Source organism: Streptomyces sp. NPDC057743 (assembly GCF_042798755.1).
GTDB lineage: Bacteria > Actinomycetota > Actinomycetes > Streptomycetales > Streptomycetaceae > Streptomyces.
The window spans coordinates 1-57,671 of sequence record NZ_JBHVJX010000024.1; the positions used below are offsets into that span (position 1 = coordinate 1).

General features: G+C 71.0%; 47 protein-coding genes and 2 tRNA genes (1 of these 49 running past the window's edge). 33 read left to right on the top strand and 16 right to left on the bottom strand.

The window, feature by feature from the left end:
- The first annotated feature begins 195 nt into the window (after positions 1-195).
- From ACFVFQ_RS25755 to alc, 5 genes are all read left to right on the top strand, one after another.
- On the top strand, positions 196-432 hold the full coding sequence (locus tag ACFVFQ_RS25755; RefSeq protein ID WP_383420087.1) for a hypothetical protein: 237 nt from the start codon (positions 196-198) through the stop codon (positions 430-432).
- A gap of 269 nt (positions 433-701) precedes the next feature.
- Positions 702-1,679, top strand: coding sequence for an acyl-ACP desaturase (locus ACFVFQ_RS25760; RefSeq protein WP_383420089.1), 978 nt, complete (start codon positions 702-704; stop codon positions 1,677-1,679).
- A gap of 117 nt (positions 1,680-1,796) precedes the next feature.
- A complete protein-coding gene (locus ACFVFQ_RS25765; RefSeq protein WP_383420091.1) occupies positions 1,797-2,726 on the top strand; it encodes a DMT family transporter in 930 nt (309 codons plus the stop codon).
- A 35-nt stretch (positions 2,727-2,761) separates the two neighbouring features.
- Positions 2,762-3,736 carry a LysR family transcriptional regulator gene (locus ACFVFQ_RS25770; protein WP_383420093.1) on the top strand — a complete coding sequence of 325 codons (975 nt, stop codon included), beginning with the start codon at positions 2,762-2,764 and terminating at the stop codon, positions 3,734-3,736.
- A 97-nt stretch (positions 3,737-3,833) separates the two neighbouring features.
- Positions 3,834-4,976: an allantoicase gene (gene alc, locus ACFVFQ_RS25775; RefSeq protein ID WP_383420095.1), complete on the top strand. Its 1,143-nt coding sequence runs from the start codon at positions 3,834-3,836 to the stop codon at positions 4,974-4,976.
- Between the two features lie 182 nt (positions 4,977-5,158).
- Here the strand turns inward: alc and pepN (ACFVFQ_RS25780) are convergent, their stop codons facing one another.
- Positions 5,159-7,735 carry an aminopeptidase N gene (gene pepN, locus ACFVFQ_RS25780; protein ID WP_383420098.1) on the bottom strand — a complete coding sequence of 859 codons (2,577 nt, stop codon included), beginning with the start codon at positions 7,733-7,735 and terminating at the stop codon, positions 5,159-5,161.
- A 186-nt stretch (positions 7,736-7,921) separates the two neighbouring features.
- Here pepN (ACFVFQ_RS25780) and ACFVFQ_RS25785 point away from each other — a divergent pair, with 186 nt between their 5' ends.
- Both ACFVFQ_RS25785 and ACFVFQ_RS25790 read left to right on the top strand, forming a co-directional pair.
- The gene (locus tag ACFVFQ_RS25785; protein ID WP_383420100.1) at positions 7,922-8,293 is read left to right on the top strand and encodes a type II toxin-antitoxin system RelE/ParE family toxin; all 372 of its coding nucleotides are present in this window, start codon (positions 7,922-7,924) and stop codon (positions 8,291-8,293) included.
- Complete coding sequence (locus tag ACFVFQ_RS25790) at positions 8,290-8,619, top strand: helix-turn-helix domain-containing protein (RefSeq protein ID WP_383420102.1); 330 nt, start codon at positions 8,290-8,292, stop codon at positions 8,617-8,619. Before ACFVFQ_RS25785 ends, ACFVFQ_RS25790 begins: the two co-directional genes overlap by 4 nt.
- Before the next feature lie 91 nt (positions 8,620-8,710).
- Here ACFVFQ_RS25790 and ACFVFQ_RS25795 read toward each other — a convergent pair whose 3' ends face one another.
- The 3 genes from ACFVFQ_RS25795 to pepN (ACFVFQ_RS25805) all read right to left on the bottom strand — a co-directional run bounded on the left by ACFVFQ_RS25795 (position 8,711) and on the right by pepN (ACFVFQ_RS25805) (position 13,676).
- Positions 8,711-9,742, bottom strand: coding sequence for an aspartate-semialdehyde dehydrogenase (locus ACFVFQ_RS25795; RefSeq protein WP_383420104.1), 1,032 nt, complete (start codon positions 9,740-9,742; stop codon positions 8,711-8,713).
- 207 nt (positions 9,743-9,949) lie between these two features.
- Positions 9,950-10,963, bottom strand: coding sequence for a hypothetical protein (locus ACFVFQ_RS25800; RefSeq protein ID WP_383420106.1), 1,014 nt, complete (start codon positions 10,961-10,963; stop codon positions 9,950-9,952).
- A gap of 124 nt (positions 10,964-11,087) precedes the next feature.
- Complete coding sequence (gene pepN / locus ACFVFQ_RS25805) at positions 11,088-13,676, bottom strand: aminopeptidase N (RefSeq protein ID WP_383420108.1); 2,589 nt, start codon at positions 13,674-13,676, stop codon at positions 11,088-11,090.
- A 115-nt stretch (positions 13,677-13,791) separates the two neighbouring features.
- On the opposite strand from pepN (ACFVFQ_RS25805), the gene ACFVFQ_RS25810 reads away from it, so the two are divergent.
- Complete coding sequence (locus ACFVFQ_RS25810) at positions 13,792-14,436, top strand: DsbA family protein (RefSeq protein WP_383420110.1); 645 nt, start codon at positions 13,792-13,794, stop codon at positions 14,434-14,436.
- A gap of 226 nt (positions 14,437-14,662) precedes the next feature.
- Here the strand turns inward: ACFVFQ_RS25810 and ACFVFQ_RS25815 are convergent, their stop codons facing one another.
- The 3 genes from ACFVFQ_RS25815 to ACFVFQ_RS25825 all read right to left on the bottom strand — a co-directional run bounded on the left by ACFVFQ_RS25815 (position 14,663) and on the right by ACFVFQ_RS25825 (position 18,561).
- Positions 14,663-15,304, bottom strand: coding sequence for a superoxide dismutase (locus tag ACFVFQ_RS25815; protein WP_383420112.1), 642 nt, complete (start codon positions 15,302-15,304; stop codon positions 14,663-14,665).
- Between the two features lie 187 nt (positions 15,305-15,491).
- Positions 15,492-16,916, bottom strand: coding sequence for an amino acid permease (locus ACFVFQ_RS25820; RefSeq protein ID WP_383420114.1), 1,425 nt, complete (start codon positions 16,914-16,916; stop codon positions 15,492-15,494).
- A 262-nt stretch (positions 16,917-17,178) separates the two neighbouring features.
- On the bottom strand, positions 17,179-18,561 hold the full coding sequence (locus tag ACFVFQ_RS25825; protein WP_383420116.1) for an amino acid permease: 1,383 nt from the start codon (positions 18,559-18,561) through the stop codon (positions 17,179-17,181).
- 338 nt (positions 18,562-18,899) lie between these two features.
- Here ACFVFQ_RS25825 and ACFVFQ_RS25830 point away from each other — a divergent pair, with 338 nt between their 5' ends.
- Positions 18,900-19,499, top strand: a complete 600-nt coding sequence (locus ACFVFQ_RS25830; protein ID WP_383420118.1) for a biotin transporter BioY — start codon at positions 18,900-18,902, stop codon at positions 19,497-19,499.
- 75 nt (positions 19,500-19,574) lie between these two features.
- Here the strand turns inward: ACFVFQ_RS25830 and ACFVFQ_RS25835 are convergent, their stop codons facing one another.
- Complete coding sequence (locus ACFVFQ_RS25835; protein WP_383420120.1) at positions 19,575-21,035, bottom strand: amino acid permease; 1,461 nt, start codon at positions 21,033-21,035, stop codon at positions 19,575-19,577.
- 186 nt (positions 21,036-21,221) lie between these two features.
- Between ACFVFQ_RS25835 and ACFVFQ_RS25840 the strand changes: the two genes are divergently transcribed.
- Positions 21,222-21,710, top strand: coding sequence for a ribose-5-phosphate isomerase (locus tag ACFVFQ_RS25840; RefSeq protein WP_383420124.1), 489 nt, complete (start codon positions 21,222-21,224; stop codon positions 21,708-21,710).
- 112 nt (positions 21,711-21,822) lie between these two features.
- The gene (locus tag ACFVFQ_RS25845) at positions 21,823-22,644 is read left to right on the top strand and encodes an Fpg/Nei family DNA glycosylase (RefSeq protein WP_383420127.1); all 822 of its coding nucleotides are present in this window, start codon (positions 21,823-21,825) and stop codon (positions 22,642-22,644) included.
- A 22-nt stretch (positions 22,645-22,666) separates the two neighbouring features.
- Here the strand turns inward: ACFVFQ_RS25845 and ACFVFQ_RS25850 are convergent, their stop codons facing one another.
- Positions 22,667-23,896: a GNAT family N-acetyltransferase gene (locus ACFVFQ_RS25850; protein WP_383420130.1), complete on the bottom strand. Its 1,230-nt coding sequence runs from the start codon at positions 23,894-23,896 to the stop codon at positions 22,667-22,669.
- 127 nt (positions 23,897-24,023) lie between these two features.
- Here ACFVFQ_RS25850 and ACFVFQ_RS25855 point away from each other — a divergent pair, with 127 nt between their 5' ends.
- Entirely contained in the window at positions 24,024-25,169 is a 1,146-nt protein-coding gene (locus ACFVFQ_RS25855; protein WP_383420132.1) for a PP2C family protein-serine/threonine phosphatase, read from the top strand.
- On the opposite strand, the gene ACFVFQ_RS25860 is transcribed toward ACFVFQ_RS25855, so the two are convergent.
- Positions 25,126-26,346 carry a cation:proton antiporter gene (locus tag ACFVFQ_RS25860; protein ID WP_383420134.1) on the bottom strand — a complete coding sequence of 407 codons (1,221 nt, stop codon included), beginning with the start codon at positions 26,344-26,346 and terminating at the stop codon, positions 25,126-25,128. The genes ACFVFQ_RS25855 and ACFVFQ_RS25860 overlap by 44 nt on opposite strands.
- Before the next feature lie 386 nt (positions 26,347-26,732).
- On the opposite strand from ACFVFQ_RS25860, the gene ACFVFQ_RS25865 reads away from it, so the two are divergent.
- Positions 26,733-26,927: a hypothetical protein gene (locus ACFVFQ_RS25865; RefSeq protein ID WP_383420136.1), complete on the top strand. Its 195-nt coding sequence runs from the start codon at positions 26,733-26,735 to the stop codon at positions 26,925-26,927.
- Positions 26,928-26,954: 27 nt separating this feature from the next.
- On the opposite strand, the gene ACFVFQ_RS25870 is transcribed toward ACFVFQ_RS25865, so the two are convergent.
- Both ACFVFQ_RS25870 and ACFVFQ_RS25875 read right to left on the bottom strand, forming a co-directional pair.
- Positions 26,955-27,335, bottom strand: coding sequence for an ArsC/Spx/MgsR family protein (locus tag ACFVFQ_RS25870; RefSeq protein WP_383420138.1), 381 nt, complete (start codon positions 27,333-27,335; stop codon positions 26,955-26,957).
- Positions 27,336-27,454: 119 nt separating this feature from the next.
- A tRNA-Gly gene (locus tag ACFVFQ_RS25875) sits at positions 27,455-27,525 on the bottom strand.
- A gap of 135 nt (positions 27,526-27,660) precedes the next feature.
- Here ACFVFQ_RS25875 and ACFVFQ_RS25880 point away from each other — a divergent pair.
- From ACFVFQ_RS25880 to clpX, 5 genes are all read left to right on the top strand, one after another.
- Positions 27,661-27,737: transfer RNA gene (locus ACFVFQ_RS25880), tRNA-Pro, on the top strand.
- A 208-nt stretch (positions 27,738-27,945) separates the two neighbouring features.
- Positions 27,946-29,331, top strand: coding sequence for a trigger factor (gene tig, locus ACFVFQ_RS25885; RefSeq protein WP_383420140.1), 1,386 nt, complete (start codon positions 27,946-27,948; stop codon positions 29,329-29,331).
- A gap of 290 nt (positions 29,332-29,621) precedes the next feature.
- The gene (locus tag ACFVFQ_RS25890) at positions 29,622-30,224 is read left to right on the top strand and encodes an ATP-dependent Clp protease proteolytic subunit (RefSeq protein ID WP_383420265.1); all 603 of its coding nucleotides are present in this window, start codon (positions 29,622-29,624) and stop codon (positions 30,222-30,224) included.
- 65 nt (positions 30,225-30,289) lie between these two features.
- A complete protein-coding gene (locus ACFVFQ_RS25895) occupies positions 30,290-30,964 on the top strand; it encodes an ATP-dependent Clp protease proteolytic subunit (protein WP_383420142.1) in 675 nt (224 codons plus the stop codon).
- Positions 30,965-31,125: 161 nt separating this feature from the next.
- Complete coding sequence (gene clpX / locus ACFVFQ_RS25900) at positions 31,126-32,409, top strand: ATP-dependent Clp protease ATP-binding subunit ClpX (RefSeq protein ID WP_383420145.1); 1,284 nt, start codon at positions 31,126-31,128, stop codon at positions 32,407-32,409.
- 76 nt (positions 32,410-32,485) lie between these two features.
- Here clpX and ACFVFQ_RS25905 read toward each other — a convergent pair whose 3' ends face one another.
- Positions 32,486-33,505, bottom strand: a complete 1,020-nt coding sequence (locus ACFVFQ_RS25905; RefSeq protein ID WP_383420147.1) for a hypothetical protein — start codon at positions 33,503-33,505, stop codon at positions 32,486-32,488.
- Positions 33,506-33,677: 172 nt separating this feature from the next.
- On the opposite strand from ACFVFQ_RS25905, the gene ACFVFQ_RS25910 reads away from it, so the two are divergent.
- Entirely contained in the window at positions 33,678-36,326 is a 2,649-nt protein-coding gene (locus tag ACFVFQ_RS25910) for a valine--tRNA ligase (RefSeq protein ID WP_383420149.1), read from the top strand.
- Here ACFVFQ_RS25910 and ACFVFQ_RS25915 read toward each other — a convergent pair.
- Positions 36,292-37,545, bottom strand: a complete 1,254-nt coding sequence (locus tag ACFVFQ_RS25915) for a hypothetical protein (protein WP_383420151.1) — start codon at positions 37,543-37,545, stop codon at positions 36,292-36,294. The genes ACFVFQ_RS25910 and ACFVFQ_RS25915 overlap by 35 nt on opposite strands.
- Before the next feature lie 264 nt (positions 37,546-37,809).
- Between ACFVFQ_RS25915 and ACFVFQ_RS25920 the strand changes: the two genes are divergently transcribed.
- The 9 genes from ACFVFQ_RS25920 to ACFVFQ_RS25960 all read left to right on the top strand — a co-directional run bounded on the left by ACFVFQ_RS25920 (position 37,810) and on the right by ACFVFQ_RS25960 (position 48,607).
- Positions 37,810-39,258, top strand: coding sequence for a penicillin-binding transpeptidase domain-containing protein (locus tag ACFVFQ_RS25920; protein WP_383420152.1), 1,449 nt, complete (start codon positions 37,810-37,812; stop codon positions 39,256-39,258).
- Between the two features lie 79 nt (positions 39,259-39,337).
- A complete protein-coding gene (locus tag ACFVFQ_RS25925) occupies positions 39,338-40,864 on the top strand; it encodes a bifunctional folylpolyglutamate synthase/dihydrofolate synthase (RefSeq protein ID WP_383420154.1) in 1,527 nt (508 codons plus the stop codon).
- A 2-nt stretch (positions 40,865-40,866) separates the two neighbouring features.
- The gene (locus ACFVFQ_RS25930; RefSeq protein ID WP_383420156.1) at positions 40,867-41,211 is read left to right on the top strand and encodes a DUF4233 domain-containing protein; all 345 of its coding nucleotides are present in this window, start codon (positions 40,867-40,869) and stop codon (positions 41,209-41,211) included.
- A 344-nt stretch (positions 41,212-41,555) separates the two neighbouring features.
- A complete protein-coding gene (ndk, locus tag ACFVFQ_RS25935) occupies positions 41,556-41,969 on the top strand; it encodes a nucleoside-diphosphate kinase (protein WP_383420158.1) in 414 nt (137 codons plus the stop codon).
- A gap of 296 nt (positions 41,970-42,265) precedes the next feature.
- Positions 42,266-43,285: a rod shape-determining protein gene (locus ACFVFQ_RS25940; protein ID WP_003985182.1), complete on the top strand. Its 1,020-nt coding sequence runs from the start codon at positions 42,266-42,268 to the stop codon at positions 43,283-43,285.
- A 238-nt stretch (positions 43,286-43,523) separates the two neighbouring features.
- Positions 43,524-44,453, top strand: a complete 930-nt coding sequence (gene mreC / locus ACFVFQ_RS25945; protein ID WP_383420160.1) for a rod shape-determining protein MreC — start codon at positions 43,524-43,526, stop codon at positions 44,451-44,453.
- A gap of 3 nt (positions 44,454-44,456) precedes the next feature.
- Positions 44,457-45,149: a rod shape-determining protein MreD gene (gene mreD / locus ACFVFQ_RS25950; RefSeq protein ID WP_383420162.1), complete on the top strand. Its 693-nt coding sequence runs from the start codon at positions 44,457-44,459 to the stop codon at positions 45,147-45,149.
- A 105-nt stretch (positions 45,150-45,254) separates the two neighbouring features.
- A complete protein-coding gene (gene mrdA / locus ACFVFQ_RS25955) occupies positions 45,255-47,396 on the top strand; it encodes a penicillin-binding protein 2 (protein WP_383420165.1) in 2,142 nt (713 codons plus the stop codon).
- Positions 47,393-48,607 (top strand): FtsW/RodA/SpoVE family cell cycle protein, encoded by a 1,215-nt coding sequence (locus tag ACFVFQ_RS25960; RefSeq protein ID WP_383420168.1) that lies wholly within the window; start codon positions 47,393-47,395, stop codon positions 48,605-48,607. The genes mrdA and ACFVFQ_RS25960 overlap by 4 nt, the downstream gene beginning before the upstream one ends.
- Positions 48,608-48,626: 19 nt before the next feature.
- On the opposite strand, the gene ACFVFQ_RS25965 is transcribed toward ACFVFQ_RS25960, so the two are convergent.
- On the bottom strand, positions 48,627-49,094 hold the full coding sequence (locus ACFVFQ_RS25965) for an ATP-binding protein (RefSeq protein WP_383420173.1): 468 nt from the start codon (positions 49,092-49,094) through the stop codon (positions 48,627-48,629).
- Positions 49,095-49,248: 154 nt separating this feature from the next.
- On the opposite strand from ACFVFQ_RS25965, the gene ACFVFQ_RS25970 reads away from it, so the two are divergent.
- Together ACFVFQ_RS25970 and ACFVFQ_RS25975 are read left to right on the top strand one after the other, a co-directional pair.
- A complete protein-coding gene (locus ACFVFQ_RS25970) occupies positions 49,249-50,823 on the top strand; it encodes a CHAD domain-containing protein (RefSeq protein ID WP_383420176.1) in 1,575 nt (524 codons plus the stop codon).
- Positions 50,824-50,912: 89 nt separating this feature from the next.
- Entirely contained in the window at positions 50,913-52,859 is a 1,947-nt protein-coding gene (locus tag ACFVFQ_RS25975; protein WP_383420178.1) for a TIGR03960 family B12-binding radical SAM protein, read from the top strand.
- A 66-nt stretch (positions 52,860-52,925) separates the two neighbouring features.
- Here ACFVFQ_RS25975 and ACFVFQ_RS25980 read toward each other — a convergent pair whose 3' ends face one another.
- Positions 52,926-53,198: a hypothetical protein gene (locus ACFVFQ_RS25980; RefSeq protein ID WP_383420180.1), complete on the bottom strand. Its 273-nt coding sequence runs from the start codon at positions 53,196-53,198 to the stop codon at positions 52,926-52,928.
- Between the two features lie 228 nt (positions 53,199-53,426).
- On the opposite strand from ACFVFQ_RS25980, the gene ACFVFQ_RS25985 reads away from it, so the two are divergent.
- From ACFVFQ_RS25985 to ACFVFQ_RS25995, 3 genes are all read left to right on the top strand, one after another.
- Positions 53,427-53,960, top strand: a complete 534-nt coding sequence (locus ACFVFQ_RS25985; RefSeq protein ID WP_383420182.1) for a GNAT family N-acetyltransferase — start codon at positions 53,427-53,429, stop codon at positions 53,958-53,960.
- 257 nt (positions 53,961-54,217) lie between these two features.
- Entirely contained in the window at positions 54,218-55,039 is an 822-nt protein-coding gene (locus ACFVFQ_RS25990; RefSeq protein ID WP_383420184.1) for a TIGR03936 family radical SAM-associated protein, read from the top strand.
- 214 nt (positions 55,040-55,253) lie between these two features.
- Positions 55,254-57,671, top strand: the 5' portion of a protein-coding gene (locus ACFVFQ_RS25995; protein ID WP_383420186.1) for a ribonuclease E/G. Its footprint extends 1,305 nt past the window's final position; the window shows 2,418 of its 3,723 coding nt (coding positions 1-2,418); its start codon is at positions 55,254-55,256; its stop codon lies beyond the right edge, outside the window.

The window sequence follows — 57,671 nt, forward strand, 5'->3', positions numbered from 1 at the left end:
GGGCGGTAGGCCAGACGTAAAGCGAAGCAGTCTGGCCTACCGCCCCCGGAGACCCGTCACCGCACCCAACAGCCCCGCGCAGCGGACACAAAGCCCGCGCCGCAGGCGCAAAGAACAGCAACCCCCACGGCGGGAGAGCCGACAACGTGGGGCCCCAAAGGCGCGCCCCCGCGCGCCATCCGCTACGTTGAATGGGTGAGCAATAAGAAGAACGCCCTGCGCGCCGGAACCGTCACCGCCGGCACCGCGCTGATGCTGCTGATGTCGTCTCCCGCGTTTGCGCTCACCCGCGACGATGGAGACGACCCGGGTCCGGGTCTGAGTGTGATCCAGACGCTCGGCCTCTACGTCGTGACGCCCATCGTGCTCTTCCTGGTCATTGCCGGGCTGGTCATGATGACCGACAAGTCCCGCAAGAAGGCCAAGGGCTGACCTGGCCCGTAGCGGGCCGCCTGCCCGCGTGACGCCTTGGCGAAGGGGCGCCCACCGGTTCTTCCCGGACCGGTGGGCGCCCCTTTTGCGTTGTCCGGGGTGGGCGAGGGGGATCACAAAGGTCGGGCATAGGGCTGTAGTTGGGAGAATTGGGGGCAATTCGCTCGTTGGCTGGATGCTTACCTGGGGCGTACCTACGATGGCGTAACCTACGGGGCCGTAAGTCCTGACCTACGGAACCGTAGGTCCGTCGTCCCCAGGAGTTCCCCGTGACCATCGCCCCCGACCGCCTCGACGGAGCGCGCGGCCAGGCCGCCTGGACCGACGCCCGGCTGCTCTACGCCCTGGAGGAGGTCGTCGAGAAGGAGCTCAACCGGCATCTGGCGATCGCCAAGGAGTGGATGCCGCACGAGTACGTGCCGTGGAGCGACGGGCGGAACTTCGACGGGGTGCTGGAGGGTGAGCCCTGGGCGCCCGAGCAGTCGAAGGTCAGTGACATCGGGCGGATCGCGCTGGTGGTCAACCTCCTCACCGAGGACAACCTCCCCAGCTACCACCACGAGATCGCCACCCTCTTCGGCCGGGACGGGGCCTGGGGCACCTGGGTGCACCGCTGGACCGCGGAGGAGGGTCGGCACGGCATCGTGATGCGGGACTACCTGCTGACCAGTCGCGCGGTGGATCCGGTGGAGCTGGAGCGGTTCCGGATGGCGCACATGTCGGAGGGGTTCGAGTCCGACAACGGGCACAGCATGCTGCACTCGGTCGCGTATGTGGCCTTCCAGGAGCTGGCCACCCGGATCTCGCACCGCAACACCGGCCGGCACTCCGGCGACCCGGTGTGCGACCGGATGCTGGCCCGGATCGCCACCGACGAGAACCTCCATATGGTCTTCTACCGCAACCTGTTGGGCGCCGCCTTCGAGTTGGCCCCGGACCGCACGATGTGCGCGGTGCGGGACGTGGTCACCGGCTTCCGGATGCCCGGCCACGGCATGCCCGGCTTCGAGCGGTCCGCCGCGCGGATGGCGCTCGGCGGGATCTACAACCTGCGGATCCACCACGACGACGTGCTCCAGCCGGTGCTGCGCTATCTGAAGGTGCTGGAGCGCGGTGGGCTGGGCCCGGAGGGGCTGGCCGCGCAGGAGGAGCTGGGGGCGTTCCTGGACGGCCTGGACGGGCAGGCGCGCCGCTTCGACGAGCGGCAGGCGGCGATCCTGGCCCGGCGGCGGGCTGCTCGCGGCTGAGGTCGGGCCTCTATTCCTTTCAGTTTCACTGAAAGGAATAGGGTGAATTTTTCGATGGACCTGATGTGTTTCGGGCTGCCACGGTGATCCGTATCCACCGTCGAGGGAGAGGAAACCGTGGCAGTCCTGGAGCGGGTCCGCGCACACCGCATACCGTCCACCCAGGCCGTGGGGCTGGCGTTGGCCCTGGCGGCGACCGTCGTCTGGTCCGGCAACTTCGTCATCGCCCGCGCGCTGCACGCGACCGTGCCGCCGGTCCAAACCGCCTTCTGGCGCTGGGTCGTTGCGCTGGCGGCGGTCGCGCCGTTCGCGCTGGGGCAGGTCCGGCGGCAGTGGGCGGTGATCCGGGCGCACCTCGGATTCCTGGCGCTGGCCGCCCTGTTGGGCGTCACGCTCTTCAACACCCTGATCTACACGGCCGGGAGGAGCACCTCGGCCACCAACATGGCGATGATCGCGGCCGCTTCGCCGATGATGATCGCGCTGTTCGACCTGGTCGGCGGCGGGCGCGAGCCGTTGGGCGTCCGGCGCGCCGCGGGCATGGTGCTGGCACTGCTGGGGGTGGTCACCCTGGTGGGGAAGGGGTCGCCCGCCGCGGTGCTGCACCTGGACTTCGCCGGCGGTGACCTGTGGATGGTGGCGGCCACCGCCGCCTTCGCCGGGTACAGCGCGCTGCTGCGTCGGCGCCCGGAGGGGATCGGCCAGCTGGCGTTCCTGTTCATGACGTTCGCCCTGGGGGCGGCGATGCTGGTGCCCGCCTACGGGATCAGCCTGGCCGTCGAGGGCGGCTTCCCGCTCACCGCGGGGACGGTCGGGCCGCTGCTCTACATCGGGGTGTGCTCCTCCGCCGTCGCCTACTTCACCTGGAACAAGGCGATCGCCCTGGTGGGCGCCGCCCGCGCCGGGGCGGTGTACTACCTCCAGCCGGTGTGCGTGGCCCTGCTCTCGCTGGCCCTCCTGGGCGAGGGCGTCGGCGCGGTCCAGGTGGTGTGCATGGCGCTGATCGTCGCCGGGGTGGCCCTGGGGGCGGCGGGCCGCACACGGTGAACGCCCGGGCCGCGCCGGGTGCGTACGCTGCCCGCATGGCCGACTGGGACATCAAGAAGCTCCGCATCCTGCGCACGCTCCAGGAGCTGGGCACGGTCACCGCGACCGCCGAGGCGCTGCACATGACGCCCTCGGCGGTCTCGCAGCAGCTGACCGGGCTCGCCAAGTCCCTCGGGGTGACGCTGCTGGAGGCGCACGGCCGGCGGGTCCGGCTCACCGGCGCCGCCCACCTGGTGCTGCGGCACGCGGACGCGGTCTTCGCGCAGTTGGAGCGGGCCGACGCGGACCTCCTCGGCTACCTCCAGGGGGAGGCCGGCACCGTACGGGTCGGGGCGTTCTCCACCGCCATCCCGGCGCTGGTGGTGCCCGCCCTCCAGGAGCTGCGCCGCACCCACCCCGGCCTGGCCGTCGCCGTACGGGAGGCCGAGGCGGAGGCCGCCTACGAACTGCTCGCCGAGGGCAGCGTGGACCTGGCGCTGTCGCTGGCCGCGCACGCGCCGACCCCGCGCGACCCGAAGTTCACCCGGGTCTCGCTGCTCGCCGACCCGTTGGACGTGGCGCTGCCGGCCGGCCACCCGTTGGCCGCCGAACCGGGCCTGCGGCTGGCCGACTTGGCCGGCGAGCCGTGGATCTTCGGCAGCAGCGGCCCCTGGTCCCACATCACCACCGCCGCCTGTGAGAACGCCGGCTTCGTCCCGGAACAGGCGCACGCCGCCGCGGACTGGAGCGCGATCTGGGCGATGGTGGCCGCCGGCATGGGGGTGGCGCTGGTGCCGCGGATGGCGATGGCGGGCGGGCTGCGGGCGCCGGGACACGGCAGCGGGGTCGCGCTGCGGGTGCTCCACGCCGACCAGCCGCGCCGGCACGTCGTCGCGGCCACCCGGCGGGGCTCCGAGGGTGCGCCGGGCCTGGCCCGGGTGCTGGCCGCGCTGCGCCAGGCCGCCGCCCGCCAGGCGACCGAGGGCCGCACCGGAGGCGACGGCGGACCGGCGACCTTTCAGTCCGGCTGAAGATATTCCTCACAAACTTTCGATGGACCTGTCGGGTGTCCCGCTGCGACGGTGGACCGGTCCCCAGCACCGTGAAGCAGGAGCAGAAGGGAAACGCATGTCCGCCACCCCGGCAGCCGATGCCACCGATCCGCACGCCAACGACGCCCAGCCGTACGCAGGCGGCGATCCGTACGCCGACTACCGCGGCGGTGACTTCGCCTTCACCTCGCTCGTCGACCTCGCCGACCGTCGCTTCGGCGCCGGCGTGCTCGCCGCCAACGACGAGTTCTTCGCCGAGCGGGAGAACCTGCTGAAGCCCAACCCGGCGGTCTTCGACCCCGAGCGCTTCGGCCACAAGGGCAAGATCATGGACGGCTGGGAGACCCGCCGCCGGCGCGGCGCCGACGGCGAGCACCCCTTCCCCACCGAGGACGAGCACGACTGGGCGCTGATCCGCCTGGCCGCCCCCGGCGTGATCCGCGGGATCATCGTCGACACCGCCCACTTCCGCGGCAACTACCCGCAAGCGGTCACCGTCGAGGCCACCGCGCTGCCCGGCAGCCCCGGCCCCGAGGAGCTGCTCGCCGAGGACGTGAAGTGGGAGGAGATCGTCCCCCGCACCCCCGTCCGCGGCCACGCCGCCAACGGCTTCGAGATCACCGCCGAGCGCCGCTTCACCCACCTCCGCCTCAAGCAGCACCCCGACGGCGGCATCGCCCGCCTCCGGGTCCACGGCGAGGTGATACCCGACCCGGAGTGGCTGGACGTGCTGGGCACCCTGGACCTGGCGTCGGTGCTGCACGGCGGCATCGTCGAGGACGCCTCCGACCGCTTCTACTCCTCGCCCACCCAGATCATCCAGCCCGACCTGTCCCGCAAGATGGACGACGGTTGGGAGAACCGCCGCCGCCGGGTGCGGGGCACCAACGACTGGGTGCGGTTCAAGTTGGCCGCGCAGGGCGAGCTGCGCGCGATCGAGATCGACACCGCCTACCTCAAGGGCAACTCCGCCGGCTGGGCCCGGCTTTCGGCCTGCGACGGGAACCCGGACGATCCGTCCGCGTGGTTCGAGATCCTGCCCACGACCCGGCTCCAGCCCGACACCCCGCACCGCTTCGCGCTGCCCCGCCGGCCCACCGCCACCCACGTCCGGCTGGACGTCTACCCCGACGGCGGCCTGGCCCGGATGCGGGTGCACGGCGACCTCACCGAGGCCGGCCGGGCCGAACTGGTCCGCCGCTTCGACGCGTTGAGCTGACCCGCGCCGCCGGCCGGGCCCCGGGGGAGGGGATCGGGGCCCGGCGCCACGACCCGCCCGGCGGACGGTCCCGCTCCTGACGCGCCGTCCGTCGGGCGCTCCAACTCCCCGCCCGCACAAGGGGCGTGCCCCGGAACCGACCCGGTTCCGGGGCACGCCCCTTACTGCTGCCGCGCGGACCGTCAGGCGGCGCCGGCCGCCGCGTCCGCCGCCCGGGCCGTAAGGGCCCGCTCGACGCCCGCCCGGGACTCCGTGACCAGCCGGCGCAGCGCCGGGCTCGGGTCGTGTGCCGCCAGCCAGGCGTCGGTGGCGTCCAGGGTCTCCTGGGAGACCTGGAGGGCCGGGTAGTGGCCCACCACGATCTGCTGCGCCATCTCGTGGCTGCGGTGGGCCCAGACGTCCTTGACCGCCTCGAAGTACTTGGCGGTGTAGGGCGCCAGCAGCTCCCGCTGGTCGGGCTGGACGAAGCCGGCGATGACCGCCTCCTGGACGGCGTTGGGGAGCTTGTCCGACTCCACCACCGACGCCCACGCCTCGGCCTTCGCCTCCGCGGTCGGCCGGGCGGCGCGCGCGGTCGCGGCGTGCCGCTCGCCGGCCGAGGTCGCATCCCGCGCCAGCTCGGCGGCGATCTCCGGCTCGTCGGCCCGGCCGGTGGCGGCCAGCCGCTCCAGCAGCGTCCAGCGCAGCTCGGTGTCCACCGCCAGCCCGGGGATCTCCTCGGTGCCGTCCAACAGCCCCTGGAGCACGTCCAGTTGCGCGTCGGTGCGGGCCGTGGCGGCGAACGCCCGGGCCCAGGCGAGCTGGTGGTCGCTGCCCGGCTCGGCCGCCCGCAGGTGTTCCAGCGTCGCCTCGGTCCAGGTGGCCAGCCCGCTCTCGCGCCACTCCGGGGCCGCGTAGAGGTCCAGGGCCAGCTTCACCTGGCGGTGCAGGGACTGGACCACGCCGATGTCGGTCTCCTTGCCGATGCCGGAGAGCACCAGCGAGAGGTAGTCCCGGGCGGCCAGTTCGCCGTCCCGGGTCATGTCCCAGGCCGAGGCCCACGACAGGGCCCGCGGCAGCGACTCGGTGAAGTCCCCGAGGTGCGCGGTGACGACCTTCAGCGACTCCTCGTCCAGCCGCACCTTTGCGTACGACAGATCGCCGTCGTTGAGCAGGATCACGTCCGGGCGGCGGAAGCCCTCCGGGAACGGCACCTCGGTGCGCTCGCCGTCCACGTCCAGCTCGATGCCGCCGGTGCGGACCAGCTTGCCGTCACTCAGGTCGTAGTAGCCGATCCCGATCCGGTGCGGGCGCAGCACCGGTTCACCGGTGGCCCCGGCGGGCAGCGCGGGGGCCTCTTGGCGCACCGCGAAGGCGGTGACGGTGCCGTCCCCGTCGACCTCGATTTCCGGTCGCAGCACGTTGATGCCGGCGGTCTGGAGCCACTTCTTGGACCAGGTCGCCAGGTCACGGCCGCTGGTCTCCTCCAGCGCGCCGAGCAGGTCCGACAGGCGGGTGTTGCCGTAGGCGTGCGCCTTGAAGTACGCCTGCACGCCGGTGAAGAACTCGTCCATGCCGACGTAGGCGACGAGCTGCTTGAGGACCGAGGCGCCCTTGGCGTACGTGATCCCGTCGAAGTTGACCAGGACGTCGTCCAGGTCGCGGATCTCGGCCATGATCGGGTGGGTGGAGGGCAGTTGGTCCTGCCGGTAGGCCCAGGTCTTCATGGAGTTGGCGAACGTGGTCCAGGAGTGCGGCCACTTGCTGCCCGGCGCGTACGCCTGGCAGGCGATGGAGGTGTAGGTGGCGAACGACTCGTTCAGCCACAGGTCGTTCCACCACTCCATGGTGACCAGGTCGCCGAACCACATGTGCGCCAGCTCGTGCAGGATCGTCTCGGCGCGCACCTCGTAGGCCGCGTCGGTCACCTTCGAGCGGAACACGTACTGGTCGCGGATGGTCACCGCGCCGGCGTTCTCCATCGCGCCGGCGTTGAACTCCGGCACGAAGAGCTGGTCGTACTTGGCGAACGGGTACGGGTAGTCGAACTTCTCCTGGAACCAGTCGAAGCCTTGCCGGGTGACCGCGAAGATCTCCTCCGCGTCCAGGTGCTCGGCCAGTGACGGCCGGCAGTAGATCCCCAGCGGGACGCTGCGCCCGTCCGCGCCGTCCCAGGTGCTGTGCACGCTGTGGTAGGGGCCGACGATCAGCGCGGTGATGTAGGTGGAGATCCGCGGCGTGGGCTCGAAGCGCCAGACGTTCTCCACCGGTTCCGGCGTCGGGGAGTTCGAGATGACCGTCCAGCCCTGGGGCGCGGTCACGGTGAACTGGAACGTCGCCTTCAGGTCCGGCTGCTCGAAGCTGGCGAACACCCGGCGGGCGTCCGGCACCTCGAACTGCGTGTAGAGGTACGCCTGTTGGTCCACCGGATCGACGAACCGGTGCAGGCCCTCACCGGTGTTGGTGTAGGCGCAGTCCGCGACCACCCGCAGCTCGTTGCGCCCGGCCCGCAGCCCGGGCAGCGCGATCCGCGAGTCGGCGAACACCTCCGCCACGTCCAGCGCCGTGCCGTTGAGCTGCACCTCGTGCACCGTCGGCGCGACCAGGTCGATGAAGGACGCGGCACCGTCCTGCGCGGCGTCGAACCGGACCGACGTCACGGACCGGAACGTGCCCCCCTCCTGCGCCCCGGACAGGTCCAGCTCGATCTCGTACGCGTCCACGGTCAACAGCCGCGCCCGCTCCTGAGCCTCTTCCCGGGTCAGATTCGTACCAGGCACCCGCTCGTCTCCCTACTCCCGATCGTTAGCGCATCGTCGGGCCATCCTTCCACGGCGGGGGTGGGGGCGGGGGCGGTGGTCGAGCGCCCGCGGTATTGGCCATCGCGGTGCGGCGAAGGTCACTCCTTGCAGTGAAAGCGGGCAGGAACCTAGCCCTGGATATAAGCTGTCTCTTATGTTCGCAGCATGTGGGAGATCATCTTGCTGGAACCTGTGGAGGACTGGTTTCTTCGGCTGTGCCGGGACGATCCGGCGTCCGCGGACCGGGTCATGGACGGACTCGATCACCTCGCGGCCGAAGGCCCGTCGCTCGGTCGCCCCATGGTCGACCGGATCCACGGCAGCGTGCTGCACAACCTCAAGGAACTGCGCCCGGGGTCCAGTGGCGCCTCGGAAATCAGAATGCTCTTCGTTTTCGACGCCGAGCGCAGAGCCATCATTCTGGTGGCGGGCGACAAGTCAGGCAGATGGGCCCAGTGGTACACGCGGAATGTTCCGCTCGCCGAGCTCCGTTACGGGCAGTACACGGACAGCAGGAAGCTGGAGGACGAGGGATGAAGGGGCGTTCGTGGCGCGAGGTGCGCGCCGAGGCGTGTGAGCGGTACCCCCGCATGACGTCGGAGGAGGCGGAGCAGGCCCGAGCACGGGTGCGTGCGGAGAACATTGCCCGGATCCGTGGGCACGAGCTGGCGGCCCTCCGGCGGGAGGCGGGGCTGACCCAAGGCGGAGTCGCGGCGGCGCTCGGAGTCAGCCAGGCCCGCATCTCGCAGATCGAGCACGGTCAGGTGGACAGCCTCGACGTGCTGCGCGCGTATGCCGCGGCCCTGGGGGGTGAGGTGTCCGTCATCGTCCGAAGGGGAGACACCGCGGTCAAGGTGGCCTGAGGGCGAGGCGGTTCGCGCCATCCCGCCCAACCGCCGGGGCCCGTACGGACGTTGTTCCGTACGGGCCCCGGCTTCGGCGTTGTGCGGTGGCTCAGCCGCGCAGCTCCGCGGCGACCAGTTCGGCGATCTGGACGGCGTTGAGGGCCGCGCCCTTGCGGAGGTTGTCGTTGGAGACGAACAGGGCGAGGCCGTTGTCGACGGTCTCGTCGCGGCGGATCCGGCCCACGAAGGAGGGGTCCTGGCCGGCGGCCTGGAGCGGGGTGGGGACGTCGGAGAGGGCCACGCCGGGGGCGCCGGCCAGCAGTTCCTGGGCGCGCTCGGGGGAGATCGGGCGCGCGAAGCGGGCGTTGACCTGGAGCGAGTGCCCGGTGAAGACCGGGACCCGGACGCAGGTGCCGGACACCTTCAGCTCCGGGATGTCCAGGATCTTGCGGCTCTCGTGGCGGAGCTTCTGCTCCTCGTCGGTCTCGTTCAGCCCGTCGTCGACGATCTTGCCGGCCATCGGCAGGACGTTGAAGGCGATCGGGCGGACGTAGTTGTCCGGGGCCGGGAACTCCACGGCCGAACCGTCGTGGGTGAGCTTGGTGGCGTCCTGCTCGATGACCTTGCGGGCCTGCCCGTCCAACTCGGCGACGCCGGCCAGGCCGCTGCCGGAGACCGCCTGGTAGGTGGCGACGACCAGGGAGACCAGCCCGGCCTCGTCGTGCAGCGGGCGCAGCACGGGCATGGCGGCCATGGTGGTGCAGTTGGGGTTGGCGATGATGCCCTTGGGGCGGTCGGTGACGGCCCCCGGGTTGACCTCGGCGACCACCAGCGGCACCTGCGGGTCGCGGCGCCAGGCGGAGGAGTTGTCGATCACGACCGGTCCGGCGTCGGCGACCTTCTCCGCCAGCGCCTTGGAGGTCGCGCCGCCGGCCGAGAAGAGCACGATGTCCAGGCCGGAGTAGTCCGCGGTGGCGGCGTCCTCGACCGTGATCTCGGTGTCCTGCCAGGGCAGCGTCCGTCCCGCGGACCGGGCCGAGGCGAACAGGCGCAGCTGCTCGACCGGGAAGTTGCGCTCGGCGAGAATGCGCCGCATCACGCCGCCGACCTGTCCGGTGGCGCCGACGATTCCGATCCTCATGGGGCTCCTTCTTCTCTGGCCTGGCTCGCTGGCCCGGCTCCGGGTGTCTGCTGGAACACCTGCTCAGTGGCGTTCCCATCATGTGTGTGAGACCCGTCGCCTTGTCCAATCCGTTCCAATAGATGGAGGTGCGGGGCGCCTGGTTGCCTACGGAGCGTGCCCAGTGGTCACGGACCGTGGCGCGGGGGCGCCGCGCGGGCCGGCGGTTCAGTGCGGCAGCACCACCACATACGCCGGCGGCTCCCGGTCCGTCGCCGCCATCAGCGCCGTGCGGACCACCGTCGCCTGCTGCTCGGGGGCCTCCCGCAGGGTCCGCGGCCGGCAGCGGACGAGGGTGATGCCGAGCCGCTCCAGCTGCTCCCGGTAGGCGTCACGGGGCGCCTCGCCGGACGGGCGCGGGGTCCGGGTGTCGATCTCCACCGCCACCCCGTAGTCCGACCAGTACGCGTCCACCACGCCCAGGTACGGGCCGCCCGGCAGCCGCAGGTCGACGTTCCACAGCGGGTCGGGCAGCCCGAAGCCGCGCACCATGTCGTAGAGCTGCTGCTCGGCCAGGGCCCGGCCCTCGGCCATCAGGGCGTCCACCGCGTCCACCACGTGCGGCCGGGTCAGCAGCCGGGCGCGGCTCAGCTCCCGCACCACCGCGGCCGCCTCGCAGTGCCCGCCGCGCACCGCCTCGGTCAGCAGCCGGCGCACCACGGTGGGGTCGGTGAGCTGTGCCACCGCGTCCGCCAGCGCACGCGGGACGGGCGCGGTGGGCACCCCGGTGATCTCCTCGGCGGCCGGCAGCTCCGCGCCGCGGACGATTCCGGCGAAGCCGGCCGGGCGCAGCCGCCGGGTGCGGGTCACCAGCACGTCGATGCGGTCCAGGGCGAGCAGCGGGGGAGCGGCCGAGAAGCCGTGCAGCGCGAGCGCCGCCAGCCCGGTGATCATCGGTTCCCGGCCGGGCTCCGGGGCCCGCGCCTGGGTCGGCACCGACGGCCCGCGGTGCCGGGCGTAGAGCAGCGCCGCGTGCAGCCGCTCCTCGCTGGTGGGCGGCCCCTGGTGCAACAGGTGGACGCCGGGGAGCAGTTGCTGCCAGGGGCCGCCCGGCCGGCAGCGTTCGGTGATCTCGGCGGGCGGTACGCCGTGCTCCCGGAGCTGATGGGTGGTCAGCACCGGGCAGCGGCCGTCGGCGAGGTGGTGGAGGGGGCGCGGGGAGAGCGGGGTGTCGTGGTTCATGTCCGGTCGATTCCCGGCCCCGCTCTCCCCCCTAACCGCTGTTACCCGCCTGTGGCACAAGCGGGACAATACTGCCCTCAAGTACGGGCGTTCGACGGCCGATTACGGCTGGTCGAGGACCGGGTTACGGCCTGGGCCCGGCCGCCTCGTCACAAGCCTGTGCGCGCAGCGCCCGGGCCAGGTCGTCGCGCTCCTCCAGCACCAGTCGGCGCAGCGCGGGCGCGGCCTCGGAACGCTCGGCCAGCCAGGCGTCCGTCGCGTCCAGCGCGGAGTGGTCCGCCTGCCAGAACGGGAACAGCCCGCGCACCACGGACATCCCGATCTCGATGGACCGCTCCCGCCAGATCCGCTCGATCGCCGCGAAGTACCGCGGCGCGTACGGCACCAGCAGCTCGTGCTGCGACGGCTGGGCGAAGCCGCTGATGGTCGCCTCGACCAGGGCGTTGGAGAGCGCGTCGGAGTCCACCACGTCCGCCCAGGCGGCCGCCTTGACCTCGGCCGAGGGGCGGGCGGCCAGGCAGCGCACCTGGTGGCGCTTGCCGGACGCGGTGTCGTCACGGGCCAGTTCGGCGTCGAGCACCGCCCGGTCGGCGACCCCGTGCGAGGCCAGCGGCAGCAGGAACGCCCAGCGCAGCTCCTGGTCCACCGCCAGCCCGTCGATCTTCGCGGTGCCCTCCAACAGCCCCTGGAGCAGCTGGAGATCGGCCGGCGTGGTGGCCACCGCCGCGAAGTGCCGGGCCCAGCTGAGCTGATGGCCGCTGCCCGGATCGGCCAGCCGCAGCTCGCGCAGCGCACCCTCGGCCAACTCGCCGGCCGCCCGCTCGCGGTACTCCGGCGCGACGTAGTGGGTCAGTGCGGTCTCCGCCTGGCCCAGCACCGACTGGAGCACCCCGATCACGGTCTCCGCGCCGGCGAACTTCCGTACCAGCGCAAGGAAGTCCCGGGCCGGCATCAGCCCGTCCCGGGTCAGCCCCCACAGGGCCGCCCAGCACAGCGCCCGCGCCAACGGGTCGGTGAGATCGCCGAGTCGGGCCCGCAGGGTGGCCAACGACCCCTCGTCGAACCGGGTCTTGCAGTACGTCAGGTCCTCGTCGTTGACCAGGACCAGCTCGGGGCGCTCGACGCCGGCCAGCTCCGGCACCGCCGTCCGCGGCCCGGTCACGTCCACCTCGGCGCGGGCGTAGCGCACCAGCGCGGAGTCGGCGTCCAGTCGGCGGTAGAGGCCGACCGCGACCCGGTGCGGCCGCAGCTCCGGGTGGTCCGGCGACGCCTCCTGGAGGATGCTCAGCTCGGTGATCCGGTCCTGGGCGTCGTAAGTGACCTGTGGCGTGAGGGAGTTGACGCCGGCGGTCTCCAGCCAGGAGCGCGACCAGGCCGCCAGGTCCCGGCCGGAGGTCTCCTCCAGCACCGACAGCAGGTCCGTCAGCCGGGTGTTGCCGTAGGCGTGCCGCTTGAAGTAGCGCCGGGCGCCCTCCAGGAACGCGTCCTGGCCGACGTACGCCACCAGTTGCTTGAGGACGCTGGCGCCCTTGGCGTAGGTGATGCCGTCGAAGTTGAGCTTGGCGTCCTCCAGGTCGCGGATGTCGGCGGTGATCGGGTGGGTGGAGGGGAGCTGGTCGGCCCGGTACGCCCAGGACTTGCGGCGGTTGGCGAAGGTGATCCAGCCGTCGGTGAAGCGGGTCGCGCCGACCTGCGCGAAGCTGCCCATGAAGTCCGCGTAGGACTCCTTCAGCCACAGGTCGTCCCACCAGTCCATGGTGACCAGGTCGCCGAACCACATGTGCGCCATCTCGTGCAGGATGACGTTGGCCCGGCGCTCGTAGGACGCCTCGGTGACCTTGCCGCGGAAGATGAACTCCTCGCGGAAGGTGACGCAGCCGGGGTTCTCCATCGCGCCGAGGTTGTACTCCGGCACGAACGCCTGGTCGTACTTGCCGAACGGGTACGGGAAGTCGAAGTGGTCGTGGAAGAAGTCCAGGCCCTGCTTGGTGACGGTGAAGACGTCGTCCGCGTCGAAGTGCCGGGCCAGCCCCTTGCGGCACAGCGCGCCCAACGGGACCGTCAGCGTCGTGCCGTCCTCGAAGGTGCGGCGGTAGGTGTCGGTCACGTAGTGGTACGGCCCGGCGATCACCGCGGTGATGTACGTCGAGATCGGCTTGGTGGTCGCGAACCGCCGCACCCCGCCCTCGACGGGCCCCTCCTGAGCGCCGTTGCTCAGCACCAGCCACCCCTCCGGCGCCGTCACCTCGAACGTGAACGGGGCCTTCAGATCCGGCTGTTCGAAGTTGGCGAAGACCCGGCGGGAGTCGGCGGGCTCGTACTGGGTGTAGAGGTAGACCTCGCCGTCCTCGGGGTCGACGAAGCGGTGCAGGCCCTCGCCGGTGCGGCTGTAGGCGCACTGCGCGTCGACGACCAGGGTGTTCTCGGCGGCCAGGTCGGCGAGGGCGATCCGGGTGCCGTCGAAGACTTCGGCCGGGTCCAGCTCCCGCCCGTTGAGGGTGACCGAGGTGACCGAGGGGGCCAGGAGGTCCGCGAAGCTGCTCGCGCCGGGCTCGGCGCAGCGGAACCGGATCGTCGTCCGGGAGCGGAAGGTGGCCGCGTCCGCGCCCCTGGTGACCGCTGAGCGGACGTCCAGCGCCACGTGGTACCCCTCGACCGTCAGCAGCCGGCCCCGCTCACGTGCCTCTTCCCGGGACAGATTCTCGCCTGGCACGGTGTGCCTCCCTCACCCTCGTCTCGGATATCGAACACGGGGAATCATGGCACGCGCCTTGGCGGTTGAAGCCGGCACGGAACAACGCTGTTGACGCTCTCATAGAGGAGACCTCGTGTCCGAGACCGCGAAGATCCCGGCAGACTTCTGGTTCGACCCGCTCTGCCCCTGGGCGTGGCTGACCTCCCGCTGGATGCTGGAGGTGGAGAAGGTCCGCCCGGTCCAGGTGCGCTGGCACGTGATGAGCCTGGCCGTGCTGAACGAGAACCGCCTGGACGAACTCCCGCCGCAGTACGCGGAGAACATGCGCCCCGGCGGCAAGTCCTGGGGCCCGGTCCGGGTCGTGATCGCCGCCCAGCAGCTCCACGGCGACGAGGTCGTCGGCCGGCTCTACACCGCGCTCGGCACCCGCTTCCACAACCTCGGCGAGGGCAACAACCGCGACTCCATCGCCGCCGCGCTCGCCGACGCCGGCCTGCCCGCCGACCTGATCGACTACGCCGACAAGGACACCTACGACGCCGAGTTGCGCGCCTCCCACAAGGCAGGCATCGACCTGGTAGGCCAGGAGGTCGGCACTCCGGTGATCGCGGTCCCCGGTCCCGACGGCGACCAAATCGCCTTCTTCGGCCCGGTGGTCACCCCCGCCCCCAAGGGCGAGGCCGCCGCCAAGCTCTGGGACGGCACCCTGATGGTCGCCTCCACCCCCGGCTTCTTCGAGATCAAGCGCACGCGCACGGCGGCCCCGAGCTTCGACTGACCCCTCCCTGTTTGTGGGCAGGCGTTCCGCAAGGCGAAGGGGGTGCCCCCTGCTCCTTAAGAGCTTGGGGGAGGGTGGGCACAAACGGAACCACCCGGCGTGCAGCCGAAGACGCGACGGAGCCCCCCACGAGTCACGTCCTCGCGGGGGGCTCCGCCCTCTGCGCCTGCCAAGCGAACGGTGAGAAGACGATCACGAGGCAGGACGTCTGTGCACCGCTACCGCGTCACGGCGCCAGCAGCAGGTTGTTGGCGCGCTCCTTCGCCGCGGCGTACCGCTTCGCCACGTCCTGCCAGTTGACGACCTTCCACATCGCCTCGATGAAGTCGACCTTCTGGTTCTTGTACTGGAGGTAGAAGGCGTGCTCCCAGGCGTCGAAGACCAGGATCGGCACCGAGCCCTGGCCGACGTTGCCCTGGTGGTCGTAGATCTGCTCGACGATGAGGCGGCCGGTGACCGGCTCGTAGGCCAGGACGCCCCAGCCCGAACCCTGCGTGGTGGCCGACGCCTTGGAGAGCTGGGCCTTGAACTTGGCGAACGAGCCGAAGTTCTCGGCGATGGCGTCGGCGAGCTCGCCCACGCCGTCCTTCTCCAGCGGCTCGCCGCCGCCGTCGCCGGTCATGTTGTGCCAGTAGATGCTGTGCAGGATGTGGCCGGAGAGGTGGAACGCGAGGTTCTTCTCCAGGCCGTTGATGCTGCCCCACTGGTCCTTGTCGCGCGCCTCGGCCAGCTGCTCAAGGGTGTCGTTGGCGCCCTTCACATAGGCCGCGTGGTGCTTGTCGTGGTGCAGCTCGATGATCTCCGGGCTGATGACCGGGGCCAGTTCCGCGTAGTCGTAGGGGAGTTCCGGAAGTGTGTAGGTCGCCATGCTGACCCCGCCTCCAAGCTGCGTAAGCGCCGTAGTTGCAATCAATGTGCAGTAGCACGCTACCAGCAGCAGTGATCACGGGGCCGTGGTGGCGGGCGTCCTGGTCCCAAAGAAGCAGGCGGGGCGGGACCTCGGGAGGAGGTCCCGCCCCGCCTGGGAACGGAATCGGCCGGTGGGCCGCCGCGGCCTACTGCGTGCCGGTCGCCAGCGCCCGCTGTCGGACGAGACCGATGATCGTCAGCACCACGCCGAAGCCGCCGGTGAAGAGCAGTTGGATCCGCTGGCTGTCGTCGCGCAGCATCAGCACCAGCACCAGGGCGATGCCGGCCAGCGCCACCCACGTGAGGAACGGGAAGGCCCACATCTTCACGACCAGCTTCTCGGGCGCCTCGCGCTCCAACTGCCGCCGGGTGCGCAGCTGGGCGGCGGCGATGAAGCCCCAGACCACCAGGACGGCGGCGCCGACCATGTTGAGCAGCCACTGGAAGACCGTGGTCGGCCACAGGAAGCTGAACAGCACCGCGAGGAAGCCGAAGGCGACGCAGAGCAGCACCGCCCGGCGCGGCACCCCGCCGCTCACCTTGCCGAAGAAGGACGGGCCCTGGCCGCGGCTGATCAGCGAGTAGGCCATCCGCGAGGCGCCGTAGATGTTGGCGTTCACCGCGGAGAGCAGGGCGATCAGGATGACCACGTTCATGATCTGGCCGGCCGCCGGGATCTTGAGGTAGTCCAACACCGCAACGTACGGGCCGCTCTTGGCGATCGACGGCGCGCTCCAGGGGATGACGGTGACGATGACCGCCATCGAGCCGACGTAGAAGAGGGCGATCCGCCACATCGCGGTGCGCACCGCGCGGGCCACGCCGCGGACCGGGTCCTTGGACTCGGCGGCCGCGATGGTCACGGTCTCCAGACCGCCGTACGCGAAGACCGACGCCAGCAGACCGACCATCAGGCCGTCCATGCCCTTGGGGAGGAAGCCGCCGTCGCCGGTCAGGTGGGAGGTGCCGGGCGCCGAACTGCCGGGCAGCAGGCCGAAGATGGCCAGGACGCCGAGGACCAGGAACAGCACGATCGCGGCGACCTTCAGGGCGGCGAACCAGAACTCGAACTCGCCGAAGTTGGAGACCGCGGTCAGGTTGGTCGCGGTGAAAACCACCATGATCAGCAGGACCCACATCCACGGCTGGGTGGCCGGGAACCACTGGTGCAGCACGTCCGCGGCGCCCAGCGCCTCGACGGATACCGCCACGCACAGCAGCGCGGTGAACATCCAGCCCGCGGTGAAGCCGGCCCAGGAGCCGATGGACCGCTCCGCGTGTACCGAGAAGGAGCCGGAGGCCGGGCGGGCCGCGGACATCTCGCCGAGCATCCGCATGATCAACATGACCAGCGCGCCGGAGACGGCGTACGCCAGCACGATCGACGGTCCGGCCGCGGCGATGCCCTCACGGGAGCCGACGAACAGGCCGGCACCGATCACGCCACCGAGGGCGATCATCGAGAGGTGGCGCTGTTTCAGGCCGTGCGACAGTGCGCCGCCGTCCTGGCCGGCGCCCGGAGCAGCGGTCTGCGCTCCGTCGGACGCGGCGGACGAGGGTGTCCGATTCATGTCGTACCTGTCCCAGTAGGTGAGATGCGGGCGGGGCGAGGGTTGCGTTCTCCCGGGGCCGCGGACGGCTCACTCCGGGGTCCTCGGCAAAGCTGGCTCAGTCTGAGCGGCCGCGTCCGCTCAGGGCAACAGTCGTGCAGCGATTGTTCGGTATTCAGACGGGATCGTGACCGAGCGTGCCTGACACATCGTCGAATGTCGTGACCTGTGACGCTCGTCTCATTCCTGCCGGAAAGCGGCAGGTCGCACGCCCCGAGCGCCCTCAGCTCCGGGACCGCCGCGCCCGCAACTCCCGTAGCCCCGCGACCGCCAGCACCGCCGCGGTCGCGCCGGCCGACCACAGCAGCTGCGGCCGGGCCGTGGCATCGGTCAGCATCAGCACGATCACCGCGCCCATCGCCAGCAGCGCCACCCACGTCAGATAGGGGAACGCCCACATCCGCAGCACCAGCCGCTCCGGCACCTCCCGCTCGATCCGGGGTCGCAGCCGCAGTTGGGAGACGGCGATCAGCCCCCAGACGAACAGCAGTACCGCGCCTACCGCGTTGAGCAAGTACAGGAACACCGAATCCGGCCACTTGAGGTTCAGCAGCACGGAGACGAAACCGAACGCCACCGAGGCCAGCACCGCCCGCCGCGGCACCCCGCCGCGCGTCACCTTCAACAGCCCGCGCGGCGCCTCCCCGCGCTCGGCCAGCGAGAACACCATCCGCGAGGAGCCGTAGAGGTTGGCGTTGAGCGCCGACAGCAGCGCCACGAACACCACGATGTTCATGATCTGTCCGGCGCCGGGCACCCCGATGTGGTCCAGCACCATCACGTACGGGCTCTTGCCGGGCTGCATCGACGACCAGGGCAGCACCGAGACGATGACCAGCATCGAGCCGACATAGAAGAAGAGGATCCGCCACACCGCGCTGCGCACCGCCCGGCCCACCGCCCGCGCCGGGTCGTCCGATTCGGCCGCCGCGATGGTGACCACCTCCAGGCCGCCGAACGCGAACACCACCGCCAGCACCCCGGAGATCACCCCGGACCAGCCGTGCGGCAGGAACCCGCCCTGCCCGGTGAGGTTGGTCAGTCCGACCGGCTCGGTGTGCGGCAGCACCCCGAAGATCGCCAGCAGGGTCAGGGCCAGAAACAGCACGATCGCGGTGACCTTCAACGTGGCGAACCAGAACTCGAATTCGCCGAAGTTCTTCACCGCGGCCAGGTTTGCTGCGGTGAAGAAGACCATGAAGATCAGCACCCAGCCCCACTGCGGCACCGACGGCACCCAGCCGTGCGCGATCTGCGCCGCGCCGGTGGCCTCCACCGCCAACACCACCACCAGCAGGAACCAGTACAGCCACCCCACGCTGAAGCCGGCCCAGCGCCCGAGCGCCCGCTCCGCGTGTACCGAGAACGCCCCGGACGCCGGCATCGCCGCCGACATCTCCCCGAGCATCCGCATGATCAGCATCGCCAGCCCGCCGGCGATCAGGTACGACAGCACGATCCCGGGACCGGCCACCGCGATGCCGGCACCGGAGCCGACGAACAGCCCCGCGCCGATCACCCCGCCCAGGCCCAGCATCGTCAGATGGCGCTGCTTGAGCCCACCGGACAGCGGCTCTTTCTCAACCAGGGGCGGTGCGTCGTGCATGGGCTCGTACTCCGCAGGGGCGCGAGGGCGACGAACGCCGCCCGGTTTGGGGGAACTCCACAGGTGGCCGCGGAGCCGTCCCAGTGTCCCCGGCCGCGCTCGACTACCACAAAACCGGTCCCATGCCGCGACGTTCGCCGTGATGCGCATCACGTGACCTGCGAAGACGGCCCCGCGGTCGAACGGCCAAGGCATTCTGGCCGTTGTCCGGAACTCCCCAAGCGGCCGGTACGGCTTTGTCAGCGCCACACGATGATCGCCGCCGCCCTCTGAACTAACGTCATTCCGTCCCGCCGGATCCGAGCCCTGGGTCCGCACTCACACCCGCGGAGTCCTCGATGAGCACAGCCGTCCCCACCGCCACCTCCGGCACCGTCCTTGCCGACCTGCTGCCAGCGTCCTCCGCCAGCCGCGCCCGCGTCCGCGACGCCGCGCTGGTCGTCGGCGGCGCCGTGGTCACCGGCCTGGCCGCCCAGATCGCCGTCCCGGTCCCCGGCTCCCCGGTCCCGGTCACCGCCCAGACCTTCGCCGCGCTCCTCGTCGGCGCCTCGCTCGGCGCCCGCCGCGGGCTGCTGTCGCTGGCCCTCTACGCCCTGGTGGGCATGGCCGGCGTGCCCTGGTTCGCCGGCGGTGCCTCCGGCGCCGGCGGCGCCACCTTCGGCTACGTCCTCGGCATGCTGCTCGCCGCCACCGCCGTGGGCGCGCTGGCCCGCCGCGGCGGCGACCGCGGGGTGCTGCGCACCGCCGTCACGATGGCCGCCGGCAATGCCCTGATCTACGGCATCGGCGTGCCCTACCTGGCGCTCAGCACCGGCATCTCCCTCGGCCAGGCCGTCGCCGTCGGCATGGTGCCGTTCCTGGTCGGCGACGCCCTCAAGATCGCCCTGGCGATGGGCGCGCTGCCGACCGCCTGGAAGCTGGCCGGCCGCCGCGGCTGATGACGCCACCTCGGACGCCGACGGGGCCCGCACCCTCCCTGGGTGCGGGCCCCGTCGCTGTGCCATCCGAACCGGCTACGCCTTCTCCTCCGCGACCGCCGGCTGCTGCGCCGCCTCGCGGGGCCGCCGCTTGTCCAGCAGCAGCCCGGCGATCAGCACCACCACGGCCGCGACCACCGACAGCACCATCTGCTGCCGGCCGTTCTCGTCGTAGAACATGTAGCCCACGACGAAGATGATCAGCGCGATGGTGGCGTAGGTCAGCCACGGGTACAGCCACATCCGCACCGTCAGCCGCTCCGGCATCTCCCGCTCGATGGTCCGGCGCATCCGCAGCTGCGAGAAGCAGATCACCAGCCAGACGAACAGGGCCACCGCGCCCGAGGAGTTGAGCAGGAACTGGAAGATGGTGTCCTTCGAGGTGTAGCTGAAGATCGTCGCGACGAAGCCGAAGGCCACCGACGCCCAGATCGCCACCGCCGGGACGCCGCGCTTGTTCACCGTTGCGAACGACTTCGGCGCATCGCCGCGCTCACCGAGCGAGAACGCCATCCGGGACGCCGTGTAGAGGCCGGAGTTCAGACAGGACAGCACCGCGGTCAGCACCACGACGTCCATCAGGACGTCCACGTACGGGATGTGCAGCGACTTCAGCACCGCCACGTACGGGCTCTTGGCCACCTCCGGGTCGTCCCAGGGCAGCAGGGTCACGATCACCGCGATCGAGCCGATGTAGAACAGCGCGATCCGCCAGATCACGCTGTTGACGGCCTTGCGGACGGCCATCACCGGGTTCGGCGACTCGCTCGCCGCCAGCGTGACGATCTCGCTGCCCATGAAGGAGAAGACCACCAGCAGCATCCCGGAGAGGATCGCCCCTGGTCCCTTCGGTAGGAACCCGCCGTGTCCGAACAGGTTGCTGGTGCCCACCGCGTGGTGCCCCGGCGGCAGCCCGAAGATCGCCAGCGCACCGACCACGATGAAGATCACGATCGCCACGACCTTGATCCCGGCGAACCAGAACTCGAACTCGCCGAACGAGCCCACCGAGACCAGGTTGGTGCCGGTCAGCACCATCATCACCAGCAACGCCCAGGCCCACTGCGGCACCGACGGTATCCAGCTGGTCAGGATCGCCGCCGCCGCGGTCGCCTCGACCGCCAGCACCACCGACCAGAAGAACCAGTACAGCCAGCCGATCGTGAAGCCGGCCCAGCGGCCGAGCGCCCGGTCCGCGTACGCGGAGAACGAGCCGGAGGTGGGGGAGGCCGCGGCCATCTCACCCAGCATCCGCATCACCAGCACGACCAGCAGGCCGGTCAGCGCGTAGGACAGCAGGATGCCCGGACCGGCGGCCGCGATGCCGGCGCCGGAGCCGACGAACAGGCCGGCGCCGATCACTCCGCCGATGGCGATCATTGACAGATGGCGGTTCTTGAGGCCGGCCTGGAGCCCGTCGGGGGACCGGTTCGCGGTACCGCCGCCGGATTCGCCGGCGGTGGGGACCGCGTGAGGGGTAGGCGGGTGCGCGCCCATGTGCACCGTCCTTCGGTGGTTCTCGTGTCGAACCCAGGCATTAGAACGTTGTTAACGACCGTTTGGAAGAGCTGAATCCCGATCGTGTCGTTACTGGTGAGTTGCCTGAAGAGGTGAGGCCGGGGCGCCAGGACGGGCCGCGGCCCCGTGGCGTCTACCCAGCAGGCGACATGCCACACTCATGCCATGCGCGTGTACATCGGCTCCGATCATGCCGGCTTCGACCTCAAGAACCACCTCGTGGACTGGCTCAAGGCCAACGGCCACGAGCCCGTCGACTGCGGTCCCCACATCTACGACGCCCAGGACGACTACCCGCCGTTCTGCCTGCGCGCCGCGGAGAAGACGGCCGCCGACCCGGACAGCCTCGGCATCGTGATCGGTGGCTCCGGCAACGGCGAGCAGATCGCCGCCAACAAGGTCAAGGGCGTGCGGGCCGCGCTGGCGTGGAGTGAGGAGACCGCCAAGCTGGGCCGCGAGCACAACGACGCCAACGTGATCTCCGTCGGCGGCCGGATGCACACCCAGGACGAGGCCACCCGCTTCGTCGAGGTGTTCCTCGCCACCCCGTACTCGGGCGAGGAGCGTCACACCCGCCGCATCGAGATGCTCTCCCGCTACGAGACCACCGGCGAACTCCCCCCGATCCCGGCCCACCACCCGCAGCAGGGCTGATCTCCCCGCCGCCGGTTCCGTGGGCAGTCGTTCCGCTGGGGCGGAACGGGTGGGCACGGAACCGGCCCCCCGGGCCGCACCCACAGACGAAACCGCCGGAGGCCACCACCCCATGCCCGAGGGGCACACGATCCACCGCCTGGCCGCGGACCACCGCGACCGCTTCGAGGGCCAGAAGATCCGGGCGACCAGCCCGCAGGGCAAGTTCGCCGACGGCGCCGCCCTCATCGACCGCCAGGTCATGGAGACGGCCGAGGCCCACGGCAAACACCTCTTCCTCGGCTTCGCCCCCGACTGCTGGGTCCACATCCACCTCGGCCTCTTCGGCAAGCTCGGCTTCGGCACCACCCCGGCGCCCCCGCCCACCGACACCGTCCGGCTGCGGCTGGTCGGCGCCGGCCACTACGCCGACCTGCGCGGCCCGACCACCTGCGCGCTGATCACCGACGCCGAGAAGCAGGCGATACACGAGCGGCTGGGCCCGGACCCACTGCGCCCGGACGACGACGGCGAGCGCGCCTGGCGCCGGATCACCCGCAGCCGCACCACCCTCGCGGCGCTGCTGCTCGACCAGAAGGTGATCGCCGGCGTCGGCAACGTCTACCGCGCCGAGGTCCTCTTCCGGCACGGCATCGACCCCTACCTCCCCGGCCGCGACCTGCGCCGACAGCAGTGGGACGCGATCTGGGCCGACCTGGTCGCCCTGATGCGCGAGGGCGTGCGGAACAACCGGATCGACACCGTCCGCCCCGAGCACACCCCGGAGGCCATGGGCCGCCCGCCGCGGGTCGACGACCACGGCGGCGAGGTCTACGTCTACCGCCGCACCGGCGCCGCCTGCCACCTGTGCGGCAGCGAGATCCGCACCGCCGACCTCGCGGCCCGCAACCTCTTCTGGTGCCCGGGCTGCCAGCCCGCCGCCGCCCGCCCCTGAACGGGCCCGCGCCGGCCCCCGGTCAGAACCCGTGCGGCAGCCACGGCGCCGGGTCCGACCCGAACGCCAGCGACGCCGCCGCCAGCGCCCCCGGCCGCACCTCCCGCACCCGCCCGGCCCCGGCCAGCGCCGACAGCGTGAACCCGCCCAGATAGGCCGACCCCAACTCCCGTACCGACAGCGCGAGTTCGGCCGGGTCGGTGGTCCGCTCGCAGCTCGCCCCCTTGGCGTCGCCGGACAGCCGCCAACGCCCCGCGTTCCACGGGCAGAAGTCGTCCGTGACCTCCAACACCACGTCCACCGGCGCCCGGTACGTCCGCGCCGCCAGCGCCGCCCCGACCTCCACCGGCCGCAGGAACAGCGCCTCCCGCACCCCGACGTCCAGGCGCCGCTGGTCGGGCACCAGGTGCAGCAGCGCCTCGTCCACCGGCCGGCTGCGCGTCACCACCGACGCCGTCAGGTCGATGCCGAACAAGTGCCGCCACAGCGCCGCGTGGACCACCGGGTCCAGCGCGTCGAGCTGCCGGAGCTGCACCACCCCGCGCGGGCCGGCGTGGTCCCAGTCGGGCTTGACCGCGTAGCGCGCATAGCCGCGCACCGCGCCGTCCACCTCGGCCAGCACGCACTGGAGTTGGCCGGCGCCCTGCCGCTCGGCCTCCGGGTCGAGCACCCCCCGGCGCGCCCAGCCGGGGCGCCGGGCCAGCATCCCGGGCCGGGTCGGCACCAGTTGCTCGTAGACCCGCTCGCACTGAGCGAGCCCGGCCACCGGGTCCACCAGCCGCAGCCGGACGTCGTCCACGCCGGGCAGCTCGGGCGCGGCCAGCCGCACGGTGTCCACGGACATCCGCAGCTCCTGGGTGGCCGGGCCGTAGCCGAACCGCCCGTAGATCGCCGGCTCGGTGGCGGTCAGTGCCGCCAGCGCCTCACCGCGCTCGTGCACGTCCGCCAACTGGTGCCGCATCATCGAGCGCAGCACCCCGCGCCGGCGGTGGGTGGGCAGCACCCCGACGGTCGTGACGCCGGCGGTGGCCACCTCCGCGCCGCCCGGCACGGTCAACCCGAACGAGAACGCCCCGGCCGTGCCGACGATCGCGTCGCCGTCCCAGACCGCGATGTCCCGCGGCACCTCACTGACCGAGCGCCACCACGCGCGCCTCTCGGGGGTGTCCGGGACCCCGCCGAACACCACGTCCAGGGTGTCGAACCAGGCATCCCAATCGGTCTCCCGCAACCGCCGCAACTCTGTTGTCATGCGGCATCCCTAGCAGTCCGCCCGCCGGCCGCGCGACCGCATTTCGAACGCGAATTCCCGGCAAATCCCCGGGTTGATGTGCGACGAATCGACGCGCCGCCGAATGGGTGGATAAGGTCCCAGGGCAATGACACGCGGCGCGGGAGCGGAGAGTCCGAGGGCCCGGGTGCACAAACGCCTGCACCGGGCCCGCGTCGGCATGCGCAAGGCCGGGGTCGACTACTTCCGAGGCGACGGCTCCGACTGGCTCGCGCTGGCCGCCCTGCTCGCCGCCGTCCCCGCCATCGCCCTGGGCACCCTCTGGTGCCCGCAGTGGATCGCGCCGACCGCGCTGGTCCTCCCGATCATCGCCGGCGGACTGCTGCTGCGCCCGGCCAACCTCCTGGTCCTGTACGCGGCCTCCGCGGCCGCGCTGATCGTCGAGGCGGCCCTGTTCGGCCCGTACGACCAGGGGCCGGACCGGATCACCCCGGGCACGGTCCTGGTGGTCGCCGCGGTGGGGCTCTCAGGGCTGCTGGTCGCGCAGTTCCGCAGCCGGGTCGGGGTGCCCTGGCGGCGCGGCGGCACCATGCTCTTCGACCTGCGCGAACGGATTCGCGTGCAGAGCAAGTTGCCCAAGCTGCCCAAGGGTTGGCACCACGAGATGGCGCTCCGCCCGGCCGGCGGCCAGTCCTTCTCCGGCGACTTCGTGGTGGCCTCCCGCACCCAGGACGGCAACATCCTGGAGGTCGTGCTCACCGACGTCTCCGGCAAGGGCATGGACGCCGCCTCCCGCGCGCTGCTGCTCTCCGGCGCCTTCGGCGGCCTGCTCGGCTCACTGCCGCCGCACGGCTTCCTCCCCGCCGCCAACGGCTATCTGCTGCGCCAGGATTGGGACGAGGGCTTCGCCACCTCCGTCCACCTCGTGTTGGACCTGGAGTCCGGCGACTACGAGCTGTTCTCCGCGGGCCACCTCCCCGCCCTCCAACTCAGCGCCGGCACCGGCCGCTGGGAGGAGAAGGCGGGGGAGGGCCCGCTGCTCGGGGTCTACGACGGCGCCCAGTTCGACCCGGTCAAGGGGACGCTGCGCCCCGGCGACGTGCTGATGCTCTTCACCGACGGCCTGGTGGAGGCCGCCGACCGCGACATCGCCGAGGGCATCGACCGGCTGACCGGCGAGGCCGAGCGCTATGTGCACACCGGCTTCGCCGGTGCCGCCTGGCATCTGATCGAGGCCGTCGCCAAGGACGTCAACGACGACCGGGCGCTGTTGCTGCTGTGTCGGGACGGTTGACCGCCTCCAAAGCGCCCTCCGCCACGGCGACCCGCGGCGCGCCGCCGGCCGGCAGGACGCGGGCCAACAGCCCGGAGCGGCCGGCCGCCAGCGGCCCGAGGACGGCCAGGATCAGCACATAGCCGGCGATGAACGGCGCCAGCCGCTCGTCGAGCCCGGCGCCCGCCGCCATCGTCGCCAGGATCAGCGCGAACTCGCCGCGGGCCAGCAGCGCGGTGGCGATGTTCGCGGCCGGCCCGGGTCCGAAGCCGTGGATCCGGGCCGCGGCGAGCCCCGCCAGGACGTTCATCAGCAGCGTCAGCGCCACCGCGATCAGCACCGGCCACACCACGCTCGGCAGGTCACCGGGGTCGATGGAGAGCCCGAACGCGAAGAAGAAGATCGCCCCGAACGCGTCCCGCAGCGGGTGCACCAGCTTGCGGATCCGCGGCCCGGTGCTCGTCCCGCCCAGCATCAGGCCCACCATGAACGCCCCGATGGCGTCCGCGACCCCGAACCACTCGGAGATCCCGGCGACCAGAACGGCGGCCCCCAGGAAGGAGATCACCAGCAGCTCGCTGTCCTTGGTGGCGATCAGCCGGCCGATGACGCGGGTGCCCCAACGGGCGGCCGCGGCGAGCAGCAGCAGGAAGCCGAACGCCTTCCCGGCGGCCGGCGCCGCCGAGGCCAGCGAGTCGGCCCCGGAGAGCACCGGTTGCAGCGCGGCCAGATAGAGCGCCAGGAAGATGTCCTCGACGACGATGATGCCGAGGATCGGCTTGGTCTCCGGGTTGCCCAACCGCCCGGTGTCGACCAGCACCTTGGTGACGATCGCGGACGACGAGATGCCCAGCACCCCGGCGAGCACCAGCGCCTCGGAGGTGCCCCAGCCGAGCGCGAAGCCGAAGCCGAGCCCGGCGCCGACGTTCAGCGTGAGGTAGGCCCCGCCGGCCAGCGCCATCTTGCGGCCGCCGGCCTTGAGGTCGTCGACGTGGAACGTAAGGCCCAGGTAGAAGAGCAGCAGCACCAGGCCGAGGAGGGAGAGCATTTCCAGCTCGTGCGGGTCGGCGACCAGCACGATGCCGGGGGTGTTCGGGCCGAGCAGGATTCCGGCCAGGATGAACAGCGGGATGGTGGGGAGTCCGATCCGGCCGCCGAGGCGGGCGAGGACGGCGGCGGCGAGAAAGGCACCGCCCATGGCGATCAGGGTGTCTGCGTGTCCGATGGGCCCGTTCCTCCTGGTCGTCGGCGTGCGTCCAGACACGGGGCGCGGGTCGCACACAAGGTCAAGACAGTGTCAAGGACTGGTCAATACTTAGATTACCAAACCATTAACAGGGTGACCGACCGGTGACCGTTGTGAGCCGGTGCAGCATCTTTTGGGGGCCGGTCCCGCCGAGGTCGAGGGCTCGGCGGGACGTCCGGAAGTGGCTTTGCCGTAACTGCCGCGAACGGGCAAAGCGTTGGCCGATGATTCGTCACCCGCCTGCAGTGGGCAGGGAGTTGATGGCACGATGGGTGCCGGGGGTGTGCGCGGCATGCCCCAGGGCCGGTGAGGCGTTCCGACCGAGGGTGTGATCAGTTGTGGCTCTGTCGCTATCAGTTGTCCTGATGTTGGGGATCATCCTTGTCGTGCTGATCAGACAGAAGGCGATCAAGGCCGGTCCGGCGCTCGTCGCCATACTGTTCGGCTTCTTCCTCGCCTCCACGGGGATGGCGCCGTCGATCAACCGGTTCCTGAACTCCATCGCACAGACCATCAACCACATCACGTTCTAGCGCCGGTTCGGGTCCGCGGACCGGCCTTCAGGGGGTCCGTCCGCCCCCGGTCCGCGCCAGCGCGTCCCGTACGGCATCCTCGCTGCGCCCCACCAAGGCCGAACCGTCGTCGGCGGTGATGATCGGCCGCTGAATCAGTCGGGGGTGCGCCGCCAGCGCCTCGATCCACCGTTCCCGTTCGGCGCCGGTGCGCTCCCATGTCCCGATACCCAGCGCCTTGCCCTCGTCTTCCTGGGTGCGGGTGATGTCCCACGGCTCCAGGTTCAACCGCCCCAGTACGGCGCGCAGTTCGTCGACGGTCGGCGGGTCCTCCAGGTACTTCCGCACGGTGTACCGGGCGCCCTCGGCGTCCAGAATCCCCACCGCGGAACGGCACTTGGAGCACGCGGGATTGATCCAGATCTCCATGCCGGTCACCCTAGGGACTCCCGTCACGGGAGAGAAGCGACCGGGCGCGCGGCCCGGCCGCGGCGCCCAAGAACGTGAAGAGCCCCGGGCCGTACGACCCGGGGCTCTCCCCCTTGTTGAGCGGGCGACGGGAATCGAACCCGCGTAGCCAGTTTGGAAGACTGGGGCTCTACCATTGAGCTACGCCCGCGAACGCCACGGTCGCTGGGACCCCGGCACGCAGAGCATCGTAGCGGGTGAAGCCCATCGATCGCACACCGCACCCCGCTCCCGAATAACGGGCAGCCGTACGGTCCGCGGCCATGTACCCTACGTGTCGCACCGACGGGGTGTGGCGCAGCTTGGTAGCGCGTCCGCTTTGGGAGCGGAAGGTCGTCGGTTCGAATCCGGCCACCCCGACCAGTTCGGCGCCCGTCCCGCGTGCCCTACGCACACAAAACGGGCATAAGCGGTCCTTCAAGATCGCGTTGTGGGCGCCCTCCTCCTTGCGGTTACTATGCAAGCTGCGTGCCTGTGTGTCTCTGGACCGGGCGCGGTCGGCCGGCCCGGGACATGCCGGAGCTGGCGGATCTAAGGCAATACCCCAAAGTCAGCCCAAGGAGACCGAACCGTGAAGAGCGCCGTGGAGACCCTGAACCCGACCCGGGTTCGGCTCACTGTCGAGGTGCCCTTCGAGGAGCTCAAGGACAGCCTCGACGCGGCGTACAAGAAGATCAACCAGCAGGTCACGGTGAAGGGCTTCCGCAAGGGCAAGATCCCTGCCCGCGTCATCGACCAGCGGTTCGGTCGCGGCGCCGTGCTCGAAGAGGCCGTCAACGACGCGCTCCCGAAGTTCTACACCAGCGCGGTCAACGAGGCCGAGCTCAACGTCCTCGGTCAGCCCGAGGTCGACATCACCGAGCTCAAGGACAACGAGCTGCTGGCCTTCACCGCCGAGGTCGACATCCGCCCCGCCCTGGAGATCCCGGACTACTCCGGCATCGAGGTCGAGGTCGACGCCATCGAGGTGTCCGACGAGGACGTCGAGAAGTCCGTCGAGCAGCTCCGTGAGCGCTTCGCCTCCACCTCCGTGGTCGAGCGCGCCGCCCAGGACGGCGACGTGGTGACCGTGGACCTGGAGGCCAAGGTCGACGGCGAGGTGCTGGCCGACGGCATCGCCAACGGCGTCAGCTACACCATCGGCTCCGGCGAGCTCCTCGACGGCATCGACGAGGCCGTCACGGGTCTTTCGGCCGGCGACAGCGCCACCTTCACCTCCGAGCTCAAGGGCGGCTCCGCCCAGGGCAAGGAGGCCGAGGTCAAGGTCGACGTCACCGAGGTCAAGGCCCGCGAACTGCCCGAGCTGGACGACGAGTTCGCCCAGATGGCCAGCGAGTTCGACACCCTCGACGCGCTCAAGGACGACAGCCGCACGCGGCTGGCGCGGATGAAGAAGTTCGACCAGGCCACCCAGGCCCAGGAGAAGGTCCTGGAGGCGCTGCTCGGCCTGATCGAGGTGCCGATCCCCGAGAAGCTGCTTGAGGACGAGATCCGCACCCGCAAGCACAACCTGGAGAACCACCAGCTCGCTCAGATGGGCCTCGACCTCGCCAAGTACCTGGAGATCCAGGGCAAGACCGAGGAAGAGTTCGACGCCGAGACCAAGGAGCAGGCGGAGAAGGGCATCAAGACCCAGTTCGTCCTCGACGAGCTGGTCAACAAGGAGAAGCTGAACGTCAGCCAGGAGGAGCTCACCGAGCACCTCATGCGGCGTGCCCAGTCCTCCGGCATGAGCCCCGACCAGTTCGCCCAGGCCGTCGTCGAGGGTGGCCAGGTGCCGATGCTGGTGGGCGAGGTCGCCCGCGGCAAGGCCCTCGCGGTGGTCGTCGAGGCCGCCACGGTCAAGGACACCAACGGTGAGGTCGTCGACCTGGAGGACGAGGAGGAGACGGAGGCCGCCGAGGCCGTCGTCGCCGAGGCCGAGGGTGACGAGAAGGCGGAGAAGACCGAGGGCTGACCGCCCCGGCGCTCTCGCCGACATACCTGATCACGGGCCCGAACGCGCACGTCCGCGTGTTCGGGCCCGTGTGTCGTCCCGGTCCGTGAGCCTGCGCTCACAGCGAACAGTTCTCGCTCCGGGATGGCGCCCGCCGACCAGCGCGTTAGGGTCCGTAGATACGAGGGCAGGGGAGTTGCTGACAGTGCGTGGGGCGCACCACGCGGCCGCGGTCCCCGGCCCCAGAAGACGACGCTGAAGACGGCCCCGAGCCGTTTCGACAACGAGCAGGTGGACACGTGACGATCCCGATGCCTTCCGCCGCCGCTGAGCCGACCTCCGGTGGCCTCGGCGAACAGGTCTACAACCGGCTGCTCAACGAGCGGATCATCTTCCTCGGCCAGCCGGTCGACGACGACATCGCCAACAAGATCACGGCGCAGTTGTTGCTCCTCGCCGCCGACCCGGACAAGGACATCTACCTCTACATCAACTCCCCGGGCGGCTCGGTCACGGCCGGCATGGCGATCTACGACACCATGCAGTACATCAAGAACGACGTGGTCACCATCGCCATGGGCCTCGCCGCCTCGATGGGCCAGTTCCTGCTGAGCGCCGGCACCCCGGGCAAGCGCTTCGCGCTGCCGAACGCCGAGATCCTGATCCACCAGCCCTCCGCCGGCCTGGCCGGCTCGGCCTCGGACATCAAGATCCACGCCGAGCAGCTGCTCCGCACGAAGAAGCGCCTGGGTGAGCTCTCCGCCGCGCACACCGGCCAGACGCTGGAGCAGTGGACCAAGGACGCCGACCGCGACCGCTGGTTCTCCGCCGAGGAGGCCAAGGCGTACGGCCTCATCGACGACGTGATGCCCTCCGCCACCGGCGTTCCGGGCGGGGGCGGCACCGGGGCCTGAGCCCTGGCCCACGCCCCGCAGTCGACCCCCAGCCCCACTTCGCCACCAGGACGGTGAACCTCCAGATGAACAACTTCCCCGGAAGCGGTCTCTACGAGCGCGCGCAGGCCGAGTTCTCCGGCATGCCCGCGGAGTCCCGCTACATCGTTCCGCGCTTCGTCGAGCGCACTTCGCAGGGCGTGCGCGAGTACGACCCGTACGCGAAGCTCTTCGAGGAGCGGGTGATCTTCCTCGGGGTGCAGATCGACGACGCCTCCGCCAACGACGTCATGGCGCAGCTGCTGTGCCTGGAGTCGATGGACCCGGACCGCGACATCTCGGTCTACATCAACAGCCCCGGTGGCTCGTTCACCGCGCTGACGGCGATCTACGACACGATGCAGTTCGTCAAGCCCGACATCCAGACGGTCTGCATGGGCCAGGCGGCCTCCGCCGCGGCCGTGCTGCTGGCGGCCGGCACCCCGGGCAAGCGGATGGCGCTGCCGAACGCGCGGATCCTGATCCACCAGCCGTTCAGCGAGACCGGCCGAGGCCAGGTCTCCGACCTGGAGATCGCCGCCCGCGAGATCCAGCGGATGCGCACGCAGCTGGAGGAGATGCTGGCCAAGCACTCCTCCACGCCGATCGAGAAGATCCGCGAGGACATCGAGCGTGACAAGATCCTGACCGCCGAGGAGTCCCTGGAGTACGGTCTGGTCGACCAGATCGTCTCCACGCGGAAGACCTCCGTCTCCGTCTGATCGCGTTCTTCGCGAATTGCGCCGGAGCGTCGCCCCCTTGGACCGAGTGAACCGAGTCGGTCCAAGGGGGGCCCGTACGGGGGGCCCGGCAAGGTACCGTCGATAGGCAAGCACCCGGGTCCGCGGAGCAATGCGGATCCCAGGCGAAGGGGATTCACCTCGTGGCACGCATCGGTGACGGCGGAGACCTGCTCAAGTGCTCGTTCTGTGGAAAGAGCCAGAAGCAGGTGAAGAAGCTCATCGCGGGACCTGGTGTGTACATCTGCGACGAGTGCATCGATCTCTGCAACGAGATCATCGAGGAGGAGCTCGCGGAGAGTTCCGAGGTGCGCTGGGAGGAACTCCCCAAGCCCCGCGAGATCTACGAGTTCCTCAACGGCTACGTCGTCGGCCAGGAAGCCGCCAAGAAGGCGCTCTCGGTGGCCGTGTACAACCACTACAAGCGCGTGCAGGCGGGCGAGAACGGCCCCGGACGCGGCGACGAGGGCATCGAGTTGGCCAAGTCCAACATCCTGCTGCTCGGCCCCACCGGCTCCGGCAAGACCCTGCTCGCGCAGACCCTCGCCAGGATGCTCAACGTCCCCTTCGCCTTCGCCGACGCGACCGCGCTCACCGAGGCCGGCTACGTCGGTGAGGACGTCGAGAACATCCTGCTGAAGCTGATCCAGGCCGCGGACTTCGACATCAAGAAGGCCGAGACCGGCATCATCTACATCGACGAGATCGACAAGGTCGCCCGGAAGAGCGAAAATCCGTCGATCACCCGGGACGTCTCCGGCGAGGGCGTCCAGCAGGCGCTGCTCAAGATCCTGGAGGGCACCACCGCCTCGGTCCCGCCCCAGGGCGGCCGCAAGCACCCGCACCAGGAATTCATCCAAATCGACACCACCAACGTGCTGTTCATCGTCGGCGGTGCCTTCGCGGGCCTGGAGAAGATCATCGAGGCGCGGTCCGGTGCCAAGGGCATCGGCTTCGGCGCCACCATCCGCTCCAAGCGCGAGATCGAGTCCAAGGACCAGCTCCAGGACGTCATGCCCGAGGACCTGGTGAAGTTCGGGATGATCCCGGAGTTCATCGGCCGCCTGCCGGTCCTCACCTCGGTCCACAACCTCGACCGCGAGGCGCTCCTCCAGATCCTCGTCGAGCCGCGCAACGCCCTGGTCAAGCAGTACCAGCGGCTCTTCGAACTCGACGGCGTGGAGCTGGACTTCGACCGCCCGGCCCTGGAGGCCATCGCCGACCAGGCGATCCTCCGCGGCACCGGCGCCCGCGGCCTGCGCGCCATCATGGAGGAGGTCCTCCAGGCGGTGATGTACGAGATCCCGTCCCGCAAGGACGTCGCCCGCGTCGTCATCACCGCGGACGTGGTGCACTCCAACGTCAACCCGACCCTGGTCCCGCGCACCCGCGGCGACTCCGGCGAACCCCAGGAGAAGAGCGCGTAGCCGCTCCCGACGCTCCGTCAACACCACCGCCCGGCAGCCGAGTTGCTGCCGGGCGGTGGTGTCGTCTGCGGGCGGGTCACTTCTCCTTGCGGACCTCGTTGCGGACCTTGGCGGTGGTCTCGGAGAGCTCCTTGGCGCCGGGGGTGGTGGCGGAACTGCCGCTGCTGCTCGCCTTGGGCGGGGCGACCATGTAGACCACGCCGACGGCGCTGCTGTCGCCCCAGATGCAGGTGGAGTAGGTGACCGGGATGGTGATCCCGCTCTCGGCGACCTCGACCTTCTGCGTCCGGCACTTCATCACGTCGCCGTCGAAGCCGCTGGGCGAGTACTCGGTGACCTGCGTGACGTCCTCGATCTTGGCGCCGCGGGACTGCTTCGTGCTGTTGTCGATCTTGGCGAACATCCGGGTCACCGTCCCCTGCGGGTCGCCGACGTTCCCGTAGAAACCGAAGACCTGCATCATGAGGCCGCTGGTGCTCTGGTAGGTCTGCTGCACGCCCTTGCCGTCGGTGATGCCGAGCGCCTTGGCGTCCTTGTCTTTGGCGAGGTCCTGGGTGCCGGCGCTGTTGTCGCGCGTCGGGGCCTTGCTGAACTGCCCGCCCAGCAGCTTGTCCGGCAGCGCGATGGTGTACGGCTTCACCTTGCCGCCCGAGCCGAAGACGAAGTACGCGCCGACGGCGATCGCCGCGATCACCGCGACGCCGCCGGCGATCAGGCCGATCTTCTTGCCGTTGCCGCCGCCGGTCTCCGGCTCCTCGGGGATCATCCCGTAGGGCGTCTGGTGGCCCTGCTGTCCCTGGGGGCCGCCGAAGGGGGGCTGCTGCTGGCCGTAGTTGGGCGGGCCAGGCTGCGGGGCGGGCTGGCCGTAGGGCTGCTGCGGCGGGGCCTGCGGGGGGAACTGCTGCGGCGGGCCCTGCTGCGGGAACTGCTGGGGGGCCTGCTGCGGGTAGCCGTAGCCCTGTTGGGGAGGCACCGGGCCGCCCTGTTGCGGGTAACCGTAGCCGGGCTGCGGGGCGGGCGGCTGCGGCTGGCCGTACGGGCCGGGCTGCTGGGGCTGCTGGCCGTACGGGCCCGGAGGCGGCTGGTTGAAGCTCATGGAGCGGTTCCCCTCGTGACTGCTGATGACGTCGGGCCGCCGCGGGCGGCACCCGGGCGTCGGGCGTGATGTTTATGCGCTGCCGACATCCTGTATGACGCCGCTGACAGGCGGTGCCCCGGGGGCGAAACCGATTCGAAGCCGCCACATCCGCGCCCGTACACTGTCGGTCGTGACCGAGAACACTCAGCATCCCAAGCACAGCGTCCCCGAACTGCCGACTCAGTACACGCCGGCCGAGGTAGAGGGGCCGCTGTACGAGCGCTGGGTAGAGCGGGGCTACTTCGAGGCGGACGAGAAGAGCGAGAAGCCGCCGTACACCGTCGTCATCCCCCCGCCGAACGTCACGGGCAGCCTGCACCTGGGCCACGCCTTCGAGCACACGCTGATCGACGCCCTCACCCGCCGCAAGCGCATGCAGGGCTACGAGACGCTGTGGCAGCCGGGCATGGACCACGCCGGCATCGCCACCCAGAACGTCGTCGAGCGGGAGTTGGCGAAGGAAGGCGTCTCGCGGCACGACCTCGGCCGTGAGGCGTTCGTCGAGCGGGTCTGGCAGTGGAAGAACGAGTCCGGCGGCCAGATCTCGGGCCAGATGCGTCGGCTCGGTGACGGCGTCGCCTGGTCCCGCGAGCGCTTCACCATGGACGAGGGCCTCTCCAAGGCCGTCCAGACGATCTTCAAGCGGCTCTACGAGGACGAGCTGATCTACCGCGCCGAGCGCATCATCAACTGGTGCCCGCGCTGCCTCACCGCCATCTCGGACATCGAGGTGGAGTACCAGGACGACGACGGCGAGCTGGTCTCGATCCGGTACGGGGAGGGGGACTCGTCCATCGTCGTCGCGACCACCCGCGCGGAGACGATGCTCGGTGACACCGCCGTCGCCGTCCACCCCGAGGACGAGCGGTACGCCCATCTCGTCGGCACCGAGATCGAGTTGCCGCTGACCGGCCGCCGCATCCCGGTCGTCGCCGACGAGCACGTCGACCCGGAGTTCGGCACCGGCGCGGTCAAGGTCACCCCGGCCCACGACCCCAACGACTTCGAGATCGGCCGCCGGCACGGTCTGGCCAACCTCGCCGTCCTCGACGAGCGCGGCGTGATCACCGCGCACGGCCCGTTCCAGGGGCTGGACCGCTTCGAGGCCCGCTCGGCGATCGTCGCTGCGCTGCGCGCCGAGGGCCGGATCGTCGCCGAGAAGCGCCCGTACACCCACTCCGTCGGGCACTGCTCGCGCTGCAAGACCACCATCGAGCCGCGGCTGTCGATGCAGTGGTGGGTCAAGGTCGGCCCGCTGGCGAAGGCCGCCGGCGACGCGGTCCGCGACGGCAAGGTCGCCATCCACCCCAAGGAGATGGAGTCCCGCTACTTCGGCTGGGTCGACAACCTCCACGACTGGTGCATCTCACGGCAGTTGTGGTGGGGCCACCGCATCCCGGTCTGGTACGGGCCGAACGGCGAGGTCGTCTGCGTCGGCCCCGACGACGAGGCGCCCACCGGCGAGGGCTGGCACCAGGACACCGACGTCCTCGACACGTGGTTCTCGTCCGGCCTGTGGCCGTTCTCCACGCTCGGCTGGCCCGAGCAGACCCCCAGCGTCGAGAAGTTCTACCCGAACTCCGTCCTGGTCACCGGCTACGACATCCTCTTCTTCTGGGTCGCCCGGATGATGATGTTCGGCCTGTACGCGATGGACGGCACCCCGCCGTTCCACACCATCGCGCTGCACGGCATGGTCCGCGACCAGTTCGGCAAGAAGATGTCGAAGTCCTTCGGCAACGCGGTCAACCCGCTGGACTGGATGGACACTTACGGCTCCGACGCGGTCCGCTTCACCCTCGCCCGCGGCGCCAACCCGGGCGTCGACGTTCCGATCGGCGAGGACTGGGTCCAGGGCTCCCGCAACTTCGCCAACAAGATCTGGAACGCCACCCGCTTCGCGCTGATGAACGGCGCCACCGTGGAGGGTGAACTCCCGCCCGTCGAGGCCCTGTCGGCGACCGACCGGTGGATCCTCTCCCGGCTCAACGCGGTCGTCGCCGAGGTCGACGCGTACTACGACGACTACCAGTTCGCCAAGTTGTCGGACGCCCTCTTCCACTTCGCCTGGGACGAGGTCTTCGACTGGTACGTCGAGCTGTCCAAGACGACGTTCATGGCGGGCGGCCCGGCCGCCGACGCCTCCCGCCGGGTGCTGGGCGAGGTCCTCGACGTCACCCTGCGGCTGCTGCACCCGGTCGTCCCGTTCGTCACCGAGACGCTGTGGACGGCGCTGACCGGCGGCGAGTCGATCGTCATCGCCGACTGGCCGACGGCCGTGGCCGTCCCCGGCTCAAACGCCCCGGGCGGCTTCCGGGACGAGGCCGCCGAGCGGGAGATCGAAACGCTCCAGCAGGTCGTCACCGAGGTCCGCCGGTTCCGCTCCGACCAGGGCCTCCAGCCGGGCCAGAAGGTTCCCGCGCGGCTGGACCTGACCGGTACGGCGCTGGCGTCGCACGAGGCCGCGATGCGCTCGCTGCTGCGCCTTCAGCCGGCCGGCGAGGAGTTCGCCGCCACCGCCTCGCTGCCCGTCGCCGGCGCCACGGTCGCCCTGGACCTCTCCGGCGCGATCGACGTCGAGGCGGAGCGCAAGCGGCTGACGAAGGACCTGCTCGCGGCCGAGAAGGAGAAGAAGCAGGCCACCGCCAAGCTGGGCAACGAGGCGTTCCTCGGCAAGGCGCCGGAGCAGGTGGTGGAGAAGATCCGCGGCCGGCTGGCGACCGCGGAGGCCGACATCGAGCGGATCACTGCACAGCTGGCGGGCCTGCCCAGCGCGTAGTCGCCGGCGGCTCCGGCCGCGCGCCGGGCCACGCCGCCTCCGGCACCACGGGCCCCTCGTCCCTCTGGACGGGGGGCCTGCGCCGTCCCCGGCGCGCGCGCCGCCCGCGGGGCCCACCGCGGCCGCCCCGCTCGCGGACCGGCCACAGCAGCACATACGCCGTGGAGACCGCCACGAACGCCAGCCGGATCAGGCCCCGCGCGGAGTCGTCCGGGACCGCGAAGACGCTGCCATAGAGGACGAGCAGCGCCAGCCAGCTCCACCAAGGGACCAGCCGGCGCTGCCCGATGACGTCCCACAGCAGCGTGCCGAGCAGCACCGACGCGGTGTAGTACGTGTAGACGCTGGGGTCCAGCACGATCCGGGCGTTGGCGCCCAGCAGCACCACCGCCGCCCAACGGCCGCGCCAGACCGCGATTCCGCCCAGCACCAGCCCGAGCGCGAACTGCGCGGGCCGGTCCCAGCCGGGCGTCTCGGGGGCGGCCACGCCCAGCCAACGCAGCGCGGACGCCGGGTGGTTGGGGATGGCGAACTTGGCGGCGGCGAAGGACTGGGTGTCGCCGATGAAGAACGGCAGCCAGGCGACGGCGACCAACCCCGCGCACCACAGGCCGGCCTTGAGCCACTTGTGCCTCGGCAGCGCCAGCAGCAGCGGAACGAAGGCCAGCGCGGTCGGCTTGGAGTCCATCGCCAGGGCCAAAAAGGCGCCGGTCAGGGCGGCGTTGCCGCGGGTGACGGAGCGGACCGCGAGGGCGGTGAAGAAGAGCGCCAGCACGTCGTCGAGGTGCCCGAAGCGGACCGCGACCTCGATCCACATGGGGATGAAGGCCAGCCCGGCGATCAACACCCGCTGCCGCAGCCGCTGGTGGTTGGTGCCGGTGCCCAGGAAGTGGTGGGCGGCGCTGCGGCCGGCCAGCACCAGGATGACCAGGCCCAGGGCGGACATCAGGGCTGCGGCGAGGAACTGGCCGGTGACCTCCGGGAACGGGTTGAACAGCCCGGCCGTCAGGAAGCTGATCGGCCCCATCTGGAGCTCGGGGTGGTGTGCGTAGAGGTTGAGGCCGCCGGTGCCGTCGCCGGCGTCGCCCTGGTATATCAGCGCGCCGCCGGCGCGGAGGTAGTGCCAAGAGAAGCCGCCGTGCGGCTCAACGATCATGAACCACAGCACGGTCCAGGCGGTGAGCAGCACCAAATGCATCCGCTGACTGATTGCCGGCACGCCTCTTCAGCTCCTGCTTTCCTGACTTTTCATGCTTTGCACTTAACCGTCGCCGGGCGACCCGAAGGCGCTCGTAGACCCCGCCGTCCAAGAGGGGACGCGACGGCGGAAAGGTTGTCCCGCCCGGAGGTCCGATCGCTCACATCCAGCAGGTACACGGTTCTCATGACGCTCTCATGAAGCCGAGGCACCGTGGACCGGAATGCCGGAGTTCCGGCGGAAACGCATGTCCGGTCCCGCCCCCAGCACCGAGGAGCCGCGCCCATGAACCGACCCCTGCGACGGATCTCGGTCTTCTCCCTCGCGCTGATACTGGTGTTGATGGGCTGGGCCACCTGGATCCAGGGCGCCAAGGCCAGCGACTACCGGGAGAACGCGCACAACCCCCGGGTGAACATCGCCAAGTACTCGGCCCCCCTGGGCAACATCCTCGTCGACGGCCAACCGGTCACCGGCTCCGCCGCCACCTCCTCCTCGCTCAAGTACAAGCGGACCTACAAGGACGGCGCCCTCTACGCCCCGATCACCGGCTTCTCCTCGCAGATCTTCGGCAGCACCCAACTGGAGAGCCTCTACGGCCCGTTGCTCGGCGGCTCCGACAGCCGCCTCCAGACCCCCGCCGACACCCTGCTGCACGAGCGCCCCAAGGCCGGCGACGTGTCCACCACCATCGACGCCAAGGTGCAGAAGGCCGGCTACGAGGCGCTCGGCGGCAAGACCGGCGCGGCCGTCGCCCTGGACCCGGCGACCGGCCGGATCCTGGGCATGGTCAGCACCCCGTCGTACGACCCGGGCAAGTTCTCCGGCTCCGGCAGCGCCGACCAGAAGGCGTGGGAGGCCCTGACCAAGGACGGCAACCAGCCCAACCTCAACCGCGCGCTGCGCCAGCCGCTGCCGCCCGGCTCCACCTTCAAGCTGGTGGTCGCCGCCGCCGCGCTGGAGAACGGCCTGTACTCCTCCGTGGACCAGCCCACCCAGAGCCCCGACCCGTACACCCTGCCCAACACCCGCACCAAGCTGACCAACGAGAGCGCCTCGGCGCCCTGCCAGAACGCCACCATCCGCACCGCGCTCCAGTACTCCTGCAACACCGTCTTCGCCAAGATGGCCGTCGACCTGGGCAAGGACAAGGTGCGGGCGCAGGCCGAGAAGTTGGGCTTCAACGACGCCAAGATGGACGTCCCCGTGCGCGCCACCTCCAGCGTCTACCCCAAGGACATGGACCAGGCGCAGACCGCGCTCTCCGGCATCGGCCAGTTCGACGACCAGGCCACCCCGCTCCAGATGGCGATGGTGGTCTCGGCGATCGCCAACGGGGGCGACCTGAAGACCCCGCAGCTCGTGGACAAGGTCACCGACGGCGGCGGCAACACCCTCCAGAAGAACAGCCCGAAGACCTACCGCAAGGCGATGTCGTCGGGCACCGCCGACCAGCTCCGCTCGGCGATGCAGACGGTCGTGGACAAGGGCACCGGCTCCAACGCGAAGATCGGCGGGGTGACCGTCGGCGGCAAGACCGGCACCGCCCAGCACGGCGTCAACAACAGCGGCACCCCCTATGCCTGGTTCGTCTCCTACGGCGACGACGGCAAGGGCAACCGGGTCGCGGTGGCCGTGATGGTCGAGGACGGGCACGCGGCCCGCAACGAGGTCTCCGGCAACGGCCTCGCGGCCCCGATCGCCAAGGCGATGATGCAGGCGGCACTGTCCTGACCGGCGGCTCGGCTCCCGCCCGGGCGGGAGCGGGGGCGGCGCAGGCCCGTTGTCGGTGGTGCCTCGTAGACTTGTCGTCGTGAGCGAGCGCCCCCAGAACGACGACCCCGACCCGACTCCCGACCCGTCGGACGCCTTCGACGACATGGTCGAGGCCGAGACGCAACGCGACCCCGATCTCGCGGTGATCGAGGCCGGCAGCCGGACCCTGCGCGCGCAGGCCGGACCGCCGCAGGCGGACCAAGTCCCGGCCCGCCCCGCCGACCCGGAGGTTGACGCCGCGCTGCGCGCCGTCGAGGAGGAGCTGGCCGGCCGCTGGGGCGAGACCCAGCTGGACCCGTCGATCGAGCGCATCGCCGCGCTCATGGACGTCCTCGGCTCCCCGCAGCGGGCCTACCCCTCGATCCACATCACGGGGACCAACGGCAAGACCAGCACGGCCCGCATGATCGAGGCCCTGCTCGGCGGCTTCGAGCTGCGCACCGGCCGGTACACCAGCCCGCACGTCCAGTCCGTCACCGAGCGGATCAGCCTCGACGGCGCCCCGATCTCCGCCGAGCGCTTCATCGAGACCTACCGCGACATCGCGCCATACATCGAGATGATCGACGGCCAGCAGGAGTACCGCCTCTCCTTCTTCGAGGTGCTGACGGCGATGGCGTACGCCGCGTTCGCCGACGCCCCCGTGGACGTCGCGGTCGTCGAGGTCGGCATGGGCGGCACCTGGGACGCGACCAACGTCATCGACGCCGACGTCGCGGTGATCACCCCCATCTCCCTGGACCACACCGACCGGCTGGGCGAGACGCCCGAGCAGATCGCCGGCGAGAAGTCCGGGATCATCAAGAAGGACGCCACCGTCGTCCTGGCCCAGCAGCCGGTGGACGCGGCCTCGGTGATGCTCAAGCGCGCCGTCGAGGTGGACGCCACGGTGGCCCGCGAGGGCATGGAGTTCGGGGTGCTCTCCCGCGAGGTGGCGGTCGGCGGCCAGATGCTGACCCTGCGCGGCCTGGGCGGCGAGTACCCGGAGATCTTCCTCCCGCTGCACGGCGCCCACCAGGCGCACAACGCCGCGGTCGCGCTCGCCGCCGTCGAGGCGTTCTTCGGTGTCGGCGCGGGCCACGCCCGCACCCTCGACCTCGACATCATCCGCTCCGCGTTCGCCTCGGTGAGCTCGCCCGGCCGGATGGAGGTCGTCCGGAGCAGCCCCACGGTGGTGCTGGACGCCGCGCACAACCCGAGCGGCGCCCGGGCCGCGGCCGAGACGGTCAGTGAGGCGTTCGGCTTCAGCCGCCTCATCGGCGTCGTCGGCACCAGCGGCGACAAGGACGTCCGGGGCGTGCTGGAGGCGTTCGAGCCGATCTTCGCCGAGATCGTGGTGACGCGTAACTCCAGCCAACGGGCGATGGATCCGGACGAGTTGGCCGCCATCGCGGTGGAGGTCTTCGGCGCCGAGCGGGTCCAGGTCGAGCCGCGGCTGGACGATGCGCTGGAGGCGGCGATCACCCTCGCCGAGGAGGAGGGCGAGTTCTCCGGCGCCGGCGTGCTGGTGACCGGCTCGGTGATCACGGTCGGCGAGGCCCGGCTGCTCCTGGGAAGGAACTGACCATGCGCACGCTGTGTGCCAGCACCCTGATAGGGGAGTTCTTCGTGATCGGCTTCGCCGGCCTGGTCGCGATGCAGCTCACCGACCTCTCCCGGGCCACCATCTGGATCGTCAGCGGCATCGCGATGCTGCTGAGCGTGCTGCTGTGCGGGATGCTCTCCCGCCCTGGCGGCGTCCAGTTGGGCTGGGCACTCCAGATCGCGCTGATCGCCAGCGGCCTGGTCGTCCCCACGATGTACTTCCTCGGCGCCGTCTTCGCCGCGCTGTGGTGGGCCTCGGTCCACTACGGGCGGAAGATCGACGAGGCGAAGGCGCGTTTCGCGGCCGAGTCGGCGGCCGCGGGCTGAGTCCCACGTTGTCGGCGTTCCCGCCGTGGGGGTGCTGGCTTTGCGCCTGCGGCGCCGAGCCGCTGCGCGGGGCTGTCGGGGTGCGGTGACGGGCCTCCGGGGCAGGGGTTCCGGACTGCTTCGCTTTACGTCCGGAACCCCTGCCCCTCCGGCCCGTCCCCTCCTGTTGGGGGCGGGAAGAAGGTGGTCGTCCGGTGCTGTGGGTGGGCGTGTGACGGACGGACTTGGTGATGGCCTTGCGCCGGGGGTGCTTTGGGGGGCGCTGTACCCGGCGGCGTACGGGGCGGTGGCCAGGCGATAGCCTGGCGCCGCTGACCGTCGTTCAGATAGCAGGGAGTCCCTCCGTGAGCCAGCGCACCCTCGTCCTTCTCAAGCCCGACGCCGTCAAGCGCGGTCTGGTCGGCGAGATCATCCGTCGCATCGAGCGCAAGGCGAACTGGACGATCACCGCGCTGGAGCTGCGCACCCTCGACCGTGAGGTGCTGGAGCAGCACTACGCCGAGCACGTCGGCAAGCCCTTCTACGAGCCGCTGGTGGAGTTCATGTCCTCCGGGCCGGTCGTCTCCCTGGTCGTCGAGGGGGAGCGGGTCATCGAGGGCGTCCGCGCGCTGGCCGGCCCCACTGACCCGATTGCCGCTCCCAGTGGGTCCATTCGTGGGGACTTCGGAACGATCACCCGTGAAAATCTGATCCACGCCTCGGATTCCGAAGAGTCCGCCGAGCGCGAGATCAAGATTTTCTTCCCCGGGATTTCCTGATCGGAAGTTAGCGCCCAACCCCCTTGTGACCAGGGGCGACCGATGAAATCATCGGTCGCCCCTCGGTGTTTACGGCCGACGCGCGGGAACGCGTTCGCGCGACACGACGTCACCATTAAGGGGGGCGGGTACGTGTACGGCTGACAATGGCGGAACGACCTCCCGCCGTGTTCGTGTGGGAACACTACGAACTACGATGGAGGCTTCCGCGCCGCACGGCGCATCACCTCCTGCCGACCTCAAAGTAAGCATTCGCTCCAGTTGGGAAGGCCAGACGTATCCTCATGGGGAACAACATGTCGTTCATCGGCCGTGACATGGCTGTCGACCTCGGGACCGCCAACACGCTGGTGTACGTCAGGGGCCGCGGCATCGTCCTCAACGAACCGTCGGTCGTGGCCATCAACACCAACACCGGCGGCATCTTGGCCGTTGGCGCCGAGGCGAAGAAGATGATCGGCCGGACGCCCGGCAACATCGTCGCCGTGCGGCCCCTGAAGGACGGCGTGATCGCCGACTTCGAGATCACCGAGCGGATGCTCCGCTACTTCATCCTCAAGATCCACAAGCGGCGCTACCTCGCCCGGCCGCGGGTGGTGGTCTGTGTTCCCTCCGGAATCACGGGAGTTGAGCGCCGCGCGGTCATCGAGGCGTCGACCCAGGCCGGCGCTCGCCAGGTGCACATCATCGAGGAGCCGATGGCCGCCGCGATCGGCTCGGGCCTGCCGGTCCACGAGGCCACCGGCAACATGGTCGTGGACATCGGCGGCGGGACGACCGAGGTTGCGGTCATCTCGCTCGGCGGCATCGTCACCGCCCAGTCGATCCGGGTGGCCGGCGACGAGTTGGACAACGCGATCATCCAGCACATCAAGAAGGAGTACAGCCTCCTGCTGGGCGAGCGCACCGCCGAGTCCATCAAGATCACGATTGGTTCGGCGTACGACCTGGAACAGGACGAGCACACCGAGATCCGCGGGCGCGACCTGGTCTCCGGGCTGCCCAAGACCGTCGTCATCTCGGCGGCAGAGGTCCGCAAGGCCATCGAGGAGCCGGTCAACTCCATTGTCGACGCGGTCAAGACGACCCTCGACAAGTGCCCGCCGGAGCTGTCCGGTGACGTCATGGACCGCGGCATCGTTCTCACTGGTGGTGGCGCGTTGCTGCGCGGCCTGGACGAGCGGCTGCGCCGCGAGACGGGCATGCCGATCCACATCGCCGAGGACCCGCTCGACTCCGTCGCGCTCGGTTCCGGCAAGTGCGTCGAGGAGTTCGAGGCGCTCCAGCAGGTCCTGGACTCCCAGCCGCGCCGCTGACGCAGGCGGTCCCGGCCCGTCGCGGCGGCGTCACGCCGTTCGCGCGGGTCGGGCACCATACGGAAACGGCCGATCCGTCGGGCGGATCGGCGGCGCACAACTGCAACGCCCCCACAGACACGGTGCACTGACGTTCCACCACCGCACCGTCACAGCAAGGCACAACGCTCAACCCCCGAACGAGACCGGCGGGGCCCGCAGCCGGCCGGTCCTACGAGGAAGGACACGGCCGCCGCACGTGAGGGACACACGAGAGAGCCGGCTGCTGCTGGTGCTGCTGGTCGCGATCGCGTTCGCGTTGATCACGGTGGATATCCGCGGCGGCGAACAGTCCCCGCTCGACGGCGCCCGGCAAGCCGCCGCCTCCGCCTTCGGCCCGGTGGAGCGCGGCGTGGCCCGCGTCGTCAACCCGGTGGGCAATGCCGTCAGCGCGGTGCGAGACTCCGGTGAACGCCACGACCGCATCAGTCAGCTGGAACACCAAAACGCCGCCCTGAAGCTGAAGTTGGGCACCCCGGACCGCAACCGCAACCGCGCCGCCGAGCTCGACAAGATCCTCAAGACCGCGGCCACCGGCCAGTACGCCATCAAGGGCGCCGAGGTCATCGCCATCGGGTCGGCGCAGGGCTTCTCCTGGACCGTCACCATCGACGCCGGCAGCCGCGACGGCATCGCCCGCGACATGACCGTCCTCAACGGCGACGGGCTGGTCGGCCGGATCACCACTGTCACCCCGCACACCTCCACCGTGCTGCTCGCTGCCGACCCGGAGTTCACCGTGGGCACCCGGATGGAGAAGACCAACGAGATCGGCTTCGCCAACGGGCAGGGCGTCCGCTCGCTGCGCGTCCAACTGCTCAACGGCAAGGCCGATGTGAAGAAGGGCGACCGGCTGGTCACCTTCGGCTCCAGCAAGGACAAGCCGTTCGTGCCGGGGGTTCCGGTCGGCACGGTCAGCAAGGTCGAACCGCTCAACGGCGACCTGACCCGCACCCTCCAGATCCGGCCGTTCGTTTCCTTCTCGTCGCTCGACGTCGTCGGCATCGTCGTCCAGCCGCCCCGGAAGGACCCGCGGGACACCGTCCTGCCGCCCCCGGTCAAGCCCCGGCCGACGCCGACGGTCACCGTCACGGCCACCCCCTCCGCGAGCGCCTCCCCCAGGAGCTGACCGATGCGCATCAACCGGATCCTGCTCGCCACCCCGCTGGCGGTCCTCGCCCTGATCATCCAGGTCGGCATCCTCGCCAGACTCCATCTGCCGGGCGCCGTACCGGACCTGCTGATGCTGGTCGTGGTCGGCCTGGCTCTGGTCTACGGGCAGGTCGGCGGCTCGCTCATCGGCTTCGGCGCCGGGCTGCTCGCCGACCTCGCGCCGCCCGCCGACCACGCCATCGGCCGGTACGCCCTGGTCCTGTGCGTCATCGGCTACGCCGCGGGTCTGACGAAGCCGGACGGCGGTCAGCACCGTTCGGCGACGCTGCCGCTGATGGTCGTGCTGGGCGCCGCTGTCGGCTCGACGCTGCTGTACGCCGGGGTCGGCTCGCTGGTCGGCGACACCGCCGCCCGGCACGTCGGCCTGGTCGGGCTGGTGCTCAGCGCCACCCTCTACGATCTGCTGCTCGCCCCGTTCACCGTTCCGTTGGTGATGGCGGTGGCGCGCCGCACGGAGCACGATCCGTTGGCCACCGACACCGGTGGCGGAACCGGCGCGGTGGTCGGGCGGAACCCGGCCTGGCTCACCACGGGTACCGGGCTGAAGGCCAGCCGTAACGCGATGAAGGCGATCCGTACCGGCCGGGTGCCCAGACCAGCCGGGAGCGGACGCAAGGGGGTCAAGGGCATCAAGGGGGTCAAGCGGCTGTGAGCAATGCCCACCCGTCGCCCGCCGCCACCCCGGCAGGAGGCGCTGCGCGCCGCTCCTTTTTGTCGCCGTCGCCCGCCGCCACCCCCCAAGGAGGCGCTGCGCGCCATGAGTAACATTCCAGAGACCGGGAGGACTTCCCGGATCACCATCCGGCTGATCGCGATTCAGATCCTGGTCTTCTCGCTGCTGCTCACGCTCGGCGGGCGGCTGTGGTACCTCCAGATCCGCAACGGCCAGGAGTACGCGGCCAAGGCCAAGTCCAACCACGTCCAGCAGGTCGTGGAACCCGCCACCCGCGGCTCGATCCTCGACGCCCGCGGGGTGCCGCTGGCCGACAACCAGACCCGGCTCGTGGTCTCGGCCAACCGCACCGACCTGCTGAAGATGAAGGACGGCGGCAAGGCCGTCCTCGCCCGGCTGGCCAAGGTGTTGGGCCTGTCCACGCAGGAGATCCGCAACAAGGTCCGGCTCTGCGACGCCAAGACCCCGCAGCCCTGCTGGAACGGCTCGCCGTACCAGCCGATCCCGATCACCGACAAGGCCACCACCCAGCAGGCGCTCCAGATCCGCGAGCGCTCCGAGGACTTCCCCGGCATCAGCGCCCAGCCCACCGCCGTCCGCCGCTACCCGGCGCCCGGCAAGGCCAACACCGCGCAGGTCCTCGGCTACCTCTCGCCGGTCACCGACCAGGAGATCCAGAAGGCCAAGGACGGCCCCTCGCCGTTCCTGCGCTCGGACCAGATCGGCCGCTCCGGGCTGGAGCGGCAGTACGACGACTACCTGCGCGGCAAGGCCGCCGTCACCCGTTACGAGGTCGACAACCTCGGGCGGGTCATCGGCCAGGCCGACAGCGACAAGGGCCAGGCCGGTTCGACGCTGATCACCAGCATCGACGCCCGCGTCCAGGCGCTGGCGGAGCAGCAGTTGGACGAGGCCATGAAGACGGCCCGCACGCAGGTGGACCGGAACACCGGCACCAACTACAAGGCCGACTCGGGCGCCGTGGTCGTCATGGAGGCGAAGACCGGCCGGGTGGTGGCGATGGCCTCCAACCCGACCTACGACCCCAACTCCTGGGTCGGCGGGATCTCCGGCAAGGACTACGCCAAGCTCACCGGCAAGTCGTCCGACTACCCGCTGCTGAACCGCGCCATCCAAGGGCAGGCCGCCCCCGGCTCGATCTTCAAGGTCATCTCGACCACGGCCGCGGTCAACGCGGGCTACCCGTTCGACGGCCACTACCCCTGCACCAGCTCGTACAGCATCGGCGGCCAGGTCTTCAAGAACTTCGAGGGCGAATCGGAGGGCGACATCAGCCTGGGGCGGGCGCTGGAGGTCTCCTGCGACACCGTCTTCTACCGGATCGGCCACGACGAGTGGAAGAAGGACGGCGGGGACAAGCCGGTCAAGGACCCGCACGACTGGTTCTACAAGACGGCCCACCAGTTCGGCCTCGGCAAGGAGACCGGCATCGACCTGCCCAACGAGGTCAAGGGCCGGGTCCCGGACCGCCAGTGGAAGAACGCCTTCTGGGCGGCCAACAAGGACAGTTGGTGCGCGCACCCCAAGAACGCCGACGACTACGTCTCCAAGCTGGCGCGGGAGAACTGCCTCGAAGGCATGAAGCTGCACGCCTACGACTCCATCAACTACGCAATCGGCCAGGGCGACACCCTCGTCACCCCGATCCAGATGGCGACCATCTACGGGGCCCTGGCCAACGGCGGCACCCTCTACACCCCGACCGTCGGCAAGGCGATCGTCAGCCCCAACGGCAAGAAGGTGCAGATGATCAAGCCCCGGTCGCACGGTCGGCTGCCGGACAGCCAGCAGACCCTCAAGCAGATCGGCGCCGCGCTCCAGGGCGTGACCGAACGGGGCACCGCCGCTTGGCGGTTCCAGGGCTGGCCGCAGGACAAGATCCCGATGCACGCCAAGACCGGTACCGCCGAGGTCTACGGGAAGCAGACCACCTCGTGGTTCGCGACGTACACCAAGGACTTCACGATCGTGATGACGATCGCCCAGGGTGGTACCGGATCCGGCGCCTCGGGACCGGCCGTCCGCAACATCTACAACGCGCTCTACGGCGTCAACGACAAGGGCGAGATCGACGACAAGGCCGCGCTGCTCCCGCACGCGGAGCGCGGACTGCCCAAGATCCAGAGCGACGGCACCATCCCGTCCCCGCCCATCAAGCCGCCGTCGAGCCCCTCGCCGTCCCCCTCCGGGAGCCCTCCGCAGTGACCACACCGCTTCTGTCCCGGACCTTCTCCGTCCGCCGCTACGGCCCCGAACAGAGCGTCTGGGGCCGGCTGATGGCGCGCGACTCGGTGGTGCGCCGGCTGGACTGGATACTGCTGCTGTCCTGCCTGCTGCTCTCCCTGCTCGGTTCGCTGCTGGTCTACTCCGCCACCCGCAACCGCACCGAACTCAACAAGGGCGACCAGTACTTCTTCCTCGTCCACCACCTGCTGAACACCGCGATCGGCGTCGGGCTGGCGGCCGGCACCATCTGGCTCGGCCACCGCACGCTGCGCGGCGCCGTCCCGTTCCTCTTCGCCGGTTCGGTGTTGTTGGCGATGCTGGTGCTGACGCCGCTGGGCGCGACCATCAACGGTTCGCGCTCCTGGTTGGCGATCCCCGGCGGATTCTCGCTCCAGCCCGCCGAGTTCACCAAGATCACCATCACGCTGGGCATGGCGATGATCCTCGCCGCCCGGGTCGACGCCGGCGACCGTCCGTACCCGGACCACCGGACCGTCTTCCAGGCCCTCGGTCTGGCGGCGATCCCGGTCGGCGTGATCCTGCTGATGCCCGACCTCGGCTCGGTGATGGTGCTCGGCGCCATCATCCTGGGCGTGCTGTTGGCCAGCGGCTGTTCCAACCGCTGGGTCCTGGGGCTGCTGGGCACCGGCGTCGTAGGCTGCCTCGCCATCTGGCAGCTCGGGTTGCTGGACGCGTACCAGATCGCGCGGTTCGCGGCGTTCGCCAACCCGAGCCTGGACCCGGCCGGCGTCGGCTACAACACCAACCAGGCCCGGATCGCCATCGGCGGCGGTGGGCTCACCGGCTCCGGGCTCTTCCACGGCAGCCAGACCACCGGCCAGTTCGTCCCCGAGCAGCAGACCGACTTCATCTTCACCGTTGCCGGCGAGGAGTTGGGCTTCCTGGGCGCGGGCCTGATCATCCTGCTGCTCGGCGTGGTGCTGTGGCGGTCCTGCCGGATCGCCCGCGAGACCGGCGAGCTCTACGGCACGATCGTGGCCGCCGGCATCATCGCGTGGTTCGCCTTCCAGTCCTTCGAGAACATCGGCATGACCCTGGGCATCATGCCCGTCACCGGTCTGCCGCTGCCGTTCGTCTCCTACGGCGGCACGTCGATGTTCGCGGTCTGGATCGCGATCGGGCTGTTGCAGTCGATCCGCGCCCAGCGGCCGGTCTCCGCCTCCCGCTGACCCCTGGTGCTCGGCGGGGTCAGCGTGCGCCGCGCAGCTCGAACCAGAGCGACGTGGTGTGCGCCGGGCCCTCGAACGGGGTCGTGCCCCAGTCGTCGGCGAGCCGGCTGATCAGCAGCAGGCCGTGCGCGGAGTCGCGGTCGCCCGGGACCCAGGTGGTGGGCGCGGCGTCAGCCGCTCCGGTACCGGGTGGGACCGTCCCCCCGTCGTGCACGCTGATCCGCAGCGCGTCGGCCGTGGTCAGCACCCGGAGCAGGATGTCGACGGAGCCCGGCGTGCGCAGATGGGCCCGGGTGACGGCCTCGGAGGTGAGGAGCACGGCGGTCTCCCGCACCGCGGCGAGCGGGCCGTGGCGCAGCACCGCGCGGACGAAGTCCCGGGCGGCCTTGGGGGCGTTGGGCCGACTCGGCGCCGTGAGGAGGTACGGACGGGCGCCCGCCGCGACGCGGAGAGGGGGCCGGGCGATGGCTGCGGTGTCGGGGTGCACGGTTTCTCCCGGTGTGGATCGAGCCGATTGCCACGCTGTGTGGACGACTTGTCACACACCGTAAGACACCGTGTGTCGGCGATGCCACCCACTTCGGCCGGGGATCGCTGTCGGACGGCTGGTCGGGCGCGTTACGGATGGCTAGATTCGATGCATGGCGGACACCGTGCGGGAGATCGAGCGGAAGTACGAGGCGGATCCGGCCATCGCCACCGACCAGTTGCCCGACCTGACCCGCGTCGGCCGGGTTGCGACCGTGGCGGAGGGGCGCCCCCGGCTCCTCGACGCCGTCTACTACGACACCGCGGACCAGCGGCTGGCCGCGGACCGGATCACCCTGCGGCGGCGCACCGGCGGCGCCGACGAGGGCTGGCACCTCAAGCTCCCGGTCGTGCTCCCCGAGGTCACCGGCGCGGTGCGCGACGAGATCCGCACCCCGCTCGCCGACGCCCCGCCCCCCGAACTCACCGCCCTGGTCCGCTCCCGCGCCCGCGGTGCCGCGCTCCTGCCCGTCGTGCGGCTGCGCACCCGACGCACCGCGCACGTCCTACGGGACGCCGCCGGCGCACCGCTCGCCGAGGTCGCGGTGGACGACGTGCGGGCCACGCGGCTGCACCCACAGGGTGCGGGGGAGGCTCGCTGGCGGGAGGTCGAGGTGGAGCTCGACCCCGAGGGCGGTGCTGGTCAGGAACTGCTGGACGAGGTCGAGCAGTTGCTGGTTGAGGCCGGCGCGCGCCCGTCGACGGCGCCGTCCAAACTGGCCCGCGCGCTGGCGGAGACCGCGCCCGAAGGGGACGCGCGGCCCACCGGGAAGGACGCCGAGCGCGCGGACGAGGACCGCGGCCGCACCGCCGGCGACGTCGTGCTCCGCTACGTCCGGGCCCAGGTGCGCGCGATCGTCGAGTTGGACCCGGCGGTGCGGCGCGACCTGCCCGACGCGGTCCACCAGATGCGGGTCGCCACCCGCCGGCTGCGCAGCGCCTTCCGCACCTACGGCAAGGTCCTGGACCGGACCGCCACCGATCCGCTCGGAGGTGAACTGCGCTGGCTGGCCGCAGAGTTGGGCGCCGGGCGGGACCAGGAGGTGCTGGCCGAGCGGCTCGCCACCGCGCTCGCCGAGGTCCCCCGGACCCTGCGGCTGGGTCCGGTCTCGGCCCGGCTGCGCACCTGGTCGGTCCGGGGCCGCGCCGGCGCCCGCGACCGCCTGCTCGCCGCCCTCGACGGCCCGCGCCACCTCGCGCTCCTGGACGACCTGCACGCCCTGCTCGACGCCCCGCCGCTACGCACCCCCGCCGCCCGCCCCGCGCCCGCCGTCGTCGCCGGCGCGGTCCGCAAGGACTACCGGCGGCTGGCCCGCCGCGTCGAGGCCACCCTCGCCGCCCCCGCCGGACCGGACCGCGACGAGGCGCTGCACGGCGCCCGCAAGGCCGCCAAGCGCGCCCGGTACGCGGCGGAGGCGGCCACCCCGGCGCTCGGCCGCCCGGCCCGCGCCTTCGTCCGGCGCACCAAGCAGCTCCAGCAGCTCCTCGGCGACCACCAGGACAGTGTGGTCGCCCGCGCCGCCCTCCGTGAGCTGGCGACCCAGGCCCGCCGGGCCGGCGAGAGCGGCTTCACCTTCGGCCTCCTCTACGGCCGCGAGGAGGCGCTGGCCGCCGAACGGGAGCGCGAGCTGCCGGCCCTGTGGGCGGAGGTCTCGCGCCGTAAACACCGGGACGCGTTGCGCGGGTGACCGGTGGGCCGGGACCGCGGCCGTCAAAGGGGTGGCCGTGAGCGGGTTACGCTTGTGAGTCGCCCCCTGTCAGCCCACGAAGGTTCGAGATGTCCGAGTCGGTCTTCCCGCAGCTCGAAGCTCTGCTGCCGCACGTGCAAAAGCCCATCCAGTACGTCGGCGGTGAGCTGAACTCCACCGTCAAGGAGTGGGCGGACTGCGACGTCCGCTGGGCACTCATGTACCCCGACGCCTATGAGGTGGGCCTGCCCAACCAGGGCGTCATGATCCTCTACGAGGTGCTCAACGAGCAGGAGGGCGTCCTCGCCGAGCGCACCTACAGCGTCTGGCCGGACCTCGAAGCGCTGATGCGCGAGCACCAGGTGCCGCAGTTCACGGTGGACTCCCACCGCCCCGTCGGCGACTTCGACGTGCTCGGCCTGAGCTTCTCCACCGAGCTCGGCTACACCAACATGCTCACCGCCCTCGACCTGTCCGGCGTCCCGTTGGAGGCCAAGGACCGCACCGAGGACCACCCGCTGATCCTGGCCGGCGGCCACGCCGCCTTCAACCCCGAGCCGATCGCCGACTTCCTCGACTGCGCGGTCATCGGCGACGGTGAGCAGGCCGTCCTGGACATCACCAAGATCATCCGGGCGTGGAAGGCCGAGGGCCGCCCCGGCGGCCGCGACGAGCTGCTCTTCCGCCTCGCGCGCACCGGCAGCGTCTACGTCCCCAAGTTCTACGACGTCGAGTACCTCGCCGACGGCCGCATCTCGCGCGTCGTGCCGAACCGTTCCGGCGTCCCGTGGCGGGTCTCCAAGCACACCGTCATGGACCTCGACGAGTGGCCCTACCCCAAGCAGCCGCTCGTCCCGCTGGCCGAGACCGTCCACGAGCGGATGTCGGTCGAGATCTTCCGTGGCTGCACCCGCGGCTGCCGCTTCTGCCAGGCCGGCATGATCACGCGTCCCGTACGGGAGCGAAGCATCACCGGCATCGGCGAGATGGTGGACAAGGGCCTGAAGGCCACGGGATTCGAGGAGGTCGGCCTGTTGTCGCTGTCCTCCGCGGACCACACCGAGATCGGCGACGTGGCCAAGGGCCTCGCCGACCGGTACGAGGAAGACAAGATCGGCCTGTCGCTGCCGTCGACCCGCGTCGACGCCTTCAACATCGATCTTGCCAACGAGCTCACCCGCAACGGGCGCCGCTCCGGCCTGACCTTCGCCCCCGAGGGCGGCAGCGAGCGGATCCGCAAGGTCATCAACAAGATGGTCTCCGAAGAGGACCTGATCCGGACCGTCGCCACCGCCTACGGCAACGGCTGGCGCCAGGTGAAGCTCTACTTCATGTGCGGTCTGCCGACCGAGACCGACGACGACGTGCTGCAGATCGCCGACATGGCCATCAACGTCATCGCCAAGGGCCGCGAGGTCGCGGGGTCCAACGACATCCGCTGCACGGTCTCCATCGGCGGTTTCGTCCCCAAGCCGCACACCCCCTTCCAGTGGGCGCCGCAGCTCTCCTCCGAGGAGACCGACGCCCGCCTGGCCAAGCTCCGCGACAAGATCCGCGGGGACAAGAAGTACGGCCGCTCCATCGGCTTCCGCTACCACGACGGCAAGCCCGGCATCGTCGAGGGCCTGCTCTCCCGCGGCGACCGCCGGATCGGCGCGGTCATCCGCGCCGTCTACGAGGACGGTGGCCGCTTCGACGGCTGGCGCGAGCACTTCTCCTACGACCGCTGGATGGAGTGCGCGCAGAAGACGCTGCCCGAGTTCGGCGTGGACGTCGACTGGTACACCACCCGCGAGCGCACCTACGAGGAGGTCCTCCCCTGGGACCACCTCGACTCCGGTCTCGACAAGGACTGGCTGTGGGAGGACTGGCAGGACGCCCTCGACGAGACCGAGGTCGAGGACTGCCGCTGGACCCCGTGCTTCGACTGCGGTGTCTGCCCGCAGATGGACACCTCCATCCAAATCGGCCCGACCGGCAAGAAGTTGCTGCCGCTGTCCGTCAAGCAGCCCGCGGGCAGTCCGACCGGCCAATGACGTAAGCGGGGCGCCCCGCTCGCCTTCTGTGCGGTGCCGCCGGCCGGCGGCACCGCACCGGACGCGTCAGGAGCATCCCTGGTTCGTCCACACCAGCGAGACCTTGCGCCACTGCGGGGTGTTCGCCGGGTGGTGGTCCAGCCAGTTCTTGAGCGTGGAGCACATATACGCCGGACGGTTGTGATGAGCGGTGGCGGCCGCGACTGTCCTCGGGGCGGTCGACGCGCTCGCGGGCTGCGACATCGCGCCGAGCGGAGTCAGCAGCAGGGGCGCGGCGAGGGCGGTGACCACGGCCCGGCGTCGGAGGCCCGAACGCCTGGCGCCGGTGGAAGTCGACATGACGTGCCTCCTCAGGGAAGACCGTTCTGTCCAGGGGCGTGATCCAAGCAAGCGCGCGCTGTGTCGTGGAGGACCGCACGGTGGTCGGCAGCGGACGGCGGGCGGCAGCACCACGCCCCTGCCTTTCTGACTTCAAGGTCTCACGCGGTGCGCGCGGCGGATAGGGACGAAGGAGCCCCCCGGACACGAGCCGCGTCGAGGCGCGGTCCCGGCCCGCAGAATAGGGCCATGGCCCCGCAGTTAACCGCACCCACCGCCCGCGTCCACGACTCCTTCCTGGCCGCCATGGCGGAGTTCCGCGCCGAGGGCGTGCATCGCTCCCCGGATTCCCGCCTCGGCCGCGAGCTGCGGACCTGGCACACCCGCTGGCCGTCCGTCGAGGGCTTCGCCGCCTACGTCCGCGAAATCGGCGGGGTCACGCTGGACGAGCGGGCGGACGGCGCGGTCCCGGTCTCCACGTTCTGGTGGGTGGACGGCGACGTCTACCTGGGGCGGATCACCGTCCGGCACCGGCTCACCCCGTCCCTGCACGACCTCGGCGGCCACATCGGCTACGCGGTGCGCCCCACCGCCCGCCGCCAGGGGCACGCCACCGCGATGCTGCGCGCCGTACTGCCGTACGCCCACCACGAGTTGGGCCTCGACGCGGTGCTGGTCACCTGCGACGACACCAACGCCGGCTCGCGCCGGGTGATCGAGTCGTGCGGCGGGGTTTTCGAGGACCGTCGGGCGGAGAGGCTTCGGTACTGGATCTCCGCGTGACGGCGGGGTCCGGGCCACCGGCGGCCCACCCGTCCGAATGGATTTCGCCGGGCGGACGGGGCCGCGGGCACGGCCGGGGCGCCCCGCCGGGAACCGACCGGGGGCACGGCACGTACTCTAGGTAAAGACGTCCGGGCACGATGTGTCCCCGCTCACGCGGTGATGATCCGGACGGGGCGGCACCAGCCGCGCCCTTACACCAAGGAGAAGTAACACTGGGCAAGCGACAGCCCGAAGGCCCGCCGCCCGCACCGGCGGTGCAGCGCATCCGACTGCGCTACACCAAGCGCGGCCGCCTCCGGTTCACCAGCCACCGCGACTTCCAGCGCGCTTTCGAGCGGGCGCTGCGCCGCGCCGAGGTCCCCATGGCCTACTCGGCGGGCTTCACCCCGCACCCCAAGGTGTCGTACGCCAACGCCGCACCGACCGGTACCGGTAGTGAGGCCGAGTACCTGGAGATCCAGCTCACCGAACACCGCGACCCGGAATCCGTCCGGGCGCTGCTCGACGCCTCCCTCCCGACCGGCCTCGACGTGACCGACGCGGTGGAGGCGCACACCAGCGGCCTCGCCGACCGGCTCCAGGCGTCGGTGTGGGAGATGCGGCTCGACGGGGTCACCCCCGAGGAGGCCGGGCGCGCCGTCGAGGCGTTCCTCGCCGCCGCGGAGGTACCGGTCGAGCGCCGCACCAAGAACGGCATGCGGACCTTCGACGCCCGGGGCGCGGTGGCACGGCTTGAGGCCGGCCCGGCCGAGGACGCAGTGGCCCCGATCCCCGGCGATAGGCCCGGCGGCGGTGCCTGTGCGATACTGCGGCTGGTTGTTCGGCATTTGACACCTGCCGTTCGACCCGACGACGTCCTGTCCGGCCTCCGGGTTACGGCCGACCTGGCGCCGCCGGTCCCCGCTGCGGTGACCAGGCTGGCGCAGGGGCTGCTCGATGAGGAGACCGGTTCGGTGACCGATCCGTTGGCGCCCGACCGCGACGCTGCCACGGCCGCTTCATCAACGGCCCCCGGGCTGAGTACCGCGAAGGCGCAGAGCGGAGCCCCGGCGACTTCCGGGGACGGCACTGCGTAGGACGCGTCGTCGCGTCGCCGGTGACCAGGGCATCACCCCGGTTCGGCGGACGCACTGACCAGGAGACTTTCGCCGGTCCGGTCCACGGGCCCGGCGAGCGAGACGACAGCTCCCGTGCGGCGCCCGCGCCCCGGACGGTGGTACCGCGCTCATCACGCGGTCCGCGACCGGAATCAGGCGTGGCGCCCGGGAGCGTGACGGGAGAACCGCCCGCATGCTCGAATCTATTGAGCCCAATGAATCCACTCGGTCCGCGGATCGTGCTGGTAACAACGACACCTCGCCCAGCGACACGCTGCCGCCGCGCCGCCGGCGCCGCGCGGCGTCCCGCCCGGCCGGCCCGCCGGCCGCTACCGCGGCCGAGACGACGGTCGTGAGCACCGAGACCCCGGTGGCGCCCGCCGCCGAGGAGAGCCCCGCGCCCGCCGCCGAGGAGCGGCCGGCCCGCCCGCGCCGCCGGGCGACCCGCAAGGCGACCGCCCCCGCCGGCGCACCCGCAACCACCCCGGAGCAGCCCGCCGAGGCGCCGGCCGTTGCCGAGGCGCCCGTTGCGGCTGCTGAGGAGGAGGCGCGTCCGGCGCGTGCGCGTCGTCGGGCGACTCGTAAGGTCACTGCGCCGGCTGGTGCGCCGCAGGGCGCTGCCGAGGAGAGTGCCGCGCAGCCGGTCGTCGAGGAGACGCCGGCCGCCGCCCCCGAGGAGGAGCCGCGTCCGGCCCGTGCGCGTCGGCGTGCCACCCGCAAGGTGAGCGCGCCGGAGCCGGTGGTCGAGGAGACCGCGGACGAGGAGGAAGAGGCGGAGGAGACTCCGGCCGTTGCCGAGGCGCCCGTTGCGGCTGCTGAGGAGGAGGTGCGTCCGGCGCGTGCGCGTCGTCGGGCGACGCGTAAGGCCACCGCGCCGGCTGGTGCGCCGCAGGGCGCTGCCGAGGAGAGTGCCGCGCCGGCCGCCGCGGAGCCGGCCGCCACGGAGCCCGCCGAGGCCGAGGGCCCGCGACGCCGGCGTCGGCGGGCCGAGCGGCCCGCGGAGCCGGCGGCCGCCGAGGCGCCCCGCGCCGAGGAGAAGGCGGAGGCGCCGGCCCGGGGTCGCCGCCGGGCGCAGCGCCCGCCGACGGCCGTCTTCCAGGCGCCGGTCTTCTCGTCCGAGCCGATGTTCCAGACGCCGGAGAGCGCCGCCGTCGCGCACGCCGCCGCCCGCCAGGAGGCCACCGCGGTCGAGCCGGCGGTGGAGGAGGCGCCCGCGGCTGCCACCCGTCGCCGTCGTCGCCGCCGTGGTGAGCCGGCCGAGGCCGAGCAGGTGGCACCGGCGCCGGTCGAGGAGAAGGTGACCGAGGAGAGCGCCGAGGCCGTTGAGGCCGAGGAGGAGCACGCCGAGGCCGCTGGTGAAGAGGGCGAGCGTCCCTCGCGCCGGCGTCGCCGGGGCGGTCGCCGTCGCCGTCGTGGCGAGGTGGTCGAGGGCGCCGAGGAGCAGCCGGCGGAGGCCGGTGCCGCCGAGGAGGAGGCCGAGACCGCCGAGGGCGAGGAGCCGGCCGAGGCCGAGGAGGAGGCCGAGGGCCCCGTCAGCTCCAGCAGCAGCCGTCGCCGTCGGCGTCGTCGCCGGCGCGGTGGCGACAGTGGCGAGGCCGAGCCCGCGCACGCCGACGACCCCGAGCGCACCGTCGTCAAGGTCCGCGAGCCCCGCAAGAAGGACGAGGGCACCGGCTCCGACGAGGTGCAGTCCATCAAGGGCTCGACGCGCCTGGAGGCCAAGAAGCAGCGTCGCCGCGAGGGCCGCGAGCAGGGCCGTCGCCGGGTGCCGATCATCACCGAGGCGGAGTTCCTGGCGCGCCGGGAGGCCGTCGAGCGCGTGATGGTGGTCCGCCAGAGCGGCGAGCGCACCCAGATCGGCGTCCTTGAGGACAACGTGCTGGTCGAGCACTTCGTCAACAAGGAGCAGGCCACCAGCTACGTCGGCAACGTCTACCTGGGCAAGGTGCAGAACGTCCTGCCGTCGATGGAGGCCGCCTTCGTCGACATCGGCAAGGGCCGCAACGCCGTGCTCTACGCCGGCGAGGTCAACTTCGAGGCGCTGGGCATGGCCAACGGGCCGCGCCGCATCGAGACCGCGCTGAAGTCCGGCCAGTCGGTGCTGGTGCAGGTCACCAAGGACCCGATCGGTCACAAGGGCGCCCGGCTGACCAGCCAGGTGTCGCTGCCCGGCCGCTACCTGGTCTACGTGCCCGAGGGCTCGATGACCGGTATCAGCCGCAAGCTCCCGGACACCGAGCGGGCCCGGCTGAAGCAGATCCTCAAGAAGATCGTCCCCGAGGACGCGGGCGTCATCGTGCGCACCGCCGCGGAGGGCGCGAGCGAGGACGAGCTGCGCCGGGACGTCGAGCGGCTGCAGGCGCAGTGGGAAGAGATCCAGAAGAAGGCGAAGGCGGCCTCCACCAGCTCGCCGAGCCTGCTCTACGGTGAGCCGGACATGACCGTCCGGGTCGTCCGCGACATCTTCAACGAGGACTTCTCCAAGGTCATCGTCAGCGGTGACGGCGCCTGGGAGACCATCCACGGCTACGTCTCGCACGTCGCGCCGGACCTCGTGGACCGGCTCCAGCGGTGGACGTCCGAGGTCGACGTCTTCGCGACGTACCGGATC

Excerpts from the sequence above, each read along its gene's own strand:
- ACFVFQ_RS25770 (WP_383420093.1), top strand. The coding sequence starts at position 2,762 with ATGGCCGACTGGGACATCAAGAAGCTCCGCATCCTGCGCACGCTCCAG.
- alc (WP_383420095.1), top strand. The coding sequence starts at position 3,834 with ATGTCCGCCACCCCGGCAGCCGATGCCACCGATCCGCACGCCAACGAC.
- ACFVFQ_RS25785 (WP_383420100.1), top strand. The coding sequence starts at position 7,922 with ATGTGGGAGATCATCTTGCTGGAACCTGTGGAGGACTGGTTTCTTCGG.
- ACFVFQ_RS25790 (WP_383420102.1), top strand. The coding sequence starts at position 8,290 with ATGAAGGGGCGTTCGTGGCGCGAGGTGCGCGCCGAGGCGTGTGAGCGG.
- ACFVFQ_RS25795 (WP_383420104.1), bottom strand. The coding sequence starts at position 9,742 with ATGAGGATCGGAATCGTCGGCGCCACCGGACAGGTCGGCGGCGTGATG.
- ACFVFQ_RS25800 (WP_383420106.1), bottom strand. The coding sequence starts at position 10,963 with ATGAACCACGACACCCCGCTCTCCCCGCGCCCCCTCCACCACCTCGCC.
- ACFVFQ_RS25815 (WP_383420112.1), bottom strand. The coding sequence starts at position 15,304 with ATGGCGACCTACACACTTCCGGAACTCCCCTACGACTACGCGGAACTG.
- ACFVFQ_RS25820 (WP_383420114.1), bottom strand. The coding sequence starts at position 16,916 with ATGAATCGGACACCCTCGTCCGCCGCGTCCGACGGAGCGCAGACCGCT.
- ACFVFQ_RS25825 (WP_383420116.1), bottom strand. The coding sequence starts at position 18,561 with ATGCACGACGCACCGCCCCTGGTTGAGAAAGAGCCGCTGTCCGGTGGG.
- ACFVFQ_RS25830 (WP_383420118.1), top strand. The coding sequence starts at position 18,900 with ATGAGCACAGCCGTCCCCACCGCCACCTCCGGCACCGTCCTTGCCGAC.
- ACFVFQ_RS25835 (WP_383420120.1), bottom strand. The coding sequence starts at position 21,035 with ATGGGCGCGCACCCGCCTACCCCTCACGCGGTCCCCACCGCCGGCGAA.
- ACFVFQ_RS25840 (WP_383420124.1), top strand. The coding sequence starts at position 21,222 with ATGCGCGTGTACATCGGCTCCGATCATGCCGGCTTCGACCTCAAGAAC.
- ACFVFQ_RS25845 (WP_383420127.1), top strand. The coding sequence starts at position 21,823 with ATGCCCGAGGGGCACACGATCCACCGCCTGGCCGCGGACCACCGCGAC.
- ACFVFQ_RS25850 (WP_383420130.1), bottom strand. The coding sequence starts at position 23,896 with ATGACAACAGAGTTGCGGCGGTTGCGGGAGACCGATTGGGATGCCTGG.
- ACFVFQ_RS25855 (WP_383420132.1), top strand. The coding sequence starts at position 24,024 with ATGACACGCGGCGCGGGAGCGGAGAGTCCGAGGGCCCGGGTGCACAAA.
- ACFVFQ_RS25860 (WP_383420134.1), bottom strand. The coding sequence starts at position 26,346 with ATGGGCGGTGCCTTTCTCGCCGCCGCCGTCCTCGCCCGCCTCGGCGGC.
- ACFVFQ_RS25870 (WP_383420138.1), bottom strand. The coding sequence starts at position 27,335 with ATGGAGATCTGGATCAATCCCGCGTGCTCCAAGTGCCGTTCCGCGGTG.
- ACFVFQ_RS25890 (WP_383420265.1), top strand. The coding sequence starts at position 29,622 with ATGCCTTCCGCCGCCGCTGAGCCGACCTCCGGTGGCCTCGGCGAACAG.
- ACFVFQ_RS25895 (WP_383420142.1), top strand. The coding sequence starts at position 30,290 with ATGAACAACTTCCCCGGAAGCGGTCTCTACGAGCGCGCGCAGGCCGAG.
- ACFVFQ_RS25905 (WP_383420147.1), bottom strand. The coding sequence starts at position 33,505 with ATGAGCTTCAACCAGCCGCCTCCGGGCCCGTACGGCCAGCAGCCCCAG.
- ACFVFQ_RS25920 (WP_383420152.1), top strand. The coding sequence starts at position 37,810 with ATGAACCGACCCCTGCGACGGATCTCGGTCTTCTCCCTCGCGCTGATA.
- ACFVFQ_RS25930 (WP_383420156.1), top strand. The coding sequence starts at position 40,867 with ATGCGCACGCTGTGTGCCAGCACCCTGATAGGGGAGTTCTTCGTGATC.
- ACFVFQ_RS25940 (WP_003985182.1), top strand. The coding sequence starts at position 42,266 with ATGTCGTTCATCGGCCGTGACATGGCTGTCGACCTCGGGACCGCCAAC.
- mreD (WP_383420162.1), top strand. The coding sequence starts at position 44,457 with ATGCGCATCAACCGGATCCTGCTCGCCACCCCGCTGGCGGTCCTCGCC.
- mrdA (WP_383420165.1), top strand. The coding sequence starts at position 45,255 with ATGAGTAACATTCCAGAGACCGGGAGGACTTCCCGGATCACCATCCGG.
- ACFVFQ_RS25970 (WP_383420176.1), top strand. The coding sequence starts at position 49,249 with ATGGCGGACACCGTGCGGGAGATCGAGCGGAAGTACGAGGCGGATCCG.
- ACFVFQ_RS25975 (WP_383420178.1), top strand. The coding sequence starts at position 50,913 with ATGTCCGAGTCGGTCTTCCCGCAGCTCGAAGCTCTGCTGCCGCACGTG.
- ACFVFQ_RS25980 (WP_383420180.1), bottom strand. The coding sequence starts at position 53,198 with ATGTCGACTTCCACCGGCGCCAGGCGTTCGGGCCTCCGACGCCGGGCC.
- ACFVFQ_RS25985 (WP_383420182.1), top strand. The coding sequence starts at position 53,427 with ATGGCCCCGCAGTTAACCGCACCCACCGCCCGCGTCCACGACTCCTTC.